This is a genomic window from Pseudotamlana haliotis, from assembly GCF_008806375.1.
Classification (GTDB): Bacteria; Bacteroidota; Bacteroidia; order Flavobacteriales; family Flavobacteriaceae; genus Pseudotamlana; species Pseudotamlana haliotis.
The window spans coordinates 173229-229574 of record NZ_WAAT01000004.1 but is presented as its reverse complement, the minus strand read 5'-3'; the positions used below and the strand labels follow the sequence as shown (position 1 = coordinate 229574).

General features: G+C 34.3%; 49 protein-coding genes (1 of these 49 cut by a window edge). 23 read left to right on the top strand and 26 right to left on the bottom strand.

The window, feature by feature from the left end:
- Nucleotides 1–52 precede the first annotated feature (52 nt).
- Nucleotides 53–1450, bottom strand: coding sequence for a class II fumarate hydratase (gene fumC / locus F6U93_RS01485; protein ID WP_150936142.1), 1398 nt, complete (start codon nucleotides 1448–1450; stop codon nucleotides 53–55).
- Between the two features lie 200 nt (nucleotides 1451–1650).
- Between fumC and F6U93_RS01480 the strand changes: the two genes are divergently transcribed.
- Nucleotides 1651–2292: a peroxiredoxin gene (locus F6U93_RS01480; RefSeq protein ID WP_150936140.1), complete on the top strand. Its 642-nt coding sequence runs from the start codon at nucleotides 1651–1653 to the stop codon at nucleotides 2290–2292.
- A 94-nt stretch (nucleotides 2293–2386) separates the two neighbouring features.
- Nucleotides 2387–2560 (top strand): hypothetical protein, encoded by a 174-nt coding sequence (locus F6U93_RS14555; RefSeq protein WP_191963432.1) that lies wholly within the window; start codon nucleotides 2387–2389, stop codon nucleotides 2558–2560.
- A 75-nt stretch (nucleotides 2561–2635) separates the two neighbouring features.
- On the opposite strand, the gene F6U93_RS01475 is transcribed toward F6U93_RS14555, so the two are convergent.
- The 4 genes from F6U93_RS01475 to prfB form a co-directional block, all read right to left on the bottom strand.
- Nucleotides 2636–5170 (bottom strand): TonB-dependent receptor domain-containing protein, encoded by a 2535-nt coding sequence (locus tag F6U93_RS01475; RefSeq protein ID WP_150936138.1) that lies wholly within the window; start codon nucleotides 5168–5170, stop codon nucleotides 2636–2638.
- Between the two features lie 87 nt (nucleotides 5171–5257).
- The gene (gene arsC, locus F6U93_RS01470; protein WP_150936135.1) at nucleotides 5258–5599 is read right to left on the bottom strand and encodes an arsenate reductase (glutaredoxin); all 342 of its coding nucleotides are present in this window, start codon (nucleotides 5597–5599) and stop codon (nucleotides 5258–5260) included.
- Nucleotides 5599–6216 (bottom strand): HAD family hydrolase, encoded by a 618-nt coding sequence (locus F6U93_RS01465; protein WP_150936133.1) that lies wholly within the window; start codon nucleotides 6214–6216, stop codon nucleotides 5599–5601. Before F6U93_RS01465 ends, arsC begins: the two co-directional genes overlap by 1 nt.
- Nucleotides 6213–7323 (bottom strand): peptide chain release factor 2 gene (prfB, locus tag F6U93_RS01460; protein WP_150936131.1). Its coding sequence is split into 2 segments (ribosomal slippage): nucleotides 6213–7259 and nucleotides 7261–7323, totalling 1110 coding nucleotides; the frame shifts between segments, so codons are not numbered across the junction. Before prfB ends, F6U93_RS01465 begins: the two co-directional genes overlap by 4 nt.
- A 91-nt stretch (nucleotides 7324–7414) precedes the next feature.
- On the opposite strand from prfB, the gene F6U93_RS01455 reads away from it, so the two are divergent.
- Nucleotides 7415–8437 (top strand): threonine aldolase family protein, encoded by a 1023-nt coding sequence (locus tag F6U93_RS01455; protein WP_150936129.1) that lies wholly within the window; start codon nucleotides 7415–7417, stop codon nucleotides 8435–8437.
- An 18-nt stretch (nucleotides 8438–8455) separates the two neighbouring features.
- On the opposite strand, the gene F6U93_RS01450 is transcribed toward F6U93_RS01455, so the two are convergent.
- Nucleotides 8456–8785 (bottom strand): YegP family protein, encoded by a 330-nt coding sequence (locus F6U93_RS01450; RefSeq protein WP_150936127.1) that lies wholly within the window; start codon nucleotides 8783–8785, stop codon nucleotides 8456–8458.
- A 93-nt stretch (nucleotides 8786–8878) separates the two neighbouring features.
- Nucleotides 8879–9202 (bottom strand): YbaB/EbfC family nucleoid-associated protein, encoded by a 324-nt coding sequence (locus tag F6U93_RS01445; RefSeq protein WP_150936125.1) that lies wholly within the window; start codon nucleotides 9200–9202, stop codon nucleotides 8879–8881.
- 71 nt (nucleotides 9203–9273) lie between these two features.
- On the opposite strand from F6U93_RS01445, the gene F6U93_RS01440 reads away from it, so the two are divergent.
- The 3 genes from F6U93_RS01440 to F6U93_RS01430 all read left to right on the top strand — a co-directional run bounded on the left by F6U93_RS01440 (nucleotide 9274) and on the right by F6U93_RS01430 (nucleotide 14040).
- Nucleotides 9274–11415, top strand: coding sequence for a S9 family peptidase (locus F6U93_RS01440; RefSeq protein WP_150936123.1), 2142 nt, complete (start codon nucleotides 9274–9276; stop codon nucleotides 11413–11415).
- Nucleotides 11416–11489: 74 nt separating this feature from the next.
- Nucleotides 11490–12530, top strand: coding sequence for a PLP-dependent cysteine synthase family protein (locus F6U93_RS01435; RefSeq protein ID WP_150936122.1), 1041 nt, complete (start codon nucleotides 11490–11492; stop codon nucleotides 12528–12530).
- A 250-nt stretch (nucleotides 12531–12780) separates the two neighbouring features.
- Nucleotides 12781–14040 carry an aminotransferase class I/II-fold pyridoxal phosphate-dependent enzyme gene (locus F6U93_RS01430; protein WP_150936119.1) on the top strand — a complete coding sequence of 420 codons (1260 nt, stop codon included), beginning with the start codon at nucleotides 12781–12783 and terminating at the stop codon, nucleotides 14038–14040.
- Nucleotides 14041–14103: 63 nt separating this feature from the next.
- Here F6U93_RS01430 and F6U93_RS01425 read toward each other — a convergent pair whose 3' ends face one another.
- Together F6U93_RS01425 and F6U93_RS01420 are read right to left on the bottom strand one after the other, a co-directional pair.
- A complete protein-coding gene (locus tag F6U93_RS01425) occupies nucleotides 14104–15225 on the bottom strand; it encodes a GTP cyclohydrolase (protein WP_150936116.1) in 1122 nt (373 codons plus the stop codon).
- Between the two features lie 33 nt (nucleotides 15226–15258).
- Nucleotides 15259–16257, bottom strand: a complete 999-nt coding sequence (locus F6U93_RS01420) for a transporter (protein ID WP_150936114.1) — start codon at nucleotides 16255–16257, stop codon at nucleotides 15259–15261.
- A 147-nt stretch (nucleotides 16258–16404) separates the two neighbouring features.
- On the opposite strand from F6U93_RS01420, the gene F6U93_RS01415 reads away from it, so the two are divergent.
- Genes F6U93_RS01415 through F6U93_RS01400 form a run of 4 tightly spaced genes read left to right on the top strand, consistent with a single transcriptional unit; the run spans nucleotide 16405 to nucleotide 21932 of the window.
- On the top strand, nucleotides 16405–16668 hold the full coding sequence (locus F6U93_RS01415; protein WP_150936112.1) for a DUF4834 family protein: 264 nt from the start codon (nucleotides 16405–16407) through the stop codon (nucleotides 16666–16668).
- Nucleotides 16669–16699: 31 nt separating this feature from the next.
- Nucleotides 16700–19138 (top strand): YfhO family protein, encoded by a 2439-nt coding sequence (locus tag F6U93_RS01410; RefSeq protein ID WP_150936110.1) that lies wholly within the window; start codon nucleotides 16700–16702, stop codon nucleotides 19136–19138.
- 55 nt (nucleotides 19139–19193) lie between these two features.
- A complete protein-coding gene (locus tag F6U93_RS01405) occupies nucleotides 19194–20474 on the top strand; it encodes a glycosyltransferase family 4 protein (RefSeq protein WP_150936108.1) in 1281 nt (426 codons plus the stop codon).
- On the top strand, nucleotides 20475–21932 hold the full coding sequence (locus F6U93_RS01400; protein ID WP_150936106.1) for an oligosaccharide flippase family protein: 1458 nt from the start codon (nucleotides 20475–20477) through the stop codon (nucleotides 21930–21932).
- Between the two features lie 103 nt (nucleotides 21933–22035).
- Here F6U93_RS01400 and F6U93_RS01395 read toward each other — a convergent pair whose 3' ends face one another.
- Entirely contained in the window at nucleotides 22036–23157 is a 1122-nt protein-coding gene (locus F6U93_RS01395; RefSeq protein WP_150936104.1) for a hypothetical protein, read from the bottom strand.
- Between the two features lie 200 nt (nucleotides 23158–23357).
- Between F6U93_RS01395 and F6U93_RS01390 the strand changes: the two genes are divergently transcribed.
- Nucleotides 23358–24455, top strand: a complete 1098-nt coding sequence (locus F6U93_RS01390) for a DUF3667 domain-containing protein (protein ID WP_150936102.1) — start codon at nucleotides 23358–23360, stop codon at nucleotides 24453–24455.
- Between the two features lie 119 nt (nucleotides 24456–24574).
- On the opposite strand, the gene uvrA is transcribed toward F6U93_RS01390, so the two are convergent.
- Nucleotides 24575–27358, bottom strand: a complete 2784-nt coding sequence (gene uvrA / locus F6U93_RS01385) for an excinuclease ABC subunit UvrA (RefSeq protein ID WP_150936100.1) — start codon at nucleotides 27356–27358, stop codon at nucleotides 24575–24577.
- Between the two features lie 243 nt (nucleotides 27359–27601).
- Here uvrA and F6U93_RS01380 point away from each other — a divergent pair, with 243 nt between their 5' ends.
- Both F6U93_RS01380 and F6U93_RS14750 read left to right on the top strand, forming a co-directional pair.
- Nucleotides 27602–28186 (top strand): RNA polymerase sigma factor, encoded by a 585-nt coding sequence (locus F6U93_RS01380; protein ID WP_150936098.1) that lies wholly within the window; start codon nucleotides 27602–27604, stop codon nucleotides 28184–28186.
- 53 nt (nucleotides 28187–28239) lie between these two features.
- The gene (locus tag F6U93_RS14750) at nucleotides 28240–28386 is read left to right on the top strand and encodes a hypothetical protein (protein WP_225312485.1); all 147 of its coding nucleotides are present in this window, start codon (nucleotides 28240–28242) and stop codon (nucleotides 28384–28386) included.
- 27 nt (nucleotides 28387–28413) lie between these two features.
- Here the strand turns inward: F6U93_RS14750 and F6U93_RS01375 are convergent, their stop codons facing one another.
- Nucleotides 28414–29073: an endonuclease III domain-containing protein gene (locus F6U93_RS01375; protein ID WP_150936096.1), complete on the bottom strand. Its 660-nt coding sequence runs from the start codon at nucleotides 29071–29073 to the stop codon at nucleotides 28414–28416.
- 35 nt (nucleotides 29074–29108) lie between these two features.
- Here F6U93_RS01375 and bcp point away from each other — a divergent pair, with 35 nt between their 5' ends.
- The gene (bcp, locus tag F6U93_RS01370; protein WP_150936093.1) at nucleotides 29109–29561 is read left to right on the top strand and encodes a thioredoxin-dependent thiol peroxidase; all 453 of its coding nucleotides are present in this window, start codon (nucleotides 29109–29111) and stop codon (nucleotides 29559–29561) included.
- 82 nt (nucleotides 29562–29643) lie between these two features.
- Here the strand turns inward: bcp and F6U93_RS01365 are convergent, their stop codons facing one another.
- Nucleotides 29644–31107: a TonB-dependent receptor gene (locus F6U93_RS01365; RefSeq protein ID WP_150936092.1), complete on the bottom strand. Its 1464-nt coding sequence runs from the start codon at nucleotides 31105–31107 to the stop codon at nucleotides 29644–29646.
- A gap of 92 nt (nucleotides 31108–31199) precedes the next feature.
- Between F6U93_RS01365 and F6U93_RS01360 the strand changes: the two genes are divergently transcribed.
- Together F6U93_RS01360 and F6U93_RS01355 are read left to right on the top strand one after the other, a co-directional pair.
- On the top strand, nucleotides 31200–31961 hold the full coding sequence (locus tag F6U93_RS01360) for an MBL fold metallo-hydrolase (protein WP_150936091.1): 762 nt from the start codon (nucleotides 31200–31202) through the stop codon (nucleotides 31959–31961).
- A 10-nt stretch (nucleotides 31962–31971) separates the two neighbouring features.
- The gene (locus F6U93_RS01355) at nucleotides 31972–32472 is read left to right on the top strand and encodes a hydrolase (protein ID WP_150936089.1); all 501 of its coding nucleotides are present in this window, start codon (nucleotides 31972–31974) and stop codon (nucleotides 32470–32472) included.
- A 2-nt stretch (nucleotides 32473–32474) separates the two neighbouring features.
- Here F6U93_RS01355 and F6U93_RS01350 read toward each other — a convergent pair whose 3' ends face one another.
- Together F6U93_RS01350 and F6U93_RS01345 are read right to left on the bottom strand one after the other, a co-directional pair.
- Entirely contained in the window at nucleotides 32475–32843 is a 369-nt protein-coding gene (locus tag F6U93_RS01350; RefSeq protein ID WP_150936087.1) for a DNA topoisomerase IV, read from the bottom strand.
- A gap of 36 nt (nucleotides 32844–32879) precedes the next feature.
- On the bottom strand, nucleotides 32880–33281 hold the full coding sequence (locus F6U93_RS01345; protein ID WP_150936085.1) for a helix-turn-helix domain-containing protein: 402 nt from the start codon (nucleotides 33279–33281) through the stop codon (nucleotides 32880–32882).
- Nucleotides 33282–33571: 290 nt separating this feature from the next.
- On the opposite strand from F6U93_RS01345, the gene F6U93_RS01340 reads away from it, so the two are divergent.
- The 4 genes from F6U93_RS01340 to F6U93_RS01325 all read left to right on the top strand — a co-directional run bounded on the left by F6U93_RS01340 (nucleotide 33572) and on the right by F6U93_RS01325 (nucleotide 37040).
- Nucleotides 33572–34717 (top strand): M14 family zinc carboxypeptidase, encoded by a 1146-nt coding sequence (locus F6U93_RS01340; RefSeq protein WP_150936084.1) that lies wholly within the window; start codon nucleotides 33572–33574, stop codon nucleotides 34715–34717.
- Nucleotides 34718–34787: 70 nt separating this feature from the next.
- The gene (locus F6U93_RS01335; protein WP_067148328.1) at nucleotides 34788–35267 is read left to right on the top strand and encodes an Lrp/AsnC family transcriptional regulator; all 480 of its coding nucleotides are present in this window, start codon (nucleotides 34788–34790) and stop codon (nucleotides 35265–35267) included.
- A 152-nt stretch (nucleotides 35268–35419) separates the two neighbouring features.
- A complete protein-coding gene (locus F6U93_RS01330; protein ID WP_150936081.1) occupies nucleotides 35420–36385 on the top strand; it encodes an ATP-grasp domain-containing protein in 966 nt (321 codons plus the stop codon).
- Entirely contained in the window at nucleotides 36378–37040 is a 663-nt protein-coding gene (locus F6U93_RS01325) for an HAD family hydrolase (protein WP_150936079.1), read from the top strand. Before F6U93_RS01330 ends, F6U93_RS01325 begins: the two co-directional genes overlap by 8 nt.
- Nucleotides 37041–37197: 157 nt before the next feature.
- Here the strand turns inward: F6U93_RS01325 and thrC are convergent, their stop codons facing one another.
- The 3 genes from thrC to thrA form a co-directional block, all read right to left on the bottom strand.
- Nucleotides 37198–38493 (bottom strand): threonine synthase, encoded by a 1296-nt coding sequence (thrC, locus tag F6U93_RS01320; protein WP_150936164.1) that lies wholly within the window; start codon nucleotides 38491–38493, stop codon nucleotides 37198–37200.
- Between the two features lie 153 nt (nucleotides 38494–38646).
- Nucleotides 38647–39567: a homoserine kinase gene (locus tag F6U93_RS01315; RefSeq protein ID WP_150936162.1), complete on the bottom strand. Its 921-nt coding sequence runs from the start codon at nucleotides 39565–39567 to the stop codon at nucleotides 38647–38649.
- 91 nt (nucleotides 39568–39658) lie between these two features.
- A complete protein-coding gene (thrA, locus tag F6U93_RS01310) occupies nucleotides 39659–42106 on the bottom strand; it encodes a bifunctional aspartate kinase/homoserine dehydrogenase I (RefSeq protein WP_150936078.1) in 2448 nt (815 codons plus the stop codon).
- A 342-nt stretch (nucleotides 42107–42448) separates the two neighbouring features.
- Here thrA and F6U93_RS01305 point away from each other — a divergent pair, with 342 nt between their 5' ends.
- Together F6U93_RS01305 and F6U93_RS01300 are read left to right on the top strand one after the other, a co-directional pair.
- Entirely contained in the window at nucleotides 42449–44017 is a 1569-nt protein-coding gene (locus tag F6U93_RS01305) for an NAD(P)H-hydrate dehydratase (RefSeq protein ID WP_150936076.1), read from the top strand.
- 450 nt (nucleotides 44018–44467) lie between these two features.
- Nucleotides 44468–46648 (top strand): molybdopterin-containing oxidoreductase family protein, encoded by a 2181-nt coding sequence (locus F6U93_RS01300; RefSeq protein ID WP_150936074.1) that lies wholly within the window; start codon nucleotides 44468–44470, stop codon nucleotides 46646–46648.
- A gap of 140 nt (nucleotides 46649–46788) precedes the next feature.
- Here F6U93_RS01300 and F6U93_RS01295 read toward each other — a convergent pair whose 3' ends face one another.
- From F6U93_RS01295 to F6U93_RS01260, 8 genes are all read right to left on the bottom strand, one after another.
- Nucleotides 46789–48162, bottom strand: coding sequence for a TlpA family protein disulfide reductase (locus tag F6U93_RS01295; RefSeq protein ID WP_150936072.1), 1374 nt, complete (start codon nucleotides 48160–48162; stop codon nucleotides 46789–46791).
- A gap of 199 nt (nucleotides 48163–48361) precedes the next feature.
- A complete protein-coding gene (locus tag F6U93_RS14955; protein WP_150936070.1) occupies nucleotides 48362–50008 on the bottom strand; it encodes a polysaccharide lyase family 7 protein in 1647 nt (548 codons plus the stop codon).
- Nucleotides 50009–50330: 322 nt separating this feature from the next.
- Complete coding sequence (locus F6U93_RS01285; RefSeq protein WP_150936068.1) at nucleotides 50331–51185, bottom strand: substrate-binding domain-containing protein; 855 nt, start codon at nucleotides 51183–51185, stop codon at nucleotides 50331–50333.
- A 55-nt stretch (nucleotides 51186–51240) separates the two neighbouring features.
- Complete coding sequence (locus F6U93_RS01280; protein ID WP_150936066.1) at nucleotides 51241–51810, bottom strand: GNAT family N-acetyltransferase; 570 nt, start codon at nucleotides 51808–51810, stop codon at nucleotides 51241–51243.
- Between the two features lie 4 nt (nucleotides 51811–51814).
- Nucleotides 51815–52690, bottom strand: coding sequence for a nucleoside phosphorylase (locus F6U93_RS01275; protein ID WP_150936064.1), 876 nt, complete (start codon nucleotides 52688–52690; stop codon nucleotides 51815–51817).
- Nucleotides 52680–53621: a DUF1835 domain-containing protein gene (locus tag F6U93_RS01270; protein ID WP_150936062.1), complete on the bottom strand. Its 942-nt coding sequence runs from the start codon at nucleotides 53619–53621 to the stop codon at nucleotides 52680–52682. The genes F6U93_RS01275 and F6U93_RS01270 overlap by 11 nt, the downstream gene beginning before the upstream one ends.
- Nucleotides 53622–53624: 3 nt before the next feature.
- Nucleotides 53625–53954: a translation initiation factor gene (locus F6U93_RS01265; protein ID WP_150936060.1), complete on the bottom strand. Its 330-nt coding sequence runs from the start codon at nucleotides 53952–53954 to the stop codon at nucleotides 53625–53627.
- Nucleotides 53955–53967: 13 nt separating this feature from the next.
- Nucleotides 53968–54918, bottom strand: coding sequence for an isopenicillin N synthase family dioxygenase (locus tag F6U93_RS01260; RefSeq protein ID WP_150936058.1), 951 nt, complete (start codon nucleotides 54916–54918; stop codon nucleotides 53968–53970).
- A gap of 218 nt (nucleotides 54919–55136) precedes the next feature.
- Here F6U93_RS01260 and F6U93_RS01255 point away from each other — a divergent pair, with 218 nt between their 5' ends.
- A protein-coding gene (locus tag F6U93_RS01255; protein ID WP_150936056.1) for an alpha-ketoacid dehydrogenase subunit alpha/beta crosses the window boundary here: on the top strand, nucleotides 55137–56346 show its 5' portion. The gene runs 767 nt beyond the window's last position; the window shows 1210 of its 1977 coding nt (coding positions 1–1210); it begins with the start codon at nucleotides 55137–55139; the stop codon falls past the right edge of the window.

The following is a 56346-nucleotide window of genomic DNA, read 5'->3' as shown; positions in this document are numbered from 1 at the left end:
ATCCTTTAATAATCTGTATCGGTTATTTAGGACTAGACATATATTGGAAATCTTATTTTAAACTTCCTACCATATCTTCTGGTTTTACCCATTCGTCATAGTCTTCAGCAGAAACATGTCCTAAACGAACAGCTTCTTCTTTTAAAGTCGTTCCGTTTTTATGTGCGGTATTCGCGATTTCAGCAGCTTTATAATAACCGATTTTAGGGTTTAAAGCAGTTACTAACATCAATGAGTTGTTTAGTAAAGTATTAATCACCTCTTGATTTGGCTCTATACCAACAGCACAGTTTTCTTCAAAACTTACACAAACATCACCAATTAATTGCGCTGATTGTAATACGTTAGCTGCCATAACAGGCTTAAATACGTTTAGTTCGTAGTGACCTTGTAAACCACCTACAGAAACAGCAACGTCATTACCCATAACCTGTGCACAAACCATAGTCATAGCTTCACATTGTGTTGGGTTTACTTTTCCTGGCATGATAGAACTTCCTGGTTCGTTAGCCGGAATAATGATTTCTCCAATACCTGAACGCGGTCCAGAAGCCATCATTCTAATATCGTTAGCAATTTTATTTAAAGAAACGGCTAATTGTTTTAATGCACCATGAGTTTCAACTAGGGCATCGTGAGCCGCTAAAGCCTCAAATTTATTTGGAGCGGTAACAAAAGGTAGACCTGTGAATTCTGCAATAAAATCAGCTACCATTTCACTATAACCTTGAGGTGTATTTAGTCCGGTTCCTACAGCTGTTCCTCCAAGAGCTAATTCACTTAAGTGAGGTAAGGTGTTTTCTAAAGCACGTAAACCATGGTCTAATTGTGCAACGTAACCAGAAATCTCTTGACCTAAAGTAATTGGTGTAGCATCCATTAAGTGGGTTCTACCAATTTTAACTACATCACTAAAAGCCTTAGATTTTTCATTTAATGTATTTCTCAATTGTTTTACACCCGGAATAGTAGTTTCAACAATTTTCTTATAAGCAGCAATATGCATACCTGTAGGGAAGGTATCGTTTGACGATTGAGATTTGTTTACATCATCATTAGGTTGAATGGTTTTTTCACCTTCTCCAATCACTTTTCCAGCTAATTGCTGTGCTCTATTAGCAATAACTTCATTTAAGTTCATGTTACTTTGTGTACCAGAACCCGTTTGCCAAATCACTAAAGGGAATTGATCATCATGCTTTCCTTCTAAAATTTCATCACAAACTTGAGAAATTAAGTCGCGCTTTTCAGCATCCATAACACCTAATTTGCAGTTTGTATGTGCTGCTGCTTTTTTTAAGTAAGCAAACCCGTAAACAACTTCTAAAGGCATAGAAGCTGCAGGCCCAATTTTAAAGTTGTTTCTTGAGCGTTCTGTTTGTGCGCCCCAAAGTTTATCGGCAGGTACTTTAACCTCGCCCATAGTATCTTTTTCTATTCTGTAACTCATTTTAAAAGTATTAAATTCTAAGATGTAAAGTTACGCTTTTTACAAGGTTTTTAGAATAGGAATTCTGTAAATTTTAGATTGCTTTTTTAACATAGATATAACGATTTTCAACCAATCAAAAAATATAAAATAAGTAACTTAGCGTATATGAGCTAGTTATCTAGTTTATAGTTTTTTAAACTTAACTAAATAAAAATATTATGTCAACAATTAGATTAGGAGATGAAGCTCCGAATTTCACTGCAGATTCTACAGAAGGAACCATTAATTTTCATGAGTGGCTAGGGGGTAGCTGGGGTATTTTATTCTCGCATCCTGCAGATTACACTCCGGTTTGTACGACTGAATTAGGAACCGTAGCGAAATATAAAAATGCTTTTGATAACAGAAATGTTAAAGTTGTGGCCTTAAGTGTAGATGGCGTAGAGTCGCACAAAGGTTGGATTAAAGATATAAACGAAACACAAGAGACTGAAGTTAATTTCCCTATTATCGCTGATGAAGACCGAAAGGTTTCTGAATTATATGATATGATTCATCCCAATGCAGATAGCAAATTAACCGTACGCTCGGTGTTCGTTATTGACCCTGAGAAAAAAGTAAAATTGATGATTACTTATCCGGCGTCAACCGGAAGAAATTTTGAAGAACTTTTACGTGTTATAGATTCTTTACAATTAACGGCTTACCATAAAGTGGCAACGCCTGCAAACTGGAGAAACGGAGAAGACTGCGTTGTGGTTCCAGCTGTGGCTACCGAGGATATTCCGAGTATTTTTCCGAAAGGCTATAAAGAGATTAAACCTTATTTAAGAACAACTCCTCAGCCCAACTTAAACTAGTTGAAAACTCTGTTAATAAATTTAATTTTGATTTTGTATAACCAAGGTCTTTACATTATATTTGCCACAGATTTTATAACCGACACTTTATATTATGTTTGATTTTGATCAATATTTAGGCTTTTTAGCATTTCTAACCATTTTAACTTTAGGTTTTTGGTTGCTGATTTTTTTATTAACCTTTGTGGTACCTTATTGGATTGGAGGTTCTTTAATTGAAAAATTTAAAGAAATGAAAGAAGAAAAGAAGGCTAAGCGCGACGCTTAAAAACATAATTTGATATAAAAAAAGAGCTTAATTTTAAAATTAAGCTCTTTTTTTATGCGTTGTCTTTTCCTTAAATTAACCTTCGAAATCATCATCGCCACCATGATCCATGTTATTTCTACTTTTTTCGTGACTTTGTTTTTTCTGATTGAAACGATAAAGTAATGAAAGGTTAACCTGACGTTGTCTCCATTGTGATTCACTCTCTCTTTCAAAAGAATCTGTTTCTGTTAGAGAGATATACTTTCTCGAGTTAAATACATCACGCACGTTTAATGATACCGTCACGTGATCCCCAAACTCCTTACTGAACGCCAAATCCATAGAAAACACACCTTCGGTAGTCGTTTGAGCATTGGCATTAGGACCTCTATAATTCATGTTTGTTTGCCAATCTATTTCTGCTGGTAAAGTCACTTTACTACTAAACCTTCCAAACCAGCTATTATCACTTGTACCATAATCAACGCCATTAAATTCACCATCCTTTTTGAAATGAAAATAATTGAAAGTTGAATTAATACGTAACCATTTATATGGGTTGAAAAGCACGCCTATTTCTGCACCAGCTCTATCATTTGAAGATAAGTTGATAGGAATAGTTCTAATAATATCAATTCCATCAGAGGTTTGAAATCCGGTTTCTTCTTGAATACGTTCAAAAGATCCGGTTTCGTGCTGGTAGTAAACCGAAGTTGTCAAAGTTAATTTATCCCAACGCTTTAAGTAACCCAAATCAAAGGCACTAGAAAAAGCGGGCTCTATGTTAGGGTTTCCTTGAAAGACATCCGTTCTACTAGATCGTGTTGGAAAGGGATTGACATACCAACCTCGTGGTCTATTTATTCTTCGGTTATAACCAAAGGTGATACTTTCTTCTTTATTATCATCTGTTTTTGCTAAATTATAGATTAGGTTAACGGTAGGGAATAGACCTAAGTAATTATTATCAAAATCTAAATCTATAGGGAAGCCAAAAGCATCTTCTAACTCTTGATCGGTTAAACGGGAGTCAATATTTCCTTTGAGTTGGGTGTTTTCTAATCGGAGTCCGAGTAAAAATGAAAAATCACCAAACTTAGTGCCGTATTGGGAGTAAATTGCTGAAATGTTTTCGCTATAATCAAAGATGTTTGAAATGGTATCATTAACAAAAAAATCACCCGTATTCAGGTCTTCTTGTCTTAAGGTATAATCGGTTATTTCATTTTGAAAGTTTCCTCTTAAACCAGCTTCAAACCTAGAATCTTCTCCAATTGGTAGTACGTAGTCAGCTTGAATTAAATATTCTTTTTCCTTTTCAGTTTGATTAATTTTTTCTTCTTGAAAGGGATCAGGATTGCTTTGATTTGTGATTATATAATTTTCATTAATATCAGAAAATTGTTCTTCATCTTGATTTTCATATTGAAAATCGGCGGTCAGTTCATGACCTTCATCATTGAATTTAGTGACGTAGTTTAAGGCAAACTGGAAACTGTTACCTTCTTCGTTTTCTTTTTCTTTCCTAAGAGTTTCTTCATCTAAAATATTAGAATTGTAGCGTTTACTGTAATTTTGAGATTCGTCGGCATCTTCACCATATCTATAAAATATACTTCCAGTAAGCGAGGTCATATCTGTTAGAAAATATTCCATACCCAAACTGGCATTATAATTACGATTTAATCGTGTCACATCTTGATCTTCATTAATATTTTCAAATTCTGGGGCTTCAATCTGACCGTTTTCAATTTTATCAAAATAATGGGTATCGGTATTTTTAATTCTAGGCGCATTAAAATAACGGAACCCTAAGTTTGAAAATAAATTGAATTTTTCTGTTCTGTAATTTAGATTACTTGAAATACCTGCGTAATCAGGATTTCCAGCGGTAAGCGTTACCGAGCCATTAAAACCAAGGGTTTCTTTTTGACTTAGAATAATATTCAAGATCCCAGCAGTTCCTTCAGCATCATATCTAGCAGAAGGAGAGGTGATGACTTCAACACGCTCTATAGCTTCTGCAGGTAATTGCGCCGATATATTACTATCGCCAAAACCAGCCATTGTTGAGGTTTTGCCATTAATTAAAATACGAACGTTTTCATTTCCTCTCAAACTAATAGCGCCTTCAACATCAACAGAAACGGAAGGGACGTTGTTTAAAGCATCGCTAACCGTTCCGCCAGCAGCGGTTAAATCTTTACCAATATTGTATATCTTTTTATCAAGCTTAATCTGAACCGTTGTGGTTTCAGCAATGACTTCAACGGCATCTAAAGCTTCCATGTTAATGGCTAAAGCAATGGCGCCTAGGTCTAGATCTGTGCTTAACTCCTGATTAGGGAGTTTTATAGTATTGTAGGATATGTATTCTATAGATATATCATAAACGCCTTTAGAAATAGGAATACTAAATTCTCCTTTTTCATTGGTGATTCCGCCTTCAACGATTTTATTTTCAGCTTGGCTAAAAAATGAAACTGTTGCATACTCTAAAGGTTGCTTAGTTTCTTCGTCAATAATTGTTCCTGTAATGGTTAATTCTTTTCCACTAATTTTTTTCTGAGAATACCCAAAATTTGAAAAGAGTAAAAAAGTAAATAGTAAGGGTACTAGTTTCTGCATGGATAGTAATTTGCTGAGTTTGACTGCAAATTTATACCATGGTTTAAGGAAGAATGGTTAATGTTATGTTAATAAAATAGGACTGAATTATATGATTTTACTAATGTTTTCAGGAGGTCTACCTACAACAGCCTTATTACCATTAATCACTATAGGGCGCTCAATTAATTTCGGGTTTTCAACCATTGCAGTAATAATTTCAGCATCACTTAAATCCTTGTTTTTGAAATCACTTTTCCAAATGGCCTCGTTTTTTCTAACCAGTTCAATAGGTTTGATGTTTAGCAATTTGATAATGTTTTTTAATTCTTCTTCCGAAGGCACATTTTCTAAATATTTAATAATCTTAAAATCTTTTCCTGATTCTTCTAGAATTTGAACACCGTTACGAGATTTACTACATCTGTTATTGTGATAAATTGTAATCATTATATTTTAATATTAAAGGTTTCTAATTGTATTTTTAGTTTTTCTGAAGTTGTAAAATGAATGCCGTGTATACCTAATGTTTTAGCAGCTTCAATATTTCTTAGGTTATCATCTATAAAAATAGCATTTTCAGGCTTTATATTGAAGCGATTCAGTGCAAGTTCATAAATATCTATAAATGGTTTTCTTGTGTTTTCTTCACCTGAAACTAAAATCGCTTCAAACCATTGTAAAAATTCAAATCGAGCTTGAGCAATAGGAAACGTCTCTGCACTCCAATTGGTTAGGGCAACAACTTTATACTGTTTAGAATCAATGAGTTTTCTAAGGATGATAACCATACCGTGAATGGCACCACCTAACATGTTTTCCCAATCGCCGTAAAACTTACGAATTTCTTTTTCGTATTCAGGAAAAAGTTTGACACGATCTTCGGTCGCTTGAGCTAAAGGATAGCCGGCATCTTGGTTTTCGTTCCAATCGCTTGTGCAAACATGATCTAAAAACCAACGTGTTTTCTCCTGGTCTCCATTAAAAACATCTAAGAAAACATACTCGGGGTTCCAATCAATAAGAACCCCACCAAGATCGAATATAATCGTGTCTATTTTACTCATAGCTGATTGTCGTCTTCTACTTTTTGTCCCATCATCATGAGATAAGACTTAAGGAATTCATCAATATTTCCGTCCATAACCGCATCTACATTACCGGTTTCATGACTGGTACGAACGTCTTTCACCAATTTATAAGGGTGCATCACGTAGTTTCTAATCTGGCTTCCCCATTCAATTTTCATTTTACCAGCTTCAATATCTTCACGCTGCGCCATCTGTTTTTGAAGTTCGATTTCATACAATTGGGACTTCAACATTTGCATGGCTCTTGACCTGTTGTCATGTTGCGAACGCGTTTCAGAACACTGAATTTGAATCCCTGTAGGCTTGTGGTGTAACTGTACTTTAGTTTCAACTTTATTAACGTTTTGACCACCGGCACCACTAGAACGCGCGGTCGTAATTTCAATATCCGCAGGGTTGATTTCTATTTCAATGGTGTCATCAACAAGAGGATAAACATATACAGAAGCAAAACTGGTATGTCTTTTGGCATTACTATCAAAAGGAGAAATACGTACCAATCGGTGTACACCGTTTTCTCCTTTAAGCCATCCAAAGGCAAAATCGCCTTCAAGCTCTAAGGTTACTGTTTTGATACCAGCAACATCGCCTTCTTGAAAGTTAAGTTCTTTTATTTTGAAACCACTTTTCTCGGCGTACATTAAATACATACGCATGAGCATATTGGCCCAGTCACAACTTTCGGTACCTCCAGCACCTGCAGTAATTTGAAGGACAGCACTTAGGCTATCACCTTCTTCAGAAAGCATGTTTTTAAATTCAATATCTTCTAGAAAAGTTGCTGTTTTATCATAGTGTTCTTGAACCTCTTCAGCCGAATATTCGCCTTCTTTATGAAATTCATAAAGTAAGTCAAGCTCTTCAATTTGTGATTTAACGGTTTTGTAATCTTCAACCCATTTCTTTTTCACACGAAGGGATTTCATAATCACTTCAGCAGCTTTTGGGTCGTTCCAGAAATTAGGGTCGAAGGTTTGCTCTTCTTCGTTTTGTATTTCTATAAGTTTGGCATCTATGTCAAAGATAGTGCCTAAGTTTATCGAGGCGGGTATTTAGATCTTTAATTTGATCGGTTGTTATCATGAATATGTCTTTTGAACAAAAATAGGATTTATAAAAGCAGTTGAAAATATTTCTTATATAATTTTTATAGTTTTACCATTAAAATTGCAGCATGAAAATAGATTTAAGAAGCGATACCGTTACAAAACCTACTAAAGACATGTTAGAAGCCATGATGGCTGCCCAAGTTGGCGACGATGTGTTTCGCGAAGATGAAACGGTTAACCTTTTAGAAGAGAAAGTAGCTCAATTGTTTGGGAAAGAATCTGCATTATTTTTCCCTAGTGGCACTATGGCCAATCAAACAGCGATTAAATTACACACCAACCCAGGCGAACAGGTAATTTGTGATAAATACGCTCATATTTATAATTATGAATCTGGAGGAGCTTCTTTTAATAGTGGAGTATCTTGTAAATTAATTGATGGCGAGCGTGGTATGTTTAAGGCTGAGCAAGTATTAGAAGCTATAAATCCGGAAGATTATTATTATAGTAAAACAAGTTTGGTGGCCCTAGAAAATACAACTAATAAAGGTGGTGGTGCTTGTTGGGATTTTGAAGAGATTTTAAAAATCAGACAGGTCTGTGCTGAAAACGGTTTAGGACTTCATTTAGATGGTGCCAGGCTTTGGAACGCCATTGTTGAAACGAATGATTCTTTAGACCAATATGGTAAAGTGTTTGATACCATTTCGGTGTGTTTGAGTAAAGGGTTGGGGTGCCCTGTAGGATCTGTCTTGGTTGGTAATGCTGATATTATGAAGGATGCTTTGCGTATTCGGAAAATATTTGGTGGAAATATGCGACAAGGTGGATATTTAGCAGCTGCTGGCATTTATGCTTTAGACCATCATATTGACAGATTAAAGGAAGACTATAAAAAGGCTAAAGAAATAGGGGAGGCTCTAGCAAAATTAAATCAGGTGAAATCAGTGGAGCCTATAGAAACTAATATTGTGATTTTTGAGTTGCATGATGACGCAGATGATAAAGCGTTTGTTCAAAAATTAGCGGCACAAAATGTTTTTATAATTAGTATGGGGAATAAAAAATTACGCATGGTAACACATTTAGATTATAGTGATACCATGCATAATAAATTTATAGAATTATTAAAATTGAATAAGCTGTAAAAAGCTTGTTCAAAAACCTTAATCCTCTTTTTCAACTACTTCAGCCGTTGGTGCATTGGTTTTAATAGACTCAATACCATTTTCCATACCATCAGTACCTGCGTACATTTGGCTAGTCCCAATGATTTGACCGTTTGCAGCTTTAATATTAAAGTGAAACTTTCCGTTTGCAGCAGTTTTACGTTCAAATTTAGAATCGTCAGCGCAGTTTGTTTTTACCGATTCAATACCGTTTTTAGCACCAGATTTATCGGCGTAACCTTGACTCGCTAAGATAATTTGACCATTTTTAGCTTTCAGATGAAAATAATATTTTTCGTTGTTTTCACTTTGAAATAATTCGAACATAATTTTGAAATTTAAGATTAAAAACTAAAAATAAGAGATTTATATTTATTTTACTATTCTTAATCGTTAAAAATAAATTAAGGTCTCAATTACTTATTTAAACATGTCCATTCCTGGTATGTCTGGCATACCTTCTTTAGCAACAGCAGCTAACTCAGCTTCGTTAACGCTAGTCGCTTTTTCAATAGCTTTATTCAAGGTAAGAATTAAATAATCTTCTAACTCTTCTTTGTCATTTAATAAGCTATCATCAACTTGAATAGATTTAATCGTTCTATTGGCTGTCAACGTGATTTTTAATTTACCATCACTACTAGCTTCGTCAATTAAAACGGTGTCTAGGCGTTTTTTAGTGTCTTCTACTTTTTGTTGGGTTTCTTTAAGTTTTCCCATCATACCCATCATATCTCCAAACATAATTTTTCTTTTTTTTCGTTTAAAACAAAATTAATTAAAATAGACTAAATTTAGTAGTTAAATAATTTAAAATGAAAAATCAACTCCTATTTCTATTCTTAAGCATTATTTTTGCCCACTCTTGTAAAGAAAATGATAAGATGATAGAAAAAGAATCGCATTTAGAATCACCAGTCGCTAAAAAAATAGCTCATAAACTTACTACTCATAATGATACTCGAGTTGATGATTATTATTGGTTAAATGATAGAGAAAACCATGAGGTTATTGATTATTTGAATAAAGAGAATGATTATACCAAGGCGATGATGGCGCATACGGAAGATTTTCAGAAAACGCTATTTGAAGAAATGAAAGGCAGAATTAAGGAGGATGATGCCTCGGTACCTTATAAATTAAATGGCTATTGGTATATCACCAAATATGAAACCGGAAAAGATTATCCAATTTACGTTAGAAAAAAGGAAACTTTAGATGCGGAAGAAGAAATTTTGTTCGATTGTAATAAAATGGCCGAAGGTCAGGCTTATTTCAGTTTAGGAGGTTTATCTATTAGCCCAGATAACACTATGGCTGCTTTTTCTACTGATTTAGTGAGTAGAAGACAATATACGATTAGAGTTAAAAACTTGGTTACAGGTGAAATTTATTCAGACGAAATAAAGAACACAACTGGAAGTGCGACTTGGGCCAATGATAATAAGACGCTTTTCTATACCATGAAAGATGAAGTGACTTTACGTTCAGAAAAAATATTCAAACACGAGTTGCACACAGATAGCTCTCAAGATACCGTTGTTTTTCATGAAGAAGATGAAACCTTTAACACCTTTGTTTACAAGACAAAATCGAAGAAATATATCATCATTGGTTCTTCTAGTACCTTATCTTCAGAGTACCGTTTTTTAAATGCCGATACGCCTAATGGTGAATTTAAACTATTTCAAGAACGTACGGAAGATTTAGAATATAGCATCGCACATTACGAAGATAAATTCTACATTATTTCTAATGCTGATGGGGCTACAAATTTTAAAATTTCTAAGGTTCATGAGGATAATACAGCTTTAGACAATTGGGAAGATGTAATTCCACATAGAGCGAGTGTTCTTATAGAAGACCTTGAAATTTTTAAAGATTATTTAGTGGTTAATGAGCGTGAAAACGGGCTCAATAACTTAAGAATTATAAGTTGGAATGGTGTGGAAGACTATTATTTGCCATTCGAAAATGAAACCTACACAGCTTATATAGGTAATAACCCAGATTTTGATAGCGATACTATGCGTTATGGTTATAATGGCTTAGCGACGCCTAGCTCGGTTGTAGATTACAATTTCAAAACCAAAGCGAAAAAAATTAAAAAAGAACAAGAGGTTTTAGGAGGGCAATTTAAAAAGGAAAATTACGAGTCGAAACGCATTTGGGCCACGGCAAGAGATGGCGTAAAAATTCCGATGTCAATGGTATATAAAAAAGGTGTGAAATTTGATGGCACGGCACCCTTATTGCAATACGCCTATGGTTCTTATGGTTCAACCATTGACCCTTCCTTTTCTACGGTGCGTTTAAGTTTACTGGATAGAGGTTTTATTTATGTTATTGCCCATATTAGAGGTGGGGAATATTTGGGGCGAGAATGGTATGAAAATGGGAAATTACTAACCAAACGTAATACTTTCACTGATTATATTGATTGTTCAAAGTACTTAATAGCACAAAAATATACTTCAAATAAGCATTTATATGCCTACGGCGGTTCTGCTGGTGGATTATTAATGGGCGCTGTCATTAATATGAATCCGGAACTTTACAATGGTGTTCTAGCTGCCGTACCTTTTGTAGATGTGGTAACGACCATGTTAGATGATACTATTCCTTTAACAACAGGAGAATACGACGAATGGGGAAACCCAAATGAAGCCGAATATTACCAATACATGAAGTCTTATTCACCTTATGATAATGTAGCACCTAAAGCTTATCCAAACATGTTGGTAACTACAGGTTTACATGATTCTCAAGTACAATATTGGGAGCCTGCTAAGTGGGTTGCTAAGCTTCGAGATTTAAAAATAGACAGTAATAAACTATTGCTTCAAACTGATATGGAATCGGGGCATGGTGGGGCTTCAGGACGTTTTGAAAGCTTAAAAGAAGTTGCTTTAGAGTATGCCTTCTTGCTAGATTTAGAAGGAAATCATGGTCAGTAGAAAAAAATGTTTTATTTTTGTACGTTTTTAAGCTGTATTAGTTTCAAATGCTAAGCAATTACTAAAAAGGATTTATGGAACAAAAAAATCACGTTTATAACAACGTATTAGATTTGGTAGGCAACACACCACTTGTCAAACTTAATCGAATAACTTCTCAGTTTAAAGGTGACTTTTACGCAAAAGTAGAAGCATTTAATCCAGGACAGTCTTCAAAAGATAGAATAGCACTTTATATTATTGAACAAGCCGAAAAGAAAGGGATTCTTTCTCCAGGTGACACCATTATAGAAACAACTTCTGGTAACACAGGATTTAGTATCGCAATGGTAAGTATCATAAAAGGCTATGAATGTGTGCTTGCTGTAAGTTCAAAATCTTCTCCAGATAAAATAGATATGCTGAAGACGATGGGAGCGAAGGTATATGTGTGTCCGGCACACGTTAGTGCAGACGACCCGCGTTCATACTACGAAGTTGCAAAACGTTTACATAGCGAAATGAAAGGTTCTGTGTATATCAATCAGTATTTCAATCAATTGAATATTGATGCACATTACTATTCTACAGGACCAGAAATATGGAAACAAACTGAAGGTCAAATTACACACCTTGTAGCTTGTAGTGGAACAGGAGGAACGATTTCGGGAACTGCTAAATACTTAAAAGCACAAAACCCTAATATTAAAGTTATCGGTGTTGATGCCTTTGGTTCGGTGATTAAAAAATATCACGCCACAAGAGAATTTGACGAAAAAGAAATTTATCCATACAGAATTGAAGGTTTAGGAAAGAATTTAATTCCTGCCGCTACTGATTTTGATGTGATAGACGATTTTGTAAAAGTAACCGATGAAGAGAGTGCGCACACTGCAAGAGAGTTAGCTAGGACTGAAGGGATCTTCGCTGGTTACACTTCAGGTGCGGCCATGCAAGCTATAAAACAATTGAGTGAAGCTGGTACCTTTGGAGAAAATGACAAGGTGGTTATTATTTTTCCAGACCACGGTGCACGTTACATGAGTAAAGTTTATAGTGATAAATGGATGAGTGATCAAGGTTTCTTTGATAGTGTAAACGGAGCAGCTGCCGAGAGCATTCAATACATAAAATAATAGCATTAAAAGTTCAAAAAAAGAGTTGGTCTTTCGCTTTTTAAGTGAAAAACAAACTCTTTTTTTATTTTGTAATAATTGAACGTTAAAAATTATGTTCAATGCTAATAAATAATTAATTTTGCATCCATTAACTTCAGACCAAAAATTACTTCTTTTCTTCTCGATGAATCATTACTAATGATGTTTGGTGAAAAAGTATTGGTGTTTAGTTATGTCTTAATTTCAATCGCAACAAGATTTATAATAAATGAGAGATTTATTTGATAAAATTTACAAGGATAAAGGGCCATTAGGAAAATGGGCGTCTCAAGCCGAAGGATACTTTGTGTTTCCTAAATTAGAAGGCGAAATTTCTAACCGTATGAAATTTCAAGGAAAAGACGTTATCACTTGGAGTATTAATGATTATTTAGGTTTAGCAAATCACCCAGAGGTAAGAAAAGTAGATGCTGAAGCAGCAGCCGAATATGGTTCTGCTTACCCAATGGGAGCGAGAATGATGTCTGGTCATACCGATTTGCATGAAAAACTTCAAAATGAATTAGCCTCATTTGTACAAAAAGAAGCCGCTTATTTATTAAATTTTGGTTATCAAGGTATGGTTTCTACCATTGATGCTTTGGTTGCAAAAGATGATATTATCGTTTATGATGTAGATGCTCACGCTTGTATTATTGATGGTGTGCGTTTACACATGGGTAAACGTTTTACATACAAACACAACGATGTTGAAAGTTTAGAGAAAAACTTAGAACGTGCTACTAAAATGGCAGAACAAACCGGTGGAGGGATTTTAGTGATTTCTGAAGGTGTTTTTGGTATGCGTGGTGAACAAGGACGTTTAAAAGAAATCGTTGAACTTAAGAAAAAATTTAATTTCAGATTATTTGTTGATGATGCCCATGGTTTCGGAACATTAGGCGCTACAGGTGCAGGTGCAGGAGAAGAGCAAGGAGTGCAAGCTGATATTGATGTGTACTTTGCAACTTTCGCAAAATCTTTAGCAAGTACGGGAGCTTTTATAGCCGGTGATCAAGAAATCATAGATTATTTAAAGTATAATTTACGTTCTCAAATGTTTGCAAAGTCTTTGCAAATGCAATTGGTGGTTGGGGCACTTAAGCGTTTAGAAATGCTTAAAACCATGCCTGAGCTAAAAAACAAGTTATGGGAAAATGTGAACGCATTACAATCAGGTTTAAAAGAACGCGGTTTTGATATAGGAACAACACAGAGTTGTGTAACTCCTGTATATTTAAAAGGAAGCATTCCTGAAGCTATGGCTTTAGTTCGTGACCTACGTGAGAATTATGGAATATTCTGTTCTATAGTGGTTTATCCTGTAATACCTAAAGGAATGATTTTATTAAGATTAATACCGACATCAACACATACTTTACAAGATGTTTCTGAAACTTTAGATGCTTTTGATGCGATTCGTGAGCGTTTAGAAAACGGAACTTACAAACGTTTATCAGCAGCTGTTATGGCAGCAATGGGAGAGTAGTTCTATTCGATACGAAATATAAAAAAAATCCGATTCAATTTTGAATCGGATTTTTTTATGATTTTAAACTAACTCTTTTCTTAGTGTTTTACGTCTTTTTAAAACAACAGGATCGAAATGTTTCCATATTTTTTTGATAGCCTCATTATCTTCTAATTCCGGTGTTCTGTAGCAGGTTTCTATGCCTCTAGCTTTAAAAGTTTCGTAATATTCATTAAAAATAACTGCGTGAACCCCTTTATTTTGATAATCAGGATGTACCCCGATTAAGTAGAAATCTGCGGTTTTACTTTTCTTTTTAGCATCTAAAATGTATTTAAACCCAATAGGGAATAGTCTGCCTTTAGCTTTTTGTAAAGCTTCCGAGAAAGAAGGCATTACAATGGCAAAAGCTACCAGTTCCTTATGTTCATCCACTACAAACTTGATATACTCAGGGTTTATAAAACTTATAAATTTCTTTTTGAAATATGCTTTTTGAATGTCGTTTATGGCCACAAAAGACGATAATGAAGCGTATGTCATATTAAACAAATCAAACATTTTATCAACATACGGCATCACGTCATCCGTTTTTGTGAAATTTAAAGCTTCTAATTTGTAGCGCTTTTTAATGACTACTTGTGCTTTGTAGAAAAATTCTGGTTTGACATTCTCAAAAGGGAATACACTTTCTATATACGTTTTCTCTACTTTAAAACCTGCAGCTTCATAGTGTTTGATATAATAAGGATAGTTATACCAAGTTACCATACAGGCAACAGAGTCAAATCCTTCAGTTAAAACACCTACTTTGTCAAGGTTAGAAAAACCAACTGGCCCTTCAGTGTATTCTAATTGATGTGATTTTCCTATCTCTTGAACTTTATCTAAAAGTGTTTTAGAAACTTCTAAATCGTCAATAAAATCAAACCAGCCAAAACGCATTTTCTTTTGGTTTTGATCATTTATTTCTAACCAGTTTACAATAGCAGCAACGCGACCAACGATTTCATTATCTCTATAGGCTAAAAAAAGACGTGCTTCTGCATCATTAAAAACAGGGTTTTCCTTGGTGTTAAATGATTTTATTTCTTGACTTATTATAGGTGGCGTCCAATATTTGGAGCCTTTATATAATTTAAAAGGAAACTTAACGAATGCTTTAAGTTCCTTTTTGGTTTTCACTTCTTTAAGTTCTATCATACGTTATTGACGCCTTCTTTCATGCATTACATATCAATCAAAATCGATATCTTCTTTTTTTCTCTTTTCTACAGGTTCAGCTTCGTCTTCTGGGGTTTTTTTAACATTAGTAGGGAGACCGTTCAGTTCGTCTTTCACATCATTGTCAATACTAGGAATCTTGTCTTTATGGAAATCTAATCGGTATGAAGCTCCAATGCCTACGTTGAAAACAGCAGGTGTGTCTTTAGTGTTAAAAGTTATTGCACTATCAAGTTGAAAGTTTTTGTTCCATAAATAGGCACCGCCTAATCTAAATAAATTATCGGCATAAAAGTCACTTTTAATACCTTGAGTTTCCCCAAAGATAACCCATTTAGGAGTCACTGCATGGGTTAAAGTTAAAATGTACTGGAAATCTGATTGATCGGTTCCTATTCGATCTTTAATGAAATTCATGACAAAAACCCAACCACTAGCGAAATTGTTTTGTGTAGCGATCATAATTTTCGGGCTCACACCTTCAATACCACTTGCGGTAAAAGGGTTGTCTTTAGAATCGATATTAGCTCCTGCATATACAGAGATTGCAGGAATTAGAGACTTCCATTTAAAAGTTCTATTGGCTTTCCAGCTGTATAGGTTTGGCTTTTCTTCGGGTTTGTTTTTAAGTGGATCGAAAACCAAATATTTTGCTCCAATAGTTAAATACCTGAAGTTAGATCGTTTGTATTCGGAATCGTAGGTTGATGAGTATTTTTGAGTGTCATTTTGGTAATTCCCTTCAATGCTTATTTCTAAAGGCTCCCATAACAAGCCATAACGTGCAGCAAAATCGATTCCAAATCCATTAGCTTCATATGCTGCCGCCGGCGTACGTGTTTCTTTAGAATAATAGGGGCCTAGCTCAAATTGAACGACATTAGTACCAACAGCAAAAGCACTTCTGGAAACACCAGGTCTATTAGAGTTAATAACTTCGGTATACTGTGAATAGCCTTGGGTTGAAGCTAAACATAACAGAACAATCAGTGTGGATTTTAGTAGGTTCATAGGCTGTGGTTCGAAAAGCCGTTTAATATTCAAGTTATTAAACGCTGCCCAAATATAGATATTTTATAGTTTTTTTATCATTTTTCAGCTTTTTTTAAAGAGATAGAATTGTATTTTTGCTAAGAATTAGAAAATAATAGTTAAATAATGGGCGTATTAAGAACCATAATTATAATTGCTTTAGTTTATTACGGTATCAAAATTCTTTCAAGATTATTTGCTCCGTTTTTGATGAAATATGTTTCTAAAAAGGCTGAAGAGCGTTTTGGAGGACAATTTGGTCAGTTTCAACAAGGACAAAAAAGAGAAACCTCTAACAAGGAAGGTGAAGTAACTATAGATAAGATTCCTCAAACAAAAACTTCAAATAAAAAGGTTGGTGATTATGTTGATTTCGAAGAAATAGATTAATTTTCGCAATCATTAGAATTAAAACCATTTTATGCCATTTTCATTAAAAAAGTTTTTACCTCACATATTAATACTTCTAGGTTTTATAGTTGTTTCACTCGCGTATTTTAGCCCAGTTTTAAAGGGTGAAGTTATTTATCAAAATGATATCGTGCAGTTTATCGGGATGAGTAAACAGCAAACCGATTTTAAAGCTGAAACAGGAGAGGAAACCTATTGGACCAACAGTGCCTTTGGTGGGATGCCTACCTATCAACTAGGTGCTAGATATCCTCACAACTACATTAAAAAATTAGATTTAGCCCTGCGTTTTTTACCGAGGCCTGCAGATTATCTGTTCCTTTATTTAATGAGCTTTTATGTGTTTTTGCTGACACTTAAAGTCGATTTTAAATTGGCGGCACTTGGTGCCTTGGCATTTGGGTTTTCAACTTATCTTATTATAATACTTGGTGTTGGTCATAACAGTAAAGCACATGCCATTGCTTATATGCCTTTAGTTTTAAGCGGAATTATTCTCGTTTTTCGGAAGAAATATGTTTGGGGCTTTCTCCTTACAGTAGTAGCCATGGGTTTAGAATTGGTGTCTAATCATTTCCAAATGACTTATTATTTAATGTTTTTGGTCATTGTTTTGGGTATCGCTTATTTGGTTGATGCCTATAAAAAGAAAACGCTTCCAGATTATTTTAAAGCCATAGGTGTTTTAATAGGAGCAGTAGTGCTTTCAATTGCATTGAATGCCACGAATATCCTAGCGACTCAAGAATATGTTAAAGAGAGTAAGCGAAGTAAAAGTGAATTAACCATTAATCCTGATGGTTCGCCTAAAGAAGTGACTAACGGGTTAGATAAAGATTATATTACGCAATTTAGTTATGGTATTGTTGAAAGCTTAAATTTATTTATACCGAGGTTTGTAGGTGGTGGAAACTATGAAGATGTAGGGAAGGAGTCAGCAACATATGATGCTTATCGAAAATTAGGGGCTTCACCAACACAAGCTTTACAAGAATCGAAACGCGCACCTTTATATTGGGGCGATCAACCTATTGTTGAAGCTCCAGCATATATTGGAGCAGTTGTTTTGTTTTTATTTGTTTTTGCCTTGTTTTTAGTACGAGGGCGATTAAAATGGTGGCTCGTTGGAGGTACTATCTTGTCTTTATTGCTTTCTTACGGAAAAAACCTAGGGTTCTTAACCAATTTCTTTATTGATTATGTCCCTCTTTATAACAAGTTTAGAGCAGTGAGTTCTATTCAGGTTATTTTAGAGTTATGTGTACCGGCCTTGGCTGTTTTCGGCTTAGTTAAGCTGTTTAATAATTCAGAAAAGAATGAAGAAAAGTTAAATGCTTTAAAATATGCAACCATTATCACAGGTGGACTAACTTTGGTGTTTATTTTATTTAAATCCTCGTTATTTGATTTTGTGGGTGCAAATGATGGTTTGTACCGTCAGAGTTACGGTCAAGATTTTGTTGAAGCGGTTAAATCAGACCGGAAAGCAGTTTTCACAGCAGATAGTCTTCGTACACTAGTATTAGTGTTGCTTTCAGCAGGAGCTATTTTTATGTATTTGAAGGATAAACTGAAGGAAAAATGGGTGATTACGGCGTTTTGTGTACTTATTTTATTCGATTTAGTCGGTGTAGATAGGCGTTATGTGAATAATGATGACTTTGTTGCTGGAATTAGAATGCGTAAACCGTTTCAGGCCTCTGAGGTTGATAAATATATTCTACAAGACACCGGTCATTACCGTGTTTACGATTTAGTTTCAGGACCTTCAAAACCTTCGTACTTTCATAATTCTTTAAATGGCTATAATGCTGCGGAATTAAGACGCTATCGCGAAGTTTTTGATTTTTACATTGCTCAAAATAACATCAATGTGCTTAGCATGTTGAATACAAAATATATTGTTGCTCAAGATGAAGAAGGGAAAAGTTTTCCTTATGAAAATGATGAAGCGAATGGTAATGCATGGTTTGTAAACAACCTAAAAGCTGTTGATTCTGCCAATGAGGAAATTTTAGAATTGGATAGTTTAAACACGAAAATTACGGCTATTTACAGTCCTCATGAAGCGAGTCGTACTATTGGCGGAGTAAAATCAAATTTTAGAACTGATTCAACTTCGGTTATTGATTTAGTTGAAGTTAAGCCAAATTACTTAAAGTATAAATCTAATAGTGAAAACACTGGTTTCGCTGTTTTTTCTGAAGTGTTTTACTGCAATGGTTGGCAAGCTTATGTTGACGGGAAGCCCGCTAATTTTATGCGTGTCGATTATATTTTAAGAGGGATGCCGGTGCCTGCGGGCAATCATGTTATCGAATTTAAATTTGACCCAGAAGTGGTGAAAACGGGAAGCAAAATCACGCTTGCAAGCTCTGTTTTATTAGTTTTATTATTGCTTGGTGGTTTGTTTTATGAGTTTAAGCGCAAATCTAGCAGTTCAGAATGAACTTAGTTTTTCGTTTTACCACGATATATTTTAATTCCGAAGTTTCAACTTGAAAATGGAGCAAAAAAAAGTGCTTATAATTTGCTATTATTGGCCACCAGCTGGTGGGCCAGGCGTACAGCGCTGGTTGAAGTTTGCCAAGTACTTACCTGGTTTTAATATAGAACCCGTTGTTTATGTTCCTGAAAATGCCAATTATCCTATAACTGATGAGAGTTTAGGTTCTGAAGTTTCAGAAGCATTAACTGTTTTAAAACAACCTATTGCTGAGCCTTATAAATTGGCTGGTGTTTTATCTAAAAAATCATCAAAAACTATTAGCAAAGGCATTATTTCCGAAGAAAAAAAACAATCAGTTTTAGAAAAAATAATGCTTTTTGTTCGTGGCAATTTCTTTATTCCTGATGCACGCGTAGGTTGGGTGAAGCCCTCAGTGAAGTTTCTTTCTAAATATATTGAAAAAGAGCAGGTTGATACGGTAATAACCACAGGGCCACCGCATAGCATGCATCTTATTGGTTTACAGCTAAAGGAGAAACTAGGAGTGAGGTGGTTGGCTGATTTTAGAGACCCATGGACAACCATAGGATATCATAAGCAGTTGAAACTAACGTCATCTTCAGAAAAAAGGCATAAAATGCTTGAAAATCAGGTTTTAAATGCAGTAGACCAAATAATAGTGACTAGTTATTCTACAAAAACGGAATTTCAAAGTATCACAGATAAACCTATTGAGGTGATTACAAATGGTTATGATAATGAGGTTTCAGTGGCTTTTGACATGGATACTAAATTTACTTTATCGCATATCGGGTCCTTGCTTTCTAAGCGGAATCCTGAAATTTTATGGAAAGCATTAAAGGAACTTGTAAATGAGAATACTGATTTTTCTAAAGATTTTCGGTTGAATTTTATTGGCTCAGTGAGTGAAAATGTTATGCGCTCTATTGATGATATTGGTTTAAGTGATTATATAAATGATGTAGGTTATGTGTCACATAAAGAATCTGTTGTGTTCCAAAAAAAATCACAATTATTGCTTTTGGTAGAAATAAATTCTGAGGAAACAAAGAGCATTATCCCAGGGAAATTATTTGAATATATGGTTTCAAACCGACCTATAATTGCTGTTGGCCCGGAGCAGTGGGATGTGAAGAAAATTATTAAAGAAACAAATACAGGAGATTGTTTTTCTTATGATGATTTTAGCCTTTTAAAAAACACTATTTTAGAGTATTATAAGGCTTTCAGACAGGGGAGTTTGCGAACACATCCTATTGGATTGCAAAAATACCACAGAAAAGCACTTACTGAATCTTTGTCAAAACTGCTTTAGATGGGAATTGTTGCTGTTCAATCTTTTAAAAATATTTTATCCACCTATTTAGGATTCTTTGTTGGGGCAATAAATACATTATTTCTCTATACAGAATTTTTAAGCGATGAATATTACGGCATGGTGAGCTATATGCTGTCTTTAGCCTATGTGATTATGCCTGTGATGGCATTAGGGATGCATAATACTCTGGTGAAATTTTATTCTTCGTTTAAAACAAGGGTTTCCTTAAACAGCTTTTTAACCTTGATGCTGTTTTTACCCATGTTAGTTATAGTTCCAATGATTGTAGTTATTTACTTTAGTTATGATTTTATAGCCGAATTACTGTCTAAGAAAAACACCATTATTAAAGGGTATTTGTGGCATACGGTGTTTATAGCTATCGCTTTAGCGTATTTTGAAGTGTTTTTTGCGTGGGCTAAAGTACAGATGCAAACCGTAGTGGGGAATTTCATGAAAGAGGTTTTTCATCGCGTTGGCACGATGATTTTACTATTATTGCTTCATTTTAATGTTGTTGACTTGGAGCAATTTATGATGGGAATCGTTGTGGTTTACATGGTAAGAATGTTGGTGATGAAGATTTATGCATTTAGTGTTAAATTTCCCGTAATTACATTTAAGCGATTAAATAATATTTCAAGTATTTTAAAGTATTCTTTTTTAATCATTATAGCGGGGTCAATAGCAACGATTTTACTAGATGTTGATAAGGTCATGTTGGGGCATTATGTCGCTATTGAAGAGGTTGCTTATTATAGTGTAGCTGTGTTTACAGCGGCAGTTATTGCGGTGCCTCAACGTTCTATGCATCAAATTCTAATGCCGTTATCAGCAAAATACCTCAATGATAAAGATTTTGAAGCATTAAAAGATTTGTATAAAAAAAGTTCTTTAAATCTATTGGTAGTTGGAGGTTTTATATTCCTGTTGATTGTACTAAATATTAACGAGCTCTATCATATTATTCCGGAAGAATTTAGTGGTGGTTTGTTTGTGGTGTTTATTATAAGCGTCTCAAAACTATATGATACGGCGCTTGGAAGTAATAATGCGATATTGTTTAATAGTGATTACTATAGAATGGTGCTAGTTTTAGGGGTGCTTTTAGTATTACTAATGGTGTTGTTAAATATGTTTTTAATTCCTGTTTTAGGGATCAACGGAGCTGGATTAGCCACTTTTATAGCGATTTTTATGTACAATTCTGTTAAGCTCTATTTTGTCTATAGAAAGTTTAAAATGTTTCCTTTTACCTGGAATTCACTTAAAATAACAGCTTTAATCGTGCTTACTGTGTTGTTGTTTTATTTCTGGGAATTTCCATTTCATCCGATTGTAAATATAGCTTTGAAATCATTTTTGGTTGCCATACTTTATGGGGGAGTAGTGTATCGGTTTAACTTTTCTGAAGATATTTCGTTGCTTATTAATCGCTATTTGAAAATTAAATAAGCTGAAGTTTTTAATACAATTAAATTGGTATATGAAAAAGAAAGCCCCACCATGTTAAGATACATGTGCGGGGATTTCAATACTAACCAACCAAAAAAAAATTTTAAGATCGTGTTCTGCTTGACGATCTTGTATTATTGTTAGATCTACTCGTTTGATTTTGAGCAGTTCTTTGTGAATTGCGATCTCTTGAGTTTGAAACAGTCGGTTTTCTTGATGTTCTCTGGTTATTTTTTACCTGATTTACCTTTTGACTGTTTCTAGTCTTATTTACGTTTGTATATGATATACGCGAATTTTTATTATTTGGATTTTTTGTTACCGTTTTATTTCTAATTGTTTTGTTTTTTGTATTTCTGCTATTTACTGATCGACTATTGTTAGCTGTAGCTTTATTGTTTTTGTAAGTGTTGTTTTTACGATTTTTATAATTTCTATTATTCGAATTTTTTGCTACATTTCTTCTTGTTGTTACATTTTTAGAGCTTCTATATACTGTAGCGTAGTTGCGGTTTCTCTTTATTTGATTTCCTCGCCTTGTAGCTATAGAAGTTCTCGGTCTGCTGTTATTAACAAAAGGCCTTACGTAGTTGTATCTGACAGGACGGTAATGTGTTCTGTAAGGTCTCGTGTAAACCACACAGTAGTTTGGACGAGGAACGCGGTAATATCTGTGCCATGGGCGGTAGATATACCCTCTATTGTAGATATTGATATATCCAGATGTATATGCGAAGTAGTTATTAGCGTTGTAAAACACATTTAAACCACCTATACGGGCTATGTTTCCGAAATTGTTATAAAAAACATTAATATTTCCAACTTGTGTAATACGACCATATGGATCATAGTAAATTGGGGTGTTTTCAATTTGAATTATTGCGCCATACTCGTCATATTGTACATAACTGTTGTAGTTGTATCCAGAATTAAAGCTAATGCTTGTGTTTCCTGTGTTTATCAATACACTTACTGCGCTATTGTTTCTAAGTATGTTAAAGTCAAATTGGCCATCACTAAATATTGAAAACTCAATATTATTCTCTACCAAAATGAAAGATTTCCCGTTAACATTATAGTTTGTTGTAGAAGATGAATTAGTTTCATAGGCGAACAAATTACTTGAAAACAGGGTTAAACCTAAGCATAGTAATAACAGAACAGTTTTATTATTAGTACGACTCCATTTTGATGACTTCTTGTTTAATCTTGTAGTTTCTTTCATAGTTGTAAATTTTAAGGTGAACAGTTGGAGATAAACAAACAGCGTGCCAAAAAAATCTTTTTTGTGTTAATCAACTGTATTTGAGTATGTTGCAGTTACAGGTTGTTGTGTTTGATATGCAAAAATCAAGGTTCTGTATAAGTTTGTATTGATTGATTAGTGCTGAAAAAAGCGTATTTTAGGCTTCCTAATTAGATTCAATGAAGAAGAAAGAAATTTGTAAAAATTGCGAGAAATGGTTTAAATCCTCCTTTAAATTTTGTCCGCACTGTGGTCAACAAGCTAAAGTGGTTTTAACGGTTAAAGTGTTATTTTATAATACTATTCATAATTATTTTTCTTTTGATGCACGTTTTTATAAGAGCTTTTTTCCTTTGTTGTTTAAACCAGGCTATTTAGCTATTAAATTCAACGAAGGGAAACGTTTAATGTATTTGCATCCAGCGCAAATGTATTTATTTGTAACTGTTGTGTTTTTCTTTTTGTTTTCATTTGTGCAAAATGAACAGGTAAAATATTTAGATGATGAATTTGAGAAAACTATCCCGGTTTCTGATATATCGAAATATGTTAAACCTGAGAAAGCTTTAGATTCTATGGAATCTCGATTTGTTATAAATGAATTCTTAATTGATCCCACAGAAGAAGCTGCAAAAGGAGAAAGAGAAAAGGAGCTGCATGTTATAGCTAATTTTTCGGAAAAGCGCTTGTCCAAAATGTTGGATTCTGATAAAACTAAGCACAATGGTATACTTAGTATCGATTTTGATGTAAAGTTGCTGGATTCTATGATAAGTGTAAAAGCGCCAAAAGAAGCTATTTTAATTCATATGGGTATGAGTGATGATCCTGGGTATATTGAAAAACGATTTTACACTCAGGCTTTACGATTTTACGAGACAAGAAAAGGAGGTCGCGTTTTACAGGCGTTTTATGATGCTATTCCATTTGCAATGTTCTTTTTGCTGCCCATTTTTGCTTTGATTTTAAAGTCACTCTACTATAAACGAGGATTGTATGCAGAATATCTCGTTTTTAGTTTTTACTACTTTTCGTTTATTTTCATGGTGCTTGGTTTGATGCTCTTGGTGTATTTCTTTTTCAATGTCTCTATTTGGATTGAATGGATTTGTTTCTTTTTGATGTTTCTTTATCTCGTATTTGCTATAAAGAATTTTTATAAACAATCATGGTTTCTGACTATTGTTAAAACCTTCATAGTGAGCTTTGTTTTTTTGTCTATAGTTATTCCAATAACAGTTGCGACACTTAGTGCTTTTGCTTTTCTTTTCTATTAGTTTTGTGATTTCTATTCTGGATAAAACTTAGGTATTTGAACTTCTCCTATAAGTGCATTTTTTATTTCAAAAGCCTATTGAGGTCTTTTATATAAGGCACCAGTTATGAATTTGTTGTTTTACAACTTGTCTTCTAGATATTTACCTATTTCAGAATCTTTATTTTTACTAATTTCTTCCGGGGTACCTGTGGCTACAAGGTTTCCGCCGTTTTCACCGCCATTTGGACCTAAATCAATAATAAAATCGGCACATTTAATTAAATCAATATTGTGTTCGACTACAATAATAGAATGCCCTTTTTCAATTAAAGCATTAAAAGACTTTAAAAGCTTCTGAATATCATGAAAATGAAGGCCCGTAGTGGGTTCATCAAAAATAAAAAGTGTCTTTTCTTTGGTGTTTCCTTTGCCTAAAAACGAAGCTAGTTTAATACGTTGCGCTTCTCCACCAGAAAGAGTAGAAGAGCTTTGTCCTAAAGTCACATAGCCGAGACCAACGTCTTGTAGTGGTTGTAATTTGTTTTTAATTTTTGATTGTTCATTGGCATCAAAAAAAGTAATGGCATCGTCAATGGTTAAGTTTAAAATATCATCAATATTTTTTCCACCGAAAGTCACTTCTAAAACTTCTTTTTTAAAGCGTTTGCCTTTGCAAGTTTCACATTCTAGGTGTACGTCGGCCATGAATTGCATTTCAATGGTTACTTCACCTTCACCTTTACAAGTTTCACAGCGTCCGCCATCTACGTTAAATGAAAAGTGTTTTGCTTTGTAGTTCCGAATGCCGCTTAGTTTTTGTTTTGCGTATAGGTTTCTAATATCGTCGTAAGCCTTAATATAGGTTACAGGGTTTGAACGCGATGACCTTCCGATAGGGTTTTGGTCAACAAACTCAATATTATTGATGTTATTAAAATTGCCTTCTAAAGCTGAAAATTGACCAGCCTTATCACTGAAATCGGTTAATTTTTTCTGTATAGCTGGAAAAAGTATTTTCTTAACTAGAGTACTTTTTCCACTTCCAGAAACACCTGTAATTACGGTAAGCATACCTAAGGGGAAACGTACATCAATATTTTTTAAGTTGTTTTCACGAGCCCCTAAAATATCTATATAATACTTTGAAGTTCTTCGAATTTTAGGTACTTCAATATTTAGATCACCATTGAGATATTTAGCAGTAAGCGAATCTGATTTTAAAATCGCTTTGAAATCTCCTTCGGCAACGACATGGCCGCCAAGTGTACCTGCTTCTGGTCCGATATCTATGATAGTATCAGACGCTTTCATGATGTCTTCATCATGCTCAACCACAATAACCGTATTACCTAAGTCGCGTAAGGCTTTTAGAACTACGATTAGTTTCTCTGTGTCTTTAGGGTGTAATCCAATACTAGGTTCATCTAAAATATACATAGAACCCACTAAACTACTTCCCAACGAAGTGGCTAAGTTGATTCTTTGACTTTCACCACCAGATAAGGTGTTTGACTTTCTGTTTAGAGTAAGGTAGTCGAGGCCAACATTAGTTAAAAAGCTGAGTCTGTTATTGATTTCTTTAAGAAGTCTTTTGGCGATTTTAAAATCGTAATCGTTTAATTTGAGTTCTTTAAAGAAAATGGCAAGTTTGTCTAAGGGCAATTCTACTAAATCTGAAATCGTAGCCTCAGCAACCTTTACATAGTTAGCTTCAGGTCGTAATCGCTTCCCGTCACAGGCTTTACATTTTGTTTTTCCGCGGTAACGCGAAAGCAAGACACGATTTTGAATTTTATAAGCTTTGGCTTCTAATTCAGAAAAAAACGAATTTAAACCTTCAAAATATTGATTACCGGTCCAAATAAGTTGTTTTTGGGCTGCTGATAGCTCAAAATATGGTTTGTGAATCGGGAAGTCGAATTTATGTGAATGATTCACGAGCTGGTCTTTATACCAACTCATGCTGTCTCCTCGCCAAGGAAAAATTGCGCTTTCGTAAACTGAAAGCCCTGTGTTTGGAATGACCAAATCTTCATCAATGCCAATAATATCACCATAACCTTCGCATTTAGGGCAAGCACCATATGGGTTATTGAAGCTAAACAAGTGTACGTTAGGTTCTAAGAAACTCATACCATCTAATTCAAACTTGTTGCTAAACGGTCTTTTTTTGTTATCACTAAGAGTTTCAATATAGCAGGATCCTTTGCCTTCAAAAAATGCTGTTTGAATGGCGTCTGCTAGGCGGTTGTAAAAATCTTCTTTGTCTTTTTTAATAACGCGGTCTACCACTAAAAGAATTTTGTCTTTTTCTGAAGTGTTTTCAACTTCATCAATTCGAAGTACCTCGTCATTTACTTTAATTCGGGCATAACCTTGCTGATTAAGCGTTTTAAGCTTGTCTTCCATAGTTCTGCCTTCTTCTAAAATAATAGGAGCGAGCAGAAGTAGCTTTTCGCGTTCAGGAAATGTTTTTATGTGGTTAATAACATCAGTTACGGTGTCTTTTTTGACTTCTAAGCCAGAAATAGGCGAGTAGGTTCTTCCAATTCGAGCGAATAATAGTTTTAAATAGTCGAAAATCTCGGTGGTTGTTCCAACCGTAGACCTTGGATTGGTTGAGTTTACCTTTTGTTCAATAGCGATGGCTGGGGCAATACCTTTAATGTATTCAACCTTCGGTTTGTTTAATCGCCCTAAAAACTGACGCGCATAACTAGATAAGCTCTCAACATAGCGCCTTTGACCTTCTGCATATAGCGTGTCAAAAGCTAAGCTAGACTTTCCGGAACCAGACAAACCAGTTATGACTACTAATTTATTTCGAGGGATGACAACATCAATATTTTTTAAGTTGTGCAATTGCGCCCCTTTAATGATGATGTTTTCTTTAGGATTTACGTTGTCTATGCTAGATTTCATATGCTTATTAAGGAGATAATCGTGCAAAGATACTACAAGTAATTGTACCTAAAAAGTGAATTATTTGAGCTTAAATTAATAAAAAAGGGTGTGTTTATTTTTATATTCGGATTTAATGTTGTTATATTTGGTGGAATTATTTATCATTTTTTAAAACAAGATAGCCTATAGCATAACATTACTTTCTAAACATTTTAACCACAGACAGCAAAGTTTAACTAGCTGTATGAAAAAGTAATTGATATGCAAAACGAACTTGTTACAGATGCAACCTTGGTTAGCAACTATATAAATGGCAATGAAGCTGCCTTAGAAACTCTTATTATTAGGCACAAACAAAAAATCTATAGTTTTATTTATTCTAAAGTTTATGACAGGGATGTTGCTGAAGATATTTTTCAGGACACTTTTATCAAAGTGATACGCACCCTAAAACGTGGCGCTTATAATGAAGAAGGCAAGTTTTTACCATGGGTAATGCGTATTTCTCATAACTTGGTGATTGATTACTTTAGAAAAAGCAATAGAATGCCAAAATTTGATAATTCTGGTGAGTTTAGTATTTTTTCTGTTTTAAGTGATAGTAGCTTAAATGCTGAAAAAACAATCATTAAAGAACAGGTTGAAAGTGATGTAAGACGTTTAGTTGAAAAACTTCCTGAAGATCAAAAAGAGGTGTTATTAATGCGTATTTATAACGATATGAGCTTCAAGGAAATATCTGATAAAACAGGGGTGAGCATCAATACAGCATTAGGGAGAATGCGATATGCTTTAATTAATTTACGTAAAATTATAGATAAGCATAATATTGTTTTAACCAACTAGACAATAATTTAGTTTTTAGGCCGTTATCTTATTGCAACCGTTAAAAATAAGACATGGCAAAAATTTACTCTGAAAAATCTATTAACAAGATGAATGATCTTGAACCGAAAGAAGAGACGGTCAAATTTCTTCTCAGTTACTCAAAGGCTTTAAGTGTTATTGATTGTAATAAAATGAAGTTTGAAGCGCTTCTAAATTAAGTTTTCGAAAGTCCTGAAATTTTAATTTCAGGACTTTTTTTGTTTATAATAGTCTTTTAAAACTGTTTGTCTACCAATGGTTTTAGTGATAACATCTTTCTCTAAATTCCAACCTCTTGCTGGCGAATATTCTCGGCCATACCAAATAATTTGAAGATGAAGGTCGTTCCATATTTCTTTTGGAAATAATCGTTTAGCATCTTTTTCGGTCTGTACTACATTTTTTCCGTTAGTTAAATTCCATCGGTACATGAGTCGGTGTATGTGTGTATCTACTGGAAATGCTGGAACCCCAAAAGCTTGTGAAATCACTACGCTCGCTGTTTTATGACCTACAGCGGGTAATTCTTCAAGAGCTTCAAGGTTATTAGGGACTTCTCCATTATGTTTGTCGATGAGAATTTGTGATAAACCGTGAATGCCTTTACTTTTCATAGGTGATAAGCCTACTGGTTTAATAATTTTTCGAATTTCTTCAACCGATAATTTTACCATATCATATGGGTTATCAGCGCGTTCAAATAATAGTGGGGTAATTTGGTTTACTCTAACGTCTGTACTTTGCGCCGACATTAATACGGCAACTAATAAGGTATAAGGGTCTTTATGATCTAAAGGAATTGGAATTTCAGGATAAAGTTCGTTTAAGGTTTTTATAACAAAGGCAACCTTTTCTTGTTTAGTCATAAATTGTATTTTTGTTAAAAATCAAAGTTAAGACTATGCAGACATTAAAACAAGGTGAATCGGTTCCAGATTTCACATCAAAAGACGAACAAGGAAATCCAGTTTCACTAAGTGATTATAGAGGAAAAAAGCTTATTGTTTTTTTCTACCCTAAAGCAAGTACGCCAGGTTGTACTAACGAAGCGTGTAATTTAAGAGATAACTACGAAGCACTTCAAGCGGAAGGTTATGAGTTGCTAGGCGTTAGTGCTGATTCTGAAAAACGTCAAACAAATTTTAAAACTAAATATGAGTTTCCATTTCCGTTATTAGCAGATGAAGATAAAACGGTCATTAATGCTTTTGGAGTTTGGGGTCCAAAAAAGTTTATGGGAAGAGAATACGACGGTATTCACAGAAAAACATTTCTAATTGATGAAAACGGTGTTGTAGAGCGAGTAATTGATAAGGTGAAAACAAAAGACCATGCCGCTCAAATATTAGAGTAATTATCAATACCAGATAATATAGAATAAAAAACGCCCGTAAAACTTAAGTTTTACGGGCGTTTTTTCAATTATTATTGAAAACTTAATTTCTTTTTCTGTTTAAGGTTAAAGGTTTTCTGGTGTAACCAAATAGGCGATAATCCTTTATAAGTTCTGCGGTTCCTTCTGGCACCATGTCTTCCCAACCACGGTCTCCGTTTGAAATCATTTGTAGAATTTCTCGAGAGAATATATTCATGATTTTAGGATCGTAATCGGTAATGTCAATTACTTTTCCGTTGTATTTAAAGAACTTATATAGTTCTTTCATTCTTGGGTAAACTTTAAGGTTTTCACTAGTAATTAGTTCACCTGTTTCAGGGTCATGCATTGGATAAAGATATACTTTCAAGTCTTTAAAGAAAAGTTTTCCGAAAGCTTCCAAAATACCACCACTAATATGTCGGTAATACTTTTCATCAAAAATATCTACTAAATTACTAACTCCCATGGCAAGTCCCATACGTGCTTTAGTGTAGTTTGAGAAGTACTCAACAACTTTATAGTATTCCTGGAAGTTAGATATCATAACCGAGTGTCCTATAGAGCATAACAAGTCTGCACGATCTATAAAATCTTGCTCATCAATCTCACCTTCAGCACGTAAATTTGATAAGGTGATTTCAAAAACAACAACTGTTTTATTGACATCAACTTTATTTTCTTTAATAAACATATCGTATGATTTCTCATACATGGCCATGTTTACTTTAGTTACTGGTCTAAAACTTCCGCGAAGGGCTAATATATTCTTCTTATAGAATATTTTTGCTGGTAGTACGTTTGTGCCGTCAGGGCCAAACATTACGGCATCGGTCATACCGTTTTTAACCAATTGCAAACTCATTAAACGGTTATCCACGTCTTTAAAAACAGGCCCTGAAAAGTTTATCGTATCAATTTCTAAGCGGTCTTTATCAAGATGGTCGTATAAGTAGCGGAGTAATTTTTTAGGTTCATTATATTTATAGAATGCCCCATAAATTAAGTTTGTACCTAGAATACCTAAAGTTTCTTGTTGTAATCTGGCGTCTGTTTCTTTAAAACGAAGGTGTAAAATAATTTCGTTGTATTCAGCTCCAGCTTCAACTTGATATTTTATACCTACCCAACCGTGTCCTTTAAATTGCTTTGCAAAGTCAATGGTAGCAACGGTATTGGCGTAGGTGAAGAAAATTTTATTCGGATTTTTTTCACGGGTTAACCTGTTTTCCATCAAACTCATTTCGTGAGCTAGCATTTTACGTAAACGGGCTTCAGTTACGTAACGGCCGTCGTCTTCAGCGCCATAGATGGCATCACTAAAATCTTTATCGTAAGCAGACATGGCTTTGGCGATGGTACCTGATGCACCTCCAGCCCTAAAGAAATGTCGACAAGTTTCTTGTCCAGCTCCAATTTCGGCAAAAGTTCCGTAAATATTTTCGTTTAAGTTGATGCGAAGTGCTTTAGATTTTAATGATGGAATATCATCAAACTCTTTATCTCCTTTAATGGTAATCTCCATATGAAAACAAGTTATATCGTGTATTACAAAGGTATCAAATAAGTATATCAAACAAAAAAATAACCTTATTTTTGGCTAAAAATTATCAAATTTTGAAAATAACGTTTCTCGGCACAGGTACTTCGCAAGGAATCCCCATTATAGGGAGCGACCACCCGGTTTGTAAAAGTGCAAACCCGAAAGATAAACGTTTACGTGTGTCTGTTTTGATTGAATGGAAGGGCTTTAATTACGTAATTGATTGTGGTCCAGATTTTAGGTATCAAATGTTACGATCGGGTTGTGATAAAATTGATGCTATTTTATTCACGCATGAGCACTCAGACCATGTTATGGGACTCGATGATATTCGTCCGTTTTACTTCAAACAAGGTAATATTTCCATCTATGCACATCAACGTGTTTTGAAAGCGTTAAAGAAACGATTTGACTATATTTTTGCGATAAAAAACAAATATCCTGGAGCACCATCACTAAATGTGCATCGTATTAAGAATAAACCTTTCCAACTTAATGAAGAAACGGTTGTTCCTATTAAAGGCATGCATGCCAATTTGAAGGTGTTTGGTTTTAGATTTCATGACTTTGCTTATTTAACCGATATGAAATCGGTTTCAGAAAAGGAAATTGAAAAACTAAAAGGCGTAAAAATATTGGTGGTTAATACTTTACGCGTAGAGCCCCACCATTCGCATTTTAATTTAGAAGAAGCGTTAGAATTTATTGAAAAAGTAAAACCTGAAAAAGCGTATTTAACTCATATTAGCCATCTTCTCGGATTTCACGATGATGTAGAAGCATCGTTGCCGGACCACGTGTCTTTAGCTTATGATGGTTTAGAAATAACAATTTAAAAATTTTACAATGAAGCAAAAGATTTTCCTGTATTTATTCATTTTCGCCAGTTTGCTGGTTTTATTTCAATATGTAAATGCTAAGAATGTATTTGAAGACATGGACAAGCAACTGGTGAGTAGTAGAACACAGTTGAAAAAATATAAAGATTCGGTAGCGGTTTTACACAATGAAATTTTAAAAGTATCTCATTTTAACTTAGACCGAAATGAAGATGCTATCACTTATTTTGAAAATGATGGTTATAAGGTTGATGAGCTTATTCCGTTTATTAAAGATGAGTTGTATAAGTTGAATGAAGTTAAAGGGGAACATCCGCTTGTGCCTTATGCTTCAAGTGCGGGTAGAAAAATGATGATAAACACTGTGAAACTACTCAATCACAAATGGATTATAGCTGATTTTTCAGATGGTGAATTTTGGGGTGAATTGCTTTTAACTTATGAAATCACTGAAGATAGAAAGTTAAAGTTCAATCTTGTCGAGCATTTCCTATATCCACTTCAATAATTTTATTTCACTTTATAAGCAACGCCTTTTTGTTTAGTAGTTTCTCCAACATATGAATATTCATAGGTGTAGGACGAATCGGTGGTGGTTAAAATCTTCAAATGAACGTCCTTGCGTTCAGCCATATTCTTAGGGTTTATGGTTTTGAAAATAACTTCGCAATCATTTACCCAGCGTACTTGAGAAGAATCAACTTTATTGTCGTATGTTTCTACTTGGATCTTTTTGTTTCTACGGAAAGTCGATTTAAATACTTCGCCGTCTATAATGATTTCACTGTAAAATTTACCAGTTTGATATGGTTTACAATCTCTAGCTTTCTCATAGCAGCTTGTTAAGACGAAAAGTAGCAAAAGGGGCAGTAGGCGCATAAAATGGTTTTTAAGCAAAATTAGTAAAGAATAGGCTTAATTCATGTAATTTTTAAAAGTTCCGTCAGAATAAAAAATAACGATACGTTCAATCCTTTTCGTTTCATTTGAATTTTGCTCGTTAGTAGCTTGTTCTGTAATTTCTTCAAAATTAAAATTTGTTTGCGGATTTTGAATTTCGCGATTCTCAGGCTTCGGCAGTTTTTCTTCGTTTTTAGGAAATTCACCTTTACCATTTAGAAGCCAATATAAATTCACTTCAGGAAAAGCTGAAAGTATTTTAAGTACAAAATCTAAACTCGGTTTATTTCTTCCCGAGAGGATATGAGAAATGCTAGAACGCTGTACGTCTATTTTTTCAGCGAAAGAAGAGGCTGACTCCCCGTAATAATCCATGACTTTTTGAAGTCTTTTTGTAAATGCTTCGTTGTTTACCATTGTAAATACTGTTTATTGAAACCGCCGTTACAAATGTAACAAAATATACAAAACCAATGTATGTAATTGTAAATTATATAAATAATACCTGTAACTTTAACTTAATATAAAGTGTGATAAACTTCTAGTTATCATGAAAATAGAAGTTGAAAATAGAAGGTGTTTAAGTTTCTAAACATCGTGCATATATGCGCCTTAATAGTAGTTTAGAAATGTAAACTAAAAGCTCTAAAAGTCTGTTTACAAATGTAATTTAGTAATTGTTTACATTTGTAACCTAAATAAACAGCATGAAATTAGAAGACATTAAATCCTTATTTTCAAAACACAAAGAGGGTCAGCTCTACGGTCGATATATCACAAACCAGGACATTGAACCTTTATTGAATAAACTTCCTAAAGAAGCTTCAGTAAATGTTATTGGGCGTTCTGTACAAGACAATCCTATTTATAGTGTACAAATTGGTAGCGGACCAAAACGTATATTATTATGGTCTCAAATGCACGGGAATGAATCCACAACGACTAAAGCACTTTTTGATTTATTAAACAGCCTTTTAAATGGTCAATCTGCTCTTAAACACCTTTTAGAAACTTGTACCTTATATATTATACCAATATTAAATCCAGATGGTGCAGCCGCTTATACACGAATAAATGCTAATGAAGTTGATTTAAACAGAGATGCACAAAACCTTACACAACCTGAAAGTCGTGTGCTGCGAGCTGTTTTTAATGACTTTAAACCTCATTTTTGCTATAATTTACATGGACAACGGACTATTTTTAGTGCTGGAGCCACTAACAAATCGGCTACAGTTTCGTTTTTAACCCCTGCAGAAGATGAAGCCTGTACTATTACAGCTCAAAGAAAGGTGTCTATGGAAGTTATTGCTGTTATGAATGCTGCGTTACAACAGGAAATCCCAAATCAAGTAGGCGTCTATGATGATGCTTTTAATATCAATTGTGTGGGAGATACGTTTCAAAGCGAACAAGTACCAACTATATTGTTTGAATCTGGGCATTATCACGAAGATTATGACCGTGAGAAGACGCGTGAGCTTATTTATTTGTCTTATATCGTATCCTTAAACTACATTGCTAAAAATGATGTTACAGGAGCCAATTACAAAGCTTACTTAGAGATTCCTGAAAATGATAAGCTGTTTTTAGACATTATTATTCGTAATGCCAAAGTAGAAGGGGAGCTGGTGGATATAGGAATTCAGTATCAAGAGACTTTAATCGATAAAAAATTAGAATTTGTACCTAAAATTCTAAAAATTGAGAAACTTGACGGAATTTATGGTCATAAAGAAATAGAAGCAAATGGTAATGAGGTACTTAATGAATCAGGTGAAGCCTTAGAAATTGATAGCGAAAACGTTTTAGTTCGGATAAATGGCGAAAAAGTGTTGTTAAAAACGAAATAAATCACATCTTTTATTTATTATCTTTAAAGAAAATGTATTAATTTTGCTGTATATTTAAGAATAGTTAATTATGGGTAAAATAAAATTAGACGAAATTGATCACCAGATTCTTGACATGTTAATTGATAACACAAGAATTCCTTTTACAGATATTGCAAAGAAGTTATTAATTTCTGCAGGAACTGTACATGTGCGTGTTAAAAAGATGGAAGAATCAGGAATTATTAAAGGTTCGTCATTAATGCTAGACTACAAAAAATTAGGATATTCTTTTATAGCCTATGTTGGAGTTTATTTAAACAACACCTCACAAACAAAATTTGTTTTAGAGCGTATTAATGAAATTGCTTATGTTACTGTAGCACATATCACTACAGGGAAGTTTAATATTTTCTGTAAAATTAGAGCTAGAAGTACTGAGCACGCTAAAGAGGTTATCTTTTTATTAGATGACATTGAAGGTGTTTATAGAACTGAAACTATGATTTCTTTAGAAGAAAGTATAAATGATAAAAAACGTTTAATGCACTCTATTTTTAATGAGATGTAATTGCTTAAACGTTTAAACTTTCAAAAAGCCCTTTAAAAGGGCTTTTTTTATGTTCTTAATAGAGTAAATCGGTCACTCATCTAATCTAATACTTACGTAATATAAATTCATGTACATTTGGTTGTATTTCAAAATTTACACCCAATTTTTCTATGAATATATTAATTACCTCGGCAGGTAAAAGAGTGTCATTAGTTAAGGCTTTTCAAAAGGAATTAAAAGCTTTAATACCGGAAGGGAAGGTATTTGCTGCTGATTGTAATACACGTTTATCTGGAGCGTGTTACGTGGCAGACCAAGCTTTTCAACTTCCTCGTGTTAATGAACCTCATTTTTTAGATGAACTTTTAAAAGTTTGTTTGGATCATGATATAAAGCTCATTATTCCTACCATAGATACCGAATTACTGATTTTGAGTGAAAATCTAGATCATTTTGCTCAAAACGGTATTACCATAATAGTTTCTTCCTTAGATTTTATTAAAATTTGTAGAGACAAGCGCCAAATGAGTGCTTTTTTTACAGATCATCAAATTGAAATTGCTAAAGAATATTCGAAAACGGATTATAAACTCCCTTTATTTATTAAACCGTTAAACGGAAGTAGGAGCGTGGACACTTTTATCATTCTGAAAGAAGACGATCTTACTGATTACCATTTCAACAAAGAAAATTTAATGTTTTTAGAATATTTAGACCACTCTGAATATGAGGAATTCACGTGCGATTTATATTATGATAAAACGAGTACTTTAAAATGTGTGGTTCCGCGAAAGCGTATAGAAGTCAGAGATGGCGAAGTCAATAAAGGCATGACTGAAAAAAACATGCTGGTTGACTATATAAAAACACATATAAACAACATTGAAGGTGCTAGAGGTTGTTTGACGGCTCAGTTTTTTAAACATAAAACCAATGATAAAATTTATGGTATTGAGATTAACGCCAGATTTGGTGGTGGTTTTCCATTGTCATACCTCGCAGGAGCCAATTATGCAAAATGGCTGATTGAGGAGTATCTTTTAAACAAGACTATAACGAATTTTGATGCCTGGGAAGATAAATTATTAATGCTTCGTTATGATCACGAAGTTTTAGTTCGAGATTTTCATGAGTAAAACAGTTTTAATATTTGATTTAGATGATACGATTTGTAAGGAAATCGACTATTTAAAATCGGCTTATCGTGAGATTGCCATTTTTTTAGCATCTAAAACTTCGACAACTTCAGAAGCTATTTTTAATACCATGTTTGGTTTCTATGAAACGAAACAAAATGCTTTTGATTTAATTCTAAACCAATATAAAGTTGAAGGTGTTTCAGCATTAGATTTGGTTCAAATATACCGAAACCATGAGCCTTCAATAGCTATTTCTGAAGAGATTCAGGAATTATTGATAAGATTAAAAGAAAAAACTTTTAAAACAGGCTTAATTACTGATGGTCGTTCGGTGCAGCAGCGTAGTAAGTTAAAAGCTTTAAATCTCATAGAATATTTTGATGATATAATTATTTCTGAAGAATTTGGCTCAGAAAAACCAAGTCTGAAAAATTTCGAATACTATTTGAAAAAGTACGGTTCTAATTTGAACTATTTCTACATTGGAGATAATACAAAAAAAGATTTTATCGCGCCCAACCAGTTGGGGTGGACTAGCGTTTGTTTAAAGGATAACGGACAAAACATTCACAAGCAAGATTTTGATATCCCTGAATTTCAAAAACCAAAATATATTATTGAAAACTTATTAGCTGTTGAAGCTTTGATTTGAAATTTTCTTAACCAGAATATGGAGCATAAAAAAGAGGTTGTACGATAAGTATAAAAGTGCGTCATTCTGAATTCTTGCCAGTAACATGCGGGTATTTCAGGTTGACGACAACTTTACTTTTTGTACAGCCTCTTCTTAGTAAAAGGTTTTATGTGTGTTATTTGCCTAAAAGAAACGATTTTAAATCCTCATAAGTAGAAATCAAAGTAGCTTCCTTTTCTTTACCCATAACCGATTGAATCTGTTCTGGTAAAGGTTGTTCTTTTTTAATAACCTCTTCAACAACATCTAAAAACTTCGTTGGATGTGCTGTTTCTAAAAAGACACAATGTGCATTTGGGTTATTTTCTAAATGTGATTTACAGCCTAAATAGCCTACAGCACCATGTGGGTCTGCAACGTAGTTAAATTCATTGTAAATTTCCAACATGGCTTCTCTGGTTTCATCATCAGAAAAACTGTATGAAGACACATTATTTTTTAATTCCTTGAAGTTGTTTTTATAGATTTCTTGGATGCGAATAAAATTACTTGGCGCACCAACATCCATAGCGTTACTTATAGTTTGTACCGATGGTTTTGGTTCGTAAAGTTCAGACTGTAAATAACGTGTTACCACATTGTTTTCGTTATTTGAAGCTACAAAATGTTTGATTGGTAAACCTAATTTTTGAGCCATCATACCAGCACATACGTTTCCAAAATTTCCGCTAGGAACAGAAAATACAATATCATCGTATTTATTATGCAATTGCTTATAGGCAAACATAAAATAGAATAATTGCGGCAACCAACGCGCTACATTAATAGAGTTGGCAGAGGTTAATTGCATTTTGCTGGTTAAACTTTCGTCTAAAAAAGCTTCTTTAACCATGGCTTGACAATCATCAAAAGTACCGTTTACTTCTAAAGCTTTTATGTTTTGACCAAGTGTTGTTAATTGTTTTTCTTGAATATCACTAACTTTTCCACTTGGGTAAAGAATAACGACATTCACACCTTTTACACCTAAAAAACCATTAGCAACAGCACCTCCCGTATCACCTGAAGTCGCTACTAAAACAGTCACTTCGTTGGTGTTATCTTTATTGAAATATCCTAAACAGCGCGCCATAAAACGAGCTCCAACATCTTTAAATGCCATGGTTGGTCCGTGAAACAATTCTAAAGTAGAAATATTGTCATTTAATTTTACTACAGGAAAATCGAATGATAAGGTTTCCTCAACAATGGTTTTTAAAATAGCTTTTGGAATTTCAGGAGAAACAAATTGTTTAATCGCTTCAAAAGCAATTTCCGAATTTGATAAATTATCAATATTATCAAAGAAAGACTTTGGTAACGGTGTAATACTTTCAGGGAAATATAGTCCTTTATCTGGCGCTAAGCCTTTAATAACAGCGTTATCAAAAGTGGTGTTTGGTGCTTTTTTATTTAAACTGTAGTAGTTCATTGTTGTATTAATTTCAATTCTAAAATTTATTTTTTTCAGCTTTTTCGTCATGCTGAACTTGTTCAGCATCTCATAATATTAGAGTTTATTTAACTTGTGAGACCCTGAAACTAGTTCAGGGGTGACGAGTATATTGCGCTAAATCATCACTCTTTATTTAATCTTAACCCCTTCAGTATTAATCGGAGATACATGAATATCAAAATCAATATCTGTTTTCGAATAAATACTTTCCATGGCCTCTTTAACTTTATTAGCGGTTTCTAAACCTTTATTTAAGGTGAAAATAGATGGGCCTGATCCAGAAATCCCACAACCTAAAGCTCCAGTGTTTAAAACGGCAGTTTTCACTTCGTTAAAATGTGGGATCAACTGACTTCTATGCGGTTCTACAATCACATCATGTAACGAATCTTTAATTAATTCGTAATCTGAAGTATGTAAAGCATGTACCAAACTACCCACATTAGCCCATTGTGAAATAGCATCAGTTAAAGCAACTTCTTTTGGTAAAATCGCTCTAGATTCTGAGGTTTTAATTTCTATTTGCGGGTGTATAATAGTGGCATAGATATCTTCTGGCGAAGGAATTTCTAAAATCTTCAAAGGTTTTACGCTTTTAACAAGTGTAAATCCACCAAAAAGAGCGGGAGCGAGGTTATCGGCATGCTCACATTTACTAGCTAAAGCTTCGCCTTTAATAGCAAATGCTGTAAGTTGCGTTTTGTTAAACGGACGCCCAATAAGCTCGTTCATTCCAAAAACACTACCTACTGCGCTTGCAGCGCTACTACCAATACCACTTCCTGGTTTGATGTTTTTATAGATTTCAATTTCAAATCCGAAATCTACATCAATAGCCTCATACATGGCTAAAGCAGAAACGCCAGCGACATTTAGCTCAGCTTCGTAAGGCAAATCAAAACCTTCAATACGTGTAATATGAATGCCTTTTTTTTCAACCTTTCTAACAACCATGTCATCTCCAACGCTGTCCAGGCAAAAACCCAACACATCAAAACCGCAGGCCACATTAGCAACCGTTGCTGGTGAAAATATCTTTATTTCATTCATACTATCTACTAAATAATTTTCGGCAGCACTAGAGCAGTAACTAGAACTTCTTTCGTGTAACATTATTTTTATAGTTTTTTAAACCTAATAATTAATTATTACCAACTCTAATGATATCAGCAAATAACCCAGAAGCTGTAACATCGGCACCAGCTCCGGCACCTTTAATAATCATTGGTTGTTTTGGGTAACGTTGTGTGTAGAACATCACGATGTTATCGCTTCCTTCTAAGTTATAGAAAGGGTGTCCTTCAGGAATTTCCTGTAAGCTCACGCTCGCTTTACCATTGTCAAATGACGCCACATATTTTAACTGGCAATTGTTCGCTTTCGCGGAAGCGTATAAAGCCTGATAATGGTCTTCGTCTTTAATTAAAGTCTCGTAGAAATCTGCTACTGTATCGCTTTTTAATCCAGCTTCAGATAAGAACGATTTGTTCTCAATATCTTCCAAATTCATTTCAACACCGCTTTCTCTAGCAAGAATTAAAATCTTACGCGCTACATCAACACCACTTAAATCAATTCTTGGGTCAGGCTCTGTATAGCCCTCAGCACCAGCTTGTTTTACAACATCATAAAATTTAGTGGTATCGTTGAAGTTGTTAAATACAAAGTTTAAACTACCTGATAAAACGGCTTGAATCGAGTTCACTTTATCCCCTGAAGCTATTAAGTTATTTAGGGTATCAATAATTGGTAATCCTGCACCAACATTGGTTTCAAAAAGTAGAGGGGCGCTGTATTTTAACGATAATCGTTTCAGTAATTTATAATTTTCAAAATCACTAGAACAGGCAATCTTATTACAAGCCACAACACCAATACTTTCTCTTAAATACTGAGCGTATAAATCGGCTACATCTTTATTGGCTGTAACATCAACAAAAATGCTGTTGCGTAAGTTTAAGCTTTTTGTTTTTTCAAAGAAGCTTTGTAAAGTTGCTGGTTCAGCATCTTTTTCTAATTGCGCTTTCCAATTGGTTAAATCGATACCATCTTCTTTGAAAAGCATCTTTCTTGAATTGGATAAACCAATCACACGCATTTTAATTTTTAAATTCTCTTTTAAGAATTTCTTTTGTTGGTGGATTTGCTCAACCAAACGTTCACCAACATTTCCAACACCTGTAATGAATACATTAAGTTGTTTGGTATTGGTTTCAAAAAACTGTTCGTGTAAAGTGTTTAAAGCTTTCTTGATATCATTTTCAGCAATGACAGCTGTGATGTTTTTTTCTGAAGCCCCTTGAGCAATCGCTCTAACATTCACGTTGTTTTTTCCTAAGCTACTAAACATTTTACCGCTAATACCTTGGTGGTTTTTCATGTTGTCACCAACCAATGCGATAATCGATAAGCCTGTTTCAATTATGATAGGCTCAATTTTATTTAAGGCAATTTCGTTTTCAAATTCTTCATCAATGACAACTTTAGCATTTTCAGCATCTTTTTCTTCAATACCTAAGCAAATAGAATGCTCTGAAGAGGCTTGCGTAATCATGATGATATTAATTTTCTCTTGCGATAAAGTTTCAAATAAACGCTTTGAGAACCCTGGAATACCAACCATGCCACTGCCTTCTAAAGTGAGTAGGGCAATGTTACTGATGTTGCTAATTCCTTTTACAGGTGCAACAGAATTAGTTTTATCATTAGAAATTATGGTTCCTTCAGCTTCTGGTTCTAAGGTATTTTTAATATGAATAGGAATGCCCAAGTTTAAAACCGGCTGTACTGTTGGTGGATATAAAACTTTAGCACCAAAATGCGATAATTCCATAGCCTCTTGGTATGAGATTTTATCGATAGGGTAGGCCTGTTTCACTAATTTTGGGTTAGTTGTGTACATTCCACTAACGTCTGTCCAAATTTCTAATTGTGAAACTTTCAATGCCGCAGCAATAATTGCCGCAGTAAAATCTGAACCACCACGACCTAAAGTAGTCTGTTCCCCAGCCTTAGATTTTGAAATAAAACCAGGAAGAATAGTAATGGTTTGCGGCGCAGATTTAAAGTAATCTTGGAAGTTTTTATCCGTGATATTGTAATCTACTTCAGCTTTTGTGAAATTTGAATTGGTAACAATAAGTTCTTGAGAATTCTTTCTTTCAGCTGAAAGCCCTCTGTTTTTAATCGTTTCAGCAATAATGAAAGAGGATAATAACTCACCATAACTTACCAGTTTATCTGATGTTTTTGGTGATAATTCGTTAATTAAGAAAATCCCCTCTAATAAGCTCTTTAAACTATCTAATTTCTCATCAGCATAGTTTAAAATCCCTTCGTTGTTTTCTGGATTTAGCGCCTTTATAATATCAAAGTGTCTGTCTTGAATGCCTTTAAAAGTTTCTAAGAAAGCTTGATCTTTGTTTTGTGCTTGTTTTCCAGCTAGAAGCAGTTTGTCTGTAATACCACCAACGGCAGAAACCACACAAATTACAGTATCTATTTTACCGTAATTTTCTAAAATGCTTATAACTTTATTTATGTTTTTTGCAGAACCTACTGAAGTTCCACCAAATTTTAAAACCTTCATTTTTTAATGAATTGATAATTAAAAATAATAATTGATTTGTTGCGATTTAAAAAATCACAAATGTTGACCGAAGAGTATGTAATTAGCAACCCCAAAGGGTTGTAGTATTTGTAGTTGTTCCAAAAGTAGACACCATTCCAATTGTTGAAAAGGAATTTATTGTGTTCATATTTTGGTTGAAATGATTCATTATAATTACATAGTACAGTTCAAAAGTATTATTTTTAAGCTTATAAAAAAACTTTAATAATCTTTTTACAGTATTCTTATATTGAATGGGCTTTCGTAAAAAAAAATCGACAAACCTTAATAAGTACTGAAAAATCCACAATAAAATTTAAGATGAAAATATTTTCAAAAGATCAAATTTACCTTGGTGATAAATTAACTTCCGGAAGACAGAAAATTAGTTCGGTAGAATTAATGGAACGCGCAGGATTACAAATTTTCAATTGGATGCATATGCGCATGCAGGGCGCTCCAGTGCCAATTCATATATTTTGTGGTATAGGAAATAATGGGGGTGATGGCCTGGTTTTAGCTCGTCATTTAATTTTACACGGTTATCATGTGAAGACCTATATTGTTGATTATAATAATAAGCGTAGTGGTGATTTCTTGGCACATTATGAGCGGCTTAAAGGTGTGACTAAGGAGTGGCCTGAACCCATTCATGATGCCGAAGATTTCCCAGAAATTGATGCCAAAGATATTATTGTTGATGCTATTTTTGGTATTGGCTTAAACCGTCCGGTGACCCAATGGGTTAAGGCATTGTTCATGCATTTTAGAAAAAGTCAGGCTTTCACTTTGTCAATTGATGTGCCTTCAGGGTTGTTTACCGATAAACCTGTCGAAAATGAAAACGACGTCGTTTGGGCTGGTTTTACTTTAAGTTTTGCATCGCCCAAATTGGTTTTCTTTTTGCCAGATACGGCAAAATTTACCGAGCAATGGGAGGTCTTAGATATAGGATTAGACCAAGAATTTTTACAAACTACTGAAACTGGTGCCGAGTTAATTACAAAAGTTGAAGTTTTACCCAATTTTATCCCTAGAGAAAAGTTTGCTCATAAAGGTGATTTCGGATACGCATTAATAATTGGAGGTAGTTACGGTAAAATAGGTGCCGTTACTTTAGCGGCTAGAGCGGCTCTAGGTTCAGGGGCTGGTTTGGTTACAGCATACATTCCTAAATGTGGTTATACAGTGCTTCAAACGGCATTTCCTGAGGCTATGGTGATTACTGATAGTCACGAGGAAAAAATAACCGATATTAATTTTGATATTAAGCCTAATGTGATTGGTGTCGGGGTAGGACTAGGAACTGATGAGGCTACTATAGCTGCTTTTGAAACTTTCTTGAAAACTAATAAGACCCCGTTAGTTATTGATGCTGATGGTTTAAATATCTTGTCCAAAAAGAAAAACTTATTAAAATATCTTCCAGAAAACTCAATTTTAACCCCGCATCCTAAGGAATTGGAACGTTTGATTGGTACATGGGAAAATGATTTTGAAAAGCTAGATAAAGTAAAAGCCTTTACTAAAAAACACCAAGTGATTTTAATTATTAAAGGGGCTTATAGTGTGACAGTTTTTAATGATAAACTTTACATTAATACTACGGGAAACCCAGGATTAGCTACAGCAGGCAGTGGTGATGTGTTAACAGGTGTTATTACGGGATTACTTGCTCAAGGGTATCATCCATCAGTTGCCGCGATTTTTGGGGTCTATTTGCACGGAACATCGGCTGATATCGCTGCAAATCAATTTGGATTTCAAAGTTTAAGAGCCAGTCATGTGATTGAATTTTTAGGTGATGCTTTTTTAGATTTGTTTAAAGAACCTGAACTAGCTGTAGTGGAAAAAAAGCCGGAAAATGAAGTAAATAAAAAAGAAGTTTAATCAGTCTAAGTTGAAATAATAATTTCAAAATTAGTCCTTAGTACTTTTGGGTATTTCTATAAGTGTTTTAGTATAAATTACTAGAGGGTTTGAGATTATCATCATGTAATTAAACTCCCAGAAAAATAAATTGTTAGGTCCATATGTGAACTCAACCAAGGCAAGGCCTATCCAATTTATTGTTAGTTCAATCAAAGTCTTAAATAAATAAAATTGCTTGATATAAAACACTTGAAATAATTGTTAGTTTAAGGTGTGAATTTCACAGTAAATTACTGTTAATTAACTTTTGTAATTAGGCTTAACGTTTTGTACTATCCCTGTAAAAAGAACACTTTCAATTGAATCTTTACATAAAAAAACTGAAATTCATTTTTATATTTTGTATTTTAAATGATTGATTGTCAGTAAACTGGTGTTTTAATTAGTAGAAACTAAATAATTTAGGTTATGGGTGAGAAAAAAAATGAGATGACACGGCGTAAGTTTGTTGAGCTAGGAGTTAAATGTATTGCTAGTGCTCCCTTAGTTTCTGGTTTACCTAATATTATGTTCGGCTCAACTAGCGTTAATTATTTAGAAGCTTCCAATTTTCATGGTGTATGTCCAAGAGACTGTCCTGATTCCTGTAGTTGGGAAGTAAAGGTACAAAATGGTAAAATTGTTTCTTTTGGTGGTGACAAGGAGAATCCCTTTACAGCAGGTAAGCTGTGTGTTAAGATGGAAACCTTTCCTGAAGATATTACTTATCACCCCGATAGGTTGCTCACCCCGATGAAGCGAGTAGGTGAAAAAGGAGAAGGGAAATTTGAACCTATTAGTTGGAAACAGGCCATCAGTGAAGTGGGAGTTCAACTCAAAGAAACGATTGCCAAGCACGGCAGTGAATCAGTCCTTTCTCATGGATATATGGGCACACAAAGTATCGTGCAAAAAACCGTAATGAGTAGCCGCTTTTTTGCCAGAATGGAAGCTTCTAATATTGCCCATACGATTTGTGGAGGTGCTGTGATTCCCGCCAACTTTGAAGTAAACGGTACTGTGCTGGGAGTGCTTCCGGAAGATATGGTTTATAGTAGATATATAATCCTGTGGGGTACAAATACTAAAAATTCAAATGTGCATCAATGGCCTTTCGTTTTAAAAGCAAGGGAAGCTGGAGCGAAAATTATTGTGATAGATCCTTTTGTTTCGGCTACAGCCAAAGAAGCCGACTGGCACATACAGCCATTACCTGGTACAGATGTCGCATTGGCTTTGGGAATGATGCATGTGATAATTCATGAAGGTCTGGTAGATCAAGATTATATTGATAATTACACCTCGGGGTATAAAGAATTAGAAGAACATGTCAAACTCTACGATCCTAAAAGCGTTTCAGGTATAACAAGTTTGCTGGAAGAGGATATTATTCAATTGGCCCATGAGTATGCCAAAGGCGACCCTTCATTGATCCGTATTCTTGTGGGGATTGAACACAATTACAATGGAGGAGACGCTACCAGAGCAGTGGCAATTTTACCATCGTTAACTGGAGCGTGGCGTAAACAGGGTGGAGGTTTGATGCATTTGACTTTTGAGATAAGTGGTCAGGCTCTCAATTGGGAAAGGTTAAACTATCATCGTCAAATGCCAACACAACCAAAGCGTAAACTCAATATGGTTCAGATTGGACAACTGCTCAATAACCCCGACCTTAATCCCAAAATAAAATCGGTGTTTATTTATAATTCAAATCCGATGGTTACAACACCCAATGCAAACCTGACAAAAAAAGGACTTGAGCGCGAGGACTTACTGACGGTGGTATTAGAGCATTTCATGACCGAGACTGCAAAGTATGCAGACTATTTATTCCCTGCTACAACACAGCTTGAGCATTGGGATATTGGGGATTCTTGGGGACAAGTGTATGTCAACATTAATCAACCAGCAATTGCACCGCGGGGTGATGCTAAGCCTAATAGCGAATTCTTCCGTTTGATGGCACAGGAAATGGGTTATACCGAGGCGTGCTTCAAAGAAACCGACAAGGATATTGTAAAATCAGCTTTTGATACTGACCATCCCTATTTAGAGGGAGTTGATTTTGAGTATATGCAAAAAAATGGTTGGGTTCGTTATAAGATTCCTGAACCATTTTTACCTCATGCAAAAGGTAACTTTGGAACAGCTAGTGGCAAATGCGAATTTATTAGTCCAAGTAGCGGTCTTCCAGCTTACAAGAAGGTGGTCTACACGGAAGGAGATAAGAACGATTATCCACTGCAGCTATTGACAATTAAGAATACGAAAGGATTTCATAACTCCTCGCTCGCTAATGTCAAGCACCTCCAGGAAAAAGAAGGTCGTCTATGGCTTGACATACATCCGGTTGATGCAAAAATAAGAGACATCCAAAATGGAGATGAATTGATGGCATTCAATCAGCGTGGCAAAGTAATTCTAGAAGCTAAAGTAACGTTAAGCGTTCGTCCAGGTGTAGTATGCATGCCACATGGATTTTGGCCTTCATTGGTTAAAGGTGGCCAGGCATCCAACAACCTTACAGATGACTTATTGACGGACATAAAGAAATGGGGTGGAGGTGCGGCCCTTCAGGATTGTCGTGTTCAAGTAGCAAAGGTGTAAATTAAAGATGGAGTGATGGTAACCGTTTGTTATTTACAGAAGGAACCATTTTATTGCATAAAAAAAAAGCTGTTTTAAAGATGAAATATCACCTATAAAACAGCCTTTATAATTTATAAAAACTAGAAATTAACGTCTAATTATATATTCAATTCAGTTAATAATTCACCCAATTTAGGATCTGATGGTCTTGGTGCATTTGCATCTACAATATTTCCTTCGGTATCCAATAAAATGAATCTTGGAATGCCTTGAATTTGGTAATCTTTTACAAATTGAGATTTCCAATCGTTATCGGCTAAGATTTGAACACCTTGTAAATTTTCAGATTCAATCATTTTTCTCCATTTCTCACGATCTGAAACTTTATCAATAGAAAGGCTTACAAACTCAATGTTTTTATCGTGATAGCCTTTTTCTAATTCTTTTAAGAATGGTATTTCGCGTTTACATGGTCCGCACCATGTAGCCCAAACATCAATATAAACAAACTTACCTTTTAAATCGTCTAAAGATGTTGTACCACCATTGTAGTTTTCATAATCTACAAATTTAGGTGAAGGTTTACCTTTAGCTATAGCCGTTAATTGATTGTATTTCTCCGTGATTTTAGTGTTGTTTTCTTCATTAGTAGAAGCTTCCATGTAATTTTTATAAAAAGCCTCAATATCTTTCGAGCGTCCAATGGTTTGGTTGGCTACATCAAATAAAAACGTGTTTTTAATTTCTTCCGAAGGAATAGATCGAGCTACCTGGAAAAAAGCCTCATCTTGTGATAAGCTATCATTTGTTACCAATTTATTGATTTTTAAAGCATAGTGGTCGGCAACAATTTTCTTATAACTTTTAGATGCTTTATAGTCTGCGTCATTAGCATAGTCAAATCCTTCAAAATCATTTAAGAAATCTTCAGAAACTTTAAAATTTGTGTCTTTAGTAAAGTAGCCATGAGCTCTTTCGTAAATGTTTAAACTCGCTAAATAAGCGTATTGTAATTCATTTTCTTCTTTTGTTATAAAGCTTTTAGAAACACCTTTTGTTTTATGTAGTAAAACTGATATAGAATCTTTTATAGCTAATTGTTTGTCTTTGTATTCTTGTTCAGATAAATTATACAAGCTAGCATTATCACCTGCTATTTCACGTGTTTTGTTAATCTTTTCAATTAAATAATTGTTTTCAGGAGCGCCTTCACCTGTAATAGCTAAAGAGTTTTGAAAATCTTTAGTGTCATAATTGATATTAATATTATAACCTGGTTCAAGGTAAAGGAAAACAGGGTTTTTAGTGTCATATAATATGTAAGAACCAGCTTCAACAGTTAAAGTGTCTGAGAAAGTGCCGTCAGCTGCGACATTAAATAGCTCTTTAAAAGAGCGATCTTGAGTATTAAGAGAAAGTTCGGTGGGTAATTTATTGGTGATTTTACCTGAAATTACAACATAATTCGGTTTTTTTTCGGTGTTACAGCTAAAGGCAGTGATAGCTAAAGCTAAAAGTAGTAGTTTTTTCATGTTTTATTTTGGATTTTTCCAAATGTAATAATTTGAGCTAGTCTCTATAGTATTTTAGAGTTTTATTAACATTTGGAGGTTTTTAGGTAACAAAAAAACTGCCTGAAAAGTATTTAATTTCGTCATTCTGAATTGATTTCAGAATAACAGAAAACTTACTTTTCAGACAGCCTCTTTAACTTTTTAATTAAGCGTTTTATTATTTGATAACAACGCGCTTATTAATTGTTTTAGCTTGTCCCGTAAATTGGAATATATATAAACCCGCTTTTAGGTTAGAAACATCAATTGAATTTCCCTGAACAGCATTTGTCGCCACTCTTTTTCCTATTAAATTATAAATAGTAAGGGTGTCAAAATCGCTGGAGTTCTTAATATTTATTGTGGTGCTTGCAGGGTTAGGGTATAATGAAAACACTTCTTGACTGGAAACTTCATTGGTGCTTAAAGTTGAGCAATCAGCATTATCACCATAAATTCTAATTTCAGCAATACTGGTCCAACCAGAACCCGCACTATTACCATTTCCTGTGATTTTCACATAACGCCCTTTGTTTCCTGTTAAATCAAAAAGTTGTTCATCATCAACGGTAAGCCCTGAGGATGCACTGTCTTGGCCTAAAATAACATTAGTAAAGGTTGTCCCATCTTCAGATACTGACACATCAAAATTAGTGGTTCTCTCATTTGCTTTTAAGAAATAAAGTCCGAGTTCTGTTAAATCACGAGTACATTCTAAATCTAATGTAATTGAAACTTCTGGTTCAGTACTTGCATTTCCTGTCCAGTAGTATCCGCTACTAACTACGCCGTCATAGGCGTAATGCGGACTAACGTAATCTTTGTCAGTGCCTACTTCAGTACCTAAAGCTGTAGCATGAACAATGTTAATTTCATCAGCTCTTGGGGTTGTCGTACCTGGAGCAGGTGGATCAACACCACCAACACCACCACCATCAACATCGGTGCCATGTCTTACACTAAAATCATATACAATAACTTCACCATAGTTAGGTGCGTTATAATCATAAGTTACTCCGTCATCTTCAGCTTCTTGAACCTCTCTTCCTAAATTAGATTGTGTGTAATTACCAACTTTAAAGTACGACTGATCATAGGTTATATCCATAACGTAATTTCTTTCAGGGATGGTATTGCCATCATCGTCTTTATCTGTCTTTATAAGATATTGTGAAGCCGTTCCAGCTTCATAAGCAGCTAATAATCCACCAGCTTCAGAGTAGTAGCAATAGTGTTTTCCGTCAATCACTTCAAAAATCACTTCATGCTTTGTTCCTAATTGGTAATCTGTTTTAATGGTAACCTCTTCTCTTAATTTTCCACCGTTAAAAGATAAGAATAAGTGTTTGCCTTCTAATCGCAATACCATGGCATCATCAATTCCAGCATCTTTATCACCATGAATTTGAGTGGCTACTAAGTGATTTTTGTAAGTTGGTAAATGTGTAATAGCTTGTTCAACGTAAATCACATGCCTTCCAGCTGTTGTCCAATACACATCTAAACTACCATCAGGTAATCTTTCACGTAGTTCTGAGCGGATGTAGTTAGAATTAGCTGTCGAGCCATTAGAGTTGTCAATCTCTACTTTAAAAACGATAGCATCATCAGTATCGTTTACGTAGAAATAAGATTGATTGTCGTATTCACAAAGAGGTTTTTGTTCAGAGCCATCTGGTTTAGTGATTTTCCATTGGCTACAGTTTCTCATTAAATCTGCTGGGATTTGTGTTGCTGACACTTGAGCATTTACTTGGGAAATTGCCAAAGTAAACATCAAACATAATAACATACGAATGCTATTGTTTTGTAAGTTTTGTTTCATTTTTGTTAGATTAAGGTCGTTTTATTTAGTTGTAACTGGTTTACCTAATTGGTTGACCAATTATACGCTTGCGAATTTATACAAATCAACTTACATTCCCAAACGTAAATTTGGAATAAAGAGGCATAAAATCGGATAAAACACCTTTTTTGTAGGAATTATATTCTAAGGTGGATTGGTTTTGTAATCTTTAACTTATTATAATGATTGAAGTCTATTCTAGACTATATAGAAGCTTGATTTAATTAGATGTCTTCATTTTCAACAACAATTTAGAGGTCTCGAATCTATTTCTGACTAATCAAGGCGATTATTAAATGATTTAAATTAAGGCCGTTAACTTGTTATAATCTACTGTTTTAGGAATAATGTCTAAAGCAAACAATTGTTTTTGAACTTCAATCACCGTAGCTTCATCAGTTAATTGCTGTGACGACTCGGTAAGTTTTAGCCAGTCTTGAACATCTTCAATCTTTTGATTATACTGGTGCGCAATGGTTTTATCGATACTCGGAATATCTTTAAACTCTGAAGTCGTATTGTTAATAATATTAAGAATGCTTTTTATTGTTGAGCTGTTACTAGAAATAAAATCTTCACGGGCAGCAATCACGAAACAAGGCCAGGGGGAAGGGCAGTCACCAATATGTCTAAAGACCTTTTGATCAACCAGTGGTTTTGTCATAAATTTTTCCCATAAAAAATAATCGGCATCACCTTCAGTTAAACCTTTTACAGCGCCATTTAAATCATTAATAATTTCAAAATTTAAATCGGTTTTTAAATCCCAATTATGATTTTTAGCATGAACATAAGCCATTAAATGTGACCCTGATCCATAACGACTAATCGCGGCTTTTGTACCTTTTAAATCTTCAGAAGTTTTATAATTGGAGTTTTGTGCAACGTGAACGCCCCAAATCAAGGGTGTTTGCACATAAGTTTGTATAATTTTACTTGGGTTACCTGCAATGATATCTTTAATAATGCCTTCAGTTAGAATAACAGCCATGTCAATTTCACCAGACCTTAGTGCTTTACACATGGCGCCTGTGCCTTCAGGATAATCTATCCAATTTAGGTTAATGCCTTGTTTTTCATATGCTCCTGAATCTATAGTTAAATGCCAAGCTAAATTAAAATGCTCAGGAACACCGCCAATATTTACTGTTTTCATATTTGTTTCGAGGGATAGTTTTAATTTGAAGCTTCTCGTTAAAGATAATAAAATATCAATTACTCTTTTTCCATTCAGTCTTGAGGATGCTATAAAAGTAGGTGCCATCGCTTTCACCGTATGATTGGATGTTATAATGCCTTAGTAATCCTTCTTTTACCGCACCTAATTTTTCAACAGCTTTTTGAGATTTTATATTACGAATATCTATTTTAAATTCTACTCTTCTTAAGTTTAAAGTATCAAAACAATAGTCAAGTAAAAGCGCCTTACAGATGGCATTTATGCCTGTTCCTTGAAATTTTTCGCCAATCCATGTCCATCCAATTTCTAATCTTTTACTAGAAAAACTAATGTTCCCAAACATGGTTAAACCTATTGGTTTGTTATTTTCTTTGTTAATAATGATTAAAGGATATAATTCTTTAGTTTTTTTAGCATTTAAACAGAAATCGAAATAGCCTTCCAAATCACTTCTGTTTTTTACACGAGCACCAAATTCACCTAGTGCCTTATTATAACTAATGGTTTCTATGCTGTCAATGTCTTGAATGGTGAGCGGACGAAGTAAAACGGTTTGATTCTCAAGAATCAATTCTAAAGCAAAAAAAGTATCTAAATTCATGTTTTTAATTTGAAGCTACCAACTTATTTAAAGTGTAAATAATAAGTTTTTCAATAGCGGCAGCAGGGTTTTTACTAAAGGTACCATTTGCTCTATTAGCAATTATCGCATTTAGAGAAAGAGCCTCATGACCAAGCAATTTCGATAATCCATATATGGCAGATGTTTCCATTTCAAAGTTTGAAATACAAATTCCATTATAGTTGAAATTGTCCATCTTGTCATTTAAATCAGGATCTTGAACAGCTAGACGTAATACACGTCCTTGCGGACCATAAAACCCGCCAGCAGTAGCGGTTAATCCCTTGTGAGTTAGTTCGCTTTCTAGTTTTTTTTCTAGAGTAGCACTTCCTTTAATGACGATTGGTTTGGCTTTGTTAGCACTCCAATTAGTGTGTTTTATAAAGGCTTCTTCGATATTTGGGTTTGAAATATTTCCTATTTGGTACGCTTGGAGCATCCCATTCATATCTAAGCCGTAAGTGCTTAATACAAAAGCATCAACAGGAATGTTTTTTTGAAGAGACCCTGAAGTTCCAATTCTTATAATATCTAGTGAAGTGATTTCTTTTTTAGATTGGCGTGTTTCAAAATCAATATTAACCAAGGCATCCAATTCATTTAAAACAATATCGATGTTATCGGGGCCAATACCTGTTGAAACCACTGAAATACCTTTCCCTTTATAAGTTCCTGTATGTGTTTTAAATTCGCGTTTTTGTGTTTCAAATTCAATGGTGTCAAAATGTTTAGAAATTTTCTCAACACGATCTTGGTCGCCCACTAAAATAACGGTATTTGCGATATGCTCGGGTTTTAAATTCAAATGGTAAATGCTACCATCGGGATTTAAAATGAGTTCAGAATCTTTAATCGTCATAGTGCACGGTTTTAATGAGTTTATTTGCCGATTTACTGAAGTAAAATGCCGCTTTCTTTACGCCTCCATAGGTCATGCCGTTTGCTATGTCGTCTGCAAAATTATGTTGGTTTTGAAGTACTAACAAGCCTTTGCGATTTAATTCAAGATGATCTTCTTTAATCGTGTAAAATACAGCCAACTCATCAATAATACGTTTTAATTGAAAATCGCCATAACCAAAATACCCTTGATAATTAAGAATATAGCCTAATAGATGGTTTTTAGAGGTGATTTTATAGGTGTTTAATATTTCAAGGATATTCTTTTCAATATCATTTAAGCCTGTAACAGCATCGGGAAAACGTTCTAAATGCGCTTTGAGGCAGTTACTTAAATAATCGAATGATGAACTTTTTACAATGAGTGGTTTAAGTAAATTATGATCAACACCACAGTAAATACTCCAAACATTTCTTGCCATTTCGAGGTCGTCAGCGTTAAGTAGAACTTTAGCTTCGTAATGTTGCATTAGTTGTTCTGAGCTTAATTCTCCTAGGCCTTTTAAGGTTTTACTCCCTTTTTCTCGTCCGCTACAAATTAAATATATAGGTAAATCAATTTTCTTTTGTTTGATTAAACTGATAACGGCCACCATATTGATGTGGCAAAATAAATCGTATTCAAACCATAGTATGATTTCAGAATAATCTTCGGTGTGGTTTAATTTATCTAATTCTGTATGAATAAGTTCGTTGTCCACTTCAACATCATAAAAATCCTTAAAATACTCACGTCTAATTTTTAAGAATTCTTCTGAAAAAACAGCTTCAATTGTAGGGCCTTCGCAAAGCATGGCTTGCCAAGTTAAAAAATCACCTTCAATTTTTAATTCTTCTAATAATGAGGTGAGTACAGAGCCGTTTGTAATATGGAGTGGGTGTTTTTTCATCGTTTAACCTCCCACACGCTTTACGTTAAAACCTTTTTCTTTTAGCATATCCATGATTTTATCACGGTAATCCCCTTGAATGATAATTTTATCATCTTTAAAACTACCACCAACACTAAGTTTGGTTTTAATTTCTTTGGCTAAGATTTTGAAATCTTCAGTAGCTCCCGTATAACCATCTAAAATCGTAATGGGTTTGCCTTTACGTTTTTCATATTTGCAGAGAATAGGGTCATCTTGCATCCAAATATTTGACGCCTCATTGGTGTCTTCCTGATTTTCCTCTACTTCATGATCAGGAAATAAGTTCTTTAATTGGTCTTGTAAGTCCATGTAATCGGCTTTGTTATTTTTTTATAAGTCCTAATTCAATTAAACGTTCGGTTAAAAATTCACCAGCAGTAATGTCTTCAAAGGCTTTTGGGTGGTCTTCATCAACGCAATTCTCTAAAACATCCAATTTCATGGCGCTAATTGGGTGCATGAAAAACGGAATAGAATAACGGGAAGATCCCCAAAGTTCTTTAGGCGGATTGATAACACGATGTATGGTTGATTTTAATTTGTTGTTAGTATGTCTAGAAAGCATATCACCAACGTTTATCATCAGTTCATCAGGTTCAGCAATGGCATCAATCCATTCGCCTTTATGGTTTTGAACTTGTAAACCACGACCTTGAGCACCCATTAAAAGAGTGATCAAATTAATGTCGCCATGAGCTGCAGCGCGTTCGGCAGCCTTTGGTTCTTCCTGAATAGGTGGGTAGTGAATAGGTCTTAAAATAGAATTCCCGTTTAAAATATATTGATCGAAATAAGTTTCGTCTAAATTCAAGTGAATAGCTAAAGCACGCAGTACGTATTGGGCTGTTTTTTCAAGCATTTTATAAGCTTCTTTTCCAACTTTATTGAATTCTGGAAGCTCATCAACAATCACGTTTTCTGGGTATTCTGCCTTTAGCGCGTCGTTGTCTTCAACATATTGTCCGAAATGCCAAAACTCCTTTAAATCGCCTTCTTTTTTGCCTTTTGCACTTTCTTTTCCGAAAGATACATAACCACGTTGACCAGCAATTTCAGGGATTTCATATTTCTGTTTGGTTTCAAGAGGAAGATCAAAGAAGTTTTTGATCTCTTTATATAGGTTTTCTACAAGATTTTCATCTAAAAAATGACCTTTTAAAGCCACAAAACCAATGTCTTCGTAAGCTTTACCAATAGCTGCTACAAAGTTTTCTTTTTTAGTAGCGTCATTAGAAATGAAATCAGATAAATCGACACTAGGTATCTTGTTCATGAGGTGTTTTTATTATGAATTAATAAAGATCATTTTCAGTTTATTTTAGTCATGCGAAAATGTCTCGTTAAAATAAGGTAATACACAAATGTACGAAAAACATTGAAAGATTTAGCAAGACATGATTTCCTTCGGAAGCCCTTATAGAATTACTTTTTATGGTATCTTTGATGGTCTTTTAAAAGTTGAAATTTCACAAAATACGTTAAGCATAACTGATGAATTATAATACTGAAAATCTAGATGATAAGCGTTTAGTGGCGCTTTACAAAAAGATGCTATTACCACGTTTAATTGAAGAGAAAATGCTGATTTTACTACGACAAGGTAAAATTAGTAAGTGGTTTTCGGGTATTGGACAAGAAGCCATTGCAGTAGGTGTGACTATGGCCTTAAATGACGATGAATATATTTTACCGATGCATCGGAATTTAGGCATTTTCACAACTAGAAATATTCCTTTAAATCGTTTGTTTTCACAATGGCAGGGGAAGGCTTCGGGTTTTACAAAAGGACGAGACCGTTCTTTTCATTTTGGATCTCAAGAACATAAAATTGTGGGTATGATTTCACATTTAGGTCCGCAATTGGGGGTTGCCGATGGTATTGCATTAGCGAGTAAATTGAAGCATAAAAACCAGGTTACAGCCGTGTTTACGGGAGAAGGTGGCACTAGTGAAGGTGATTTTCATGAAGCTTTAAATGTAGCTTCGGTATGGCAGTTACCCGTACTATTTTGCATTGAAAATAATGGCTACGGACTATCAACCCCAACAAAAGAACAATATAATTGCGAGCATTTAGCCGATAGAGCTGTGGGTTATGGTATGGAAGCTCACATTATTGATGGAAACAATATTATTGAAGTTTATACGAAAGTTCAAGAGCTTGCTGAAAGCATTCGGAATAACCCGAGACCTGTTTTAATAGAATTCAAAACCTTTAGAATGCGTGGTCATGAAGAATCTAGCGGAACAGATTATGTGCCCAAAGCGCTTTTTGAAACCTGGGAAACTAAAGATCCTATTGCGAATTTTGAGCAATTTTTGTTAACTGAAAATATTTTATCTGCCGATAATATTGAGGAAATAAAAATAAAATACACTAAGAATATAAACGATAATTTAGAGCTTTCATTTAACGAATCTAAAATAGAATCAAGTGAAATTAAAGAATTGAATGATGTTTTTAACATTATTGAAAATGAAATAATTACACATTCTTCGGAAGAAAAAGAATTTCGATTTATTGATGCGATATCAGAAGGTTTAAAACAATGTATGGAACGCCATGATGATTTGATTATCATGGGACAAGACATCGCAGAATACGGTGGGGTTTTTAAAATTACCGAAGGTTTTTTAGAACAGTTTGGAAAGGAACGTATAAGAAATACACCCATTTGTGAATCGGCTATTATTGAAGTTG

What these genes read in the sequence shown, in the direction of transcription:
- arsC (WP_150936135.1), bottom strand. Translation starts at nt 5,599, where the DNA reads ATGATTACAATTTATCACAATAACAGATGTAGTAAATCTCGTAACGGT.
- F6U93_RS01275 (WP_150936064.1), bottom strand. Translation starts at nt 52,690, where the DNA reads ATGACGATTAAAGATTCTGAACTCATTTTAAATCCCGATGGTAGCATT.
- F6U93_RS01270 (WP_150936062.1), bottom strand. Translation starts at nt 53,621, where the DNA reads ATGAAAAAACACCCACTCCATATTACAAACGGCTCTGTACTCACCTCA.
- F6U93_RS01305 (WP_150936076.1), top strand. Translation starts at nt 42,449, where the DNA reads ATGAAAATATTTTCAAAAGATCAAATTTACCTTGGTGATAAATTAACT.
- F6U93_RS01260 (WP_150936058.1), bottom strand. Translation starts at nt 54,918, where the DNA reads ATGAACAAGATACCTAGTGTCGATTTATCTGATTTCATTTCTAATGAC.
- F6U93_RS01435 (WP_150936122.1), top strand. Translation starts at nt 11,490, where the DNA reads ATGGAACAAAAAAATCACGTTTATAACAACGTATTAGATTTGGTAGGC.
- F6U93_RS01325 (WP_150936079.1), top strand. Translation starts at nt 36,378, where the DNA reads ATGAGTAAAACAGTTTTAATATTTGATTTAGATGATACGATTTGTAAG.
- thrA (WP_150936078.1), bottom strand. Translation starts at nt 42,106, where the DNA reads ATGAAGGTTTTAAAATTTGGTGGAACTTCAGTAGGTTCTGCAAAAAAC.
- F6U93_RS14955 (WP_150936070.1), bottom strand. Translation starts at nt 50,008, where the DNA reads ATGAAACAAAACTTACAAAACAATAGCATTCGTATGTTATTATGTTTG.
- F6U93_RS01365 (WP_150936092.1), bottom strand. Translation starts at nt 31,107, where the DNA reads ATGGAGATTACCATTAAAGGAGATAAAGAGTTTGATGATATTCCATCA.
- F6U93_RS01455 (WP_150936129.1), top strand. Translation starts at nt 7,415, where the DNA reads ATGAAAATAGATTTAAGAAGCGATACCGTTACAAAACCTACTAAAGAC.
- F6U93_RS01445 (WP_150936125.1), bottom strand. Translation starts at nt 9,202, where the DNA reads ATGTTTGGAGATATGATGGGTATGATGGGAAAACTTAAAGAAACCCAA.
- F6U93_RS01340 (WP_150936084.1), top strand. Translation starts at nt 33,572, where the DNA reads ATGAAATTAGAAGACATTAAATCCTTATTTTCAAAACACAAAGAGGGT.
- F6U93_RS01350 (WP_150936087.1), bottom strand. Translation starts at nt 32,843, where the DNA reads ATGCGCCTACTGCCCCTTTTGCTACTTTTCGTCTTAACAAGCTGCTAT.
- F6U93_RS01420 (WP_150936114.1), bottom strand. Translation starts at nt 16,257, where the DNA reads ATGAACCTACTAAAATCCACACTGATTGTTCTGTTATGTTTAGCTTCA.
- fumC (WP_150936142.1), bottom strand. Translation starts at nt 1,450, where the DNA reads ATGAGTTACAGAATAGAAAAAGATACTATGGGCGAGGTTAAAGTACCT.
- F6U93_RS01300 (WP_150936074.1), top strand. Translation starts at nt 44,468, where the DNA reads ATGGGTGAGAAAAAAAATGAGATGACACGGCGTAAGTTTGTTGAGCTA.
- bcp (WP_150936093.1), top strand. Translation starts at nt 29,109, where the DNA reads ATGCAGACATTAAAACAAGGTGAATCGGTTCCAGATTTCACATCAAAA.
- F6U93_RS01380 (WP_150936098.1), top strand. Translation starts at nt 27,602, where the DNA reads ATGCAAAACGAACTTGTTACAGATGCAACCTTGGTTAGCAACTATATA.
- F6U93_RS01410 (WP_150936110.1), top strand. Translation starts at nt 16,700, where the DNA reads ATGCCATTTTCATTAAAAAAGTTTTTACCTCACATATTAATACTTCTA.
- thrC (WP_150936164.1), bottom strand. Translation starts at nt 38,493, where the DNA reads ATGAACTACTACAGTTTAAATAAAAAAGCACCAAACACCACTTTTGAT.
- F6U93_RS01265 (WP_150936060.1), bottom strand. Translation starts at nt 53,954, where the DNA reads ATGGACTTACAAGACCAATTAAAGAACTTATTTCCTGATCATGAAGTA.
- F6U93_RS01375 (WP_150936096.1), bottom strand. Translation starts at nt 29,073, where the DNA reads ATGACTAAACAAGAAAAGGTTGCCTTTGTTATAAAAACCTTAAACGAA.
- F6U93_RS01475 (WP_150936138.1), bottom strand. Translation starts at nt 5,170, where the DNA reads ATGCAGAAACTAGTACCCTTACTATTTACTTTTTTACTCTTTTCAAAT.
- F6U93_RS01430 (WP_150936119.1), top strand. Translation starts at nt 12,781, where the DNA reads ATGAGAGATTTATTTGATAAAATTTACAAGGATAAAGGGCCATTAGGA.
- F6U93_RS01450 (WP_150936127.1), bottom strand. Translation starts at nt 8,785, where the DNA reads ATGTTCGAATTATTTCAAAGTGAAAACAACGAAAAATATTATTTTCAT.
- F6U93_RS01330 (WP_150936081.1), top strand. Translation starts at nt 35,420, where the DNA reads ATGAATATATTAATTACCTCGGCAGGTAAAAGAGTGTCATTAGTTAAG.
- F6U93_RS01345 (WP_150936085.1), bottom strand. Translation starts at nt 33,281, where the DNA reads ATGGTAAACAACGAAGCATTTACAAAAAGACTTCAAAAAGTCATGGAT.
- F6U93_RS01335 (WP_067148328.1), top strand. Translation starts at nt 34,788, where the DNA reads ATGGGTAAAATAAAATTAGACGAAATTGATCACCAGATTCTTGACATG.
- uvrA (WP_150936100.1), bottom strand. Translation starts at nt 27,358, where the DNA reads ATGAAATCTAGCATAGACAACGTAAATCCTAAAGAAAACATCATCATT.
- F6U93_RS14555 (WP_191963432.1), top strand. Translation starts at nt 2,387, where the DNA reads ATGTTTGATTTTGATCAATATTTAGGCTTTTTAGCATTTCTAACCATT.
- F6U93_RS01440 (WP_150936123.1), top strand. Translation starts at nt 9,274, where the DNA reads ATGAAAAATCAACTCCTATTTCTATTCTTAAGCATTATTTTTGCCCAC.
- F6U93_RS01355 (WP_150936089.1), top strand. Translation starts at nt 31,972, where the DNA reads ATGAAGCAAAAGATTTTCCTGTATTTATTCATTTTCGCCAGTTTGCTG.
- F6U93_RS01465 (WP_150936133.1), bottom strand. Translation starts at nt 6,216, where the DNA reads ATGAGTAAAATAGACACGATTATATTCGATCTTGGTGGGGTTCTTATT.
- F6U93_RS01405 (WP_150936108.1), top strand. Translation starts at nt 19,194, where the DNA reads ATGGAGCAAAAAAAAGTGCTTATAATTTGCTATTATTGGCCACCAGCT.
- F6U93_RS01280 (WP_150936066.1), bottom strand. Translation starts at nt 51,810, where the DNA reads ATGAATTTAGATACTTTTTTTGCTTTAGAATTGATTCTTGAGAATCAA.
- F6U93_RS14750 (WP_225312485.1), top strand. Translation starts at nt 28,240, where the DNA reads ATGGCAAAAATTTACTCTGAAAAATCTATTAACAAGATGAATGATCTT.
- F6U93_RS01395 (WP_150936104.1), bottom strand. Translation starts at nt 23,157, where the DNA reads ATGAAAGAAACTACAAGATTAAACAAGAAGTCATCAAAATGGAGTCGT.
- F6U93_RS01400 (WP_150936106.1), top strand. Translation starts at nt 20,475, where the DNA reads ATGGGAATTGTTGCTGTTCAATCTTTTAAAAATATTTTATCCACCTAT.
- F6U93_RS01425 (WP_150936116.1), bottom strand. Translation starts at nt 15,225, where the DNA reads ATGATAGAACTTAAAGAAGTGAAAACCAAAAAGGAACTTAAAGCATTC.
- F6U93_RS01480 (WP_150936140.1), top strand. Translation starts at nt 1,651, where the DNA reads ATGTCAACAATTAGATTAGGAGATGAAGCTCCGAATTTCACTGCAGAT.
- F6U93_RS01390 (WP_150936102.1), top strand. Translation starts at nt 23,358, where the DNA reads ATGAAGAAGAAAGAAATTTGTAAAAATTGCGAGAAATGGTTTAAATCC.
- F6U93_RS01315 (WP_150936162.1), bottom strand. Translation starts at nt 39,567, where the DNA reads ATGAATGAAATAAAGATATTTTCACCAGCAACGGTTGCTAATGTGGCC.
- F6U93_RS01415 (WP_150936112.1), top strand. Translation starts at nt 16,405, where the DNA reads ATGGGCGTATTAAGAACCATAATTATAATTGCTTTAGTTTATTACGGT.
- F6U93_RS01295 (WP_150936072.1), bottom strand. Translation starts at nt 48,162, where the DNA reads ATGAAAAAACTACTACTTTTAGCTTTAGCTATCACTGCCTTTAGCTGT.
- F6U93_RS01285 (WP_150936068.1), bottom strand. Translation starts at nt 51,185, where the DNA reads ATGAAAACAGTAAATATTGGCGGTGTTCCTGAGCATTTTAATTTAGCT.